The 56680-nt window shown below is 38.4% G+C and carries 68 protein-coding genes and 1 tRNA gene (2 of these 69 cut by a window edge); 31 read left to right on the top strand and 38 right to left on the bottom strand.

The genetic code is table 11. The features are described from left to right. From NMS_RS05825 to NMS_RS05865, 10 genes are all read left to right on the top strand, one after another. A protein-coding gene (locus NMS_RS05825; protein WP_041495863.1) for an efflux RND transporter periplasmic adaptor subunit crosses the window boundary here: on the top strand, positions 1-1176 show its 3' portion. Its footprint begins 567 nt before the window's first position; 1176 of the gene's 1743 nt are visible here — the last part of the coding sequence; the start codon falls outside the window, past its left edge; its stop codon occupies positions 1174-1176. Between the two features lie 265 nt (positions 1177-1441). After that, complete coding sequence (locus tag NMS_RS05830) at positions 1442-3229, top strand: ParB/RepB/Spo0J family partition protein (protein ID WP_041495864.1); 1788 nt, start codon at positions 1442-1444, stop codon at positions 3227-3229. Positions 3230-3485: 256 nt separating this feature from the next. Next, positions 3486-3647, top strand: coding sequence for a hypothetical protein (locus NMS_RS13890; RefSeq protein ID WP_158448965.1), 162 nt, complete (start codon positions 3486-3488; stop codon positions 3645-3647). A 17-nt stretch (positions 3648-3664) separates the two neighbouring features. Then, positions 3665-4501, top strand: a complete 837-nt coding sequence (locus tag NMS_RS05835) for a DUF932 domain-containing protein (RefSeq protein WP_041495865.1) — start codon at positions 3665-3667, stop codon at positions 4499-4501. Between the two features lie 788 nt (positions 4502-5289). Beyond that, positions 5290-5634, top strand: coding sequence for a single-stranded DNA-binding protein (locus NMS_RS05840; protein ID WP_041495866.1), 345 nt, complete (start codon positions 5290-5292; stop codon positions 5632-5634). A 79-nt stretch (positions 5635-5713) separates the two neighbouring features. Next, positions 5714-6094: a DUF6876 family protein gene (locus NMS_RS05845; RefSeq protein ID WP_041495867.1), complete on the top strand. Its 381-nt coding sequence runs from the start codon at positions 5714-5716 to the stop codon at positions 6092-6094. Positions 6095-6105: 11 nt separating this feature from the next. After that, positions 6106-6303, top strand: a complete 198-nt coding sequence (locus NMS_RS05850) for a hypothetical protein (protein ID WP_041495868.1) — start codon at positions 6106-6108, stop codon at positions 6301-6303. 445 nt (positions 6304-6748) lie between these two features. After that, positions 6749-7129 (top strand): BfmA/BtgA family mobilization protein, encoded by a 381-nt coding sequence (locus NMS_RS05855; protein WP_173405816.1) that lies wholly within the window; start codon positions 6749-6751, stop codon positions 7127-7129. A gap of 10 nt (positions 7130-7139) precedes the next feature. Beyond that, positions 7140-8171, top strand: coding sequence for a MobB family relaxase (mobB, locus tag NMS_RS05860; protein WP_041495870.1), 1032 nt, complete (start codon positions 7140-7142; stop codon positions 8169-8171). 5 nt (positions 8172-8176) lie between these two features. Beyond that, positions 8177-9757, top strand: coding sequence for a type IV secretory system conjugative DNA transfer family protein (locus NMS_RS05865; protein WP_041495871.1), 1581 nt, complete (start codon positions 8177-8179; stop codon positions 9755-9757). Between the two features lie 110 nt (positions 9758-9867). Here the strand turns inward: NMS_RS05865 and NMS_RS05870 are convergent, their stop codons facing one another. After that, entirely contained in the window at positions 9868-10650 is a 783-nt protein-coding gene (locus NMS_RS05870) for a DUF2971 domain-containing protein (RefSeq protein ID WP_041495872.1), read from the bottom strand. Positions 10651-10721: 71 nt separating this feature from the next. Here NMS_RS05870 and NMS_RS05875 point away from each other — a divergent pair, with 71 nt between their 5' ends. From NMS_RS05875 to NMS_RS05885, 3 genes are read left to right on the top strand one after another with little or no spacing between them, the layout of a single operon-like run. Next, positions 10722-11009 (top strand): helix-turn-helix transcriptional regulator, encoded by a 288-nt coding sequence (locus NMS_RS05875; protein WP_041495873.1) that lies wholly within the window; start codon positions 10722-10724, stop codon positions 11007-11009. A 5-nt stretch (positions 11010-11014) separates the two neighbouring features. Beyond that, the gene (locus NMS_RS05880; protein WP_041495874.1) at positions 11015-12265 is read left to right on the top strand and encodes a type II toxin-antitoxin system HipA family toxin; all 1251 of its coding nucleotides are present in this window, start codon (positions 11015-11017) and stop codon (positions 12263-12265) included. A 19-nt stretch (positions 12266-12284) separates the two neighbouring features. Continuing rightward, positions 12285-13283: a hypothetical protein gene (locus NMS_RS05885; RefSeq protein WP_052476762.1), complete on the top strand. Its 999-nt coding sequence runs from the start codon at positions 12285-12287 to the stop codon at positions 13281-13283. Between the two features lie 33 nt (positions 13284-13316). Here NMS_RS05885 and NMS_RS05890 read toward each other — a convergent pair whose 3' ends face one another. The 9 genes from NMS_RS05890 to NMS_RS05930 are packed head-to-tail and all read right to left on the bottom strand — an operon-like array spanning position 13317 to position 20507. Then, positions 13317-13679, bottom strand: coding sequence for a hypothetical protein (locus tag NMS_RS05890; RefSeq protein WP_041495875.1), 363 nt, complete (start codon positions 13677-13679; stop codon positions 13317-13319). 7 nt (positions 13680-13686) lie between these two features. Then, positions 13687-14517 (bottom strand): DUF4138 domain-containing protein, encoded by an 831-nt coding sequence (locus NMS_RS05895; RefSeq protein WP_041495876.1) that lies wholly within the window; start codon positions 14515-14517, stop codon positions 13687-13689. Continuing rightward, on the bottom strand, positions 14514-15443 hold the full coding sequence (gene traM / locus NMS_RS05900) for a conjugative transposon protein TraM (protein WP_041495877.1): 930 nt from the start codon (positions 15441-15443) through the stop codon (positions 14514-14516). The genes NMS_RS05895 and traM overlap by 4 nt, the downstream gene beginning before the upstream one ends. A 30-nt stretch (positions 15444-15473) precedes the next feature. Further along, on the bottom strand, positions 15474-16088 hold the full coding sequence (locus NMS_RS05905; RefSeq protein WP_041495878.1) for a conjugal transfer protein TraK: 615 nt from the start codon (positions 16086-16088) through the stop codon (positions 15474-15476). A gap of 20 nt (positions 16089-16108) precedes the next feature. Then, positions 16109-16951 carry a hypothetical protein gene (locus NMS_RS05910; protein WP_041495880.1) on the bottom strand — a complete coding sequence of 281 codons (843 nt, stop codon included), beginning with the start codon at positions 16949-16951 and terminating at the stop codon, positions 16109-16111. A 2-nt stretch (positions 16952-16953) separates the two neighbouring features. Continuing rightward, the gene (locus NMS_RS05915; RefSeq protein WP_148311410.1) at positions 16954-17520 is read right to left on the bottom strand and encodes a conjugal transfer protein; all 567 of its coding nucleotides are present in this window, start codon (positions 17518-17520) and stop codon (positions 16954-16956) included. 25 nt (positions 17521-17545) lie between these two features. Beyond that, a complete protein-coding gene (locus tag NMS_RS05920; RefSeq protein ID WP_041495881.1) occupies positions 17546-19948 on the bottom strand; it encodes a TraG family conjugative transposon ATPase in 2403 nt (800 codons plus the stop codon). After that, on the bottom strand, positions 19935-20219 hold the full coding sequence (locus NMS_RS05925) for a hypothetical protein (RefSeq protein ID WP_041495882.1): 285 nt from the start codon (positions 20217-20219) through the stop codon (positions 19935-19937). The genes NMS_RS05920 and NMS_RS05925 overlap by 14 nt, the downstream gene beginning before the upstream one ends. Continuing rightward, complete coding sequence (locus tag NMS_RS05930) at positions 20220-20507, bottom strand: hypothetical protein (protein WP_041495883.1); 288 nt, start codon at positions 20505-20507, stop codon at positions 20220-20222. It lies immediately after the preceding gene. A 189-nt stretch (positions 20508-20696) separates the two neighbouring features. On the opposite strand from NMS_RS05930, the gene NMS_RS05935 reads away from it, so the two are divergent. The 10 genes from NMS_RS05935 (at position 20697) to NMS_RS05975 (ending at position 26091) form a co-directional block, all read left to right on the top strand. Then, positions 20697-21326, top strand: coding sequence for an N-acetylmuramoyl-L-alanine amidase family protein (locus NMS_RS05935; protein ID WP_041497516.1), 630 nt, complete (start codon positions 20697-20699; stop codon positions 21324-21326). Positions 21327-21563: 237 nt separating this feature from the next. Then, positions 21564-21935 carry an ArsR/SmtB family transcription factor gene (locus NMS_RS05940; protein ID WP_041495884.1) on the top strand — a complete coding sequence of 124 codons (372 nt, stop codon included), beginning with the start codon at positions 21564-21566 and terminating at the stop codon, positions 21933-21935. Positions 21936-21945: 10 nt separating this feature from the next. Beyond that, entirely contained in the window at positions 21946-22551 is a 606-nt protein-coding gene (gene merTP / locus NMS_RS05945; protein ID WP_052476764.1) for a mercuric transport protein MerTP, read from the top strand. After that, entirely contained in the window at positions 22551-22757 is a 207-nt protein-coding gene (locus NMS_RS14015) for a GDCCVxC domain-containing (seleno)protein (RefSeq protein ID WP_084217628.1), read from the top strand. Before merTP ends, NMS_RS14015 begins: the two co-directional genes overlap by 1 nt. Positions 22758-22787: 30 nt before the next feature. Beyond that, complete coding sequence (locus NMS_RS05950) at positions 22788-23174, top strand: metal-sensing transcriptional repressor (RefSeq protein ID WP_041495885.1); 387 nt, start codon at positions 22788-22790, stop codon at positions 23172-23174. A 70-nt stretch (positions 23175-23244) separates the two neighbouring features. Further along, on the top strand, positions 23245-23514 hold the full coding sequence (locus NMS_RS05955) for a thioredoxin family protein (protein ID WP_041495886.1): 270 nt from the start codon (positions 23245-23247) through the stop codon (positions 23512-23514). 2 nt (positions 23515-23516) lie between these two features. Beyond that, on the top strand, positions 23517-24119 hold the full coding sequence (locus NMS_RS05960; RefSeq protein WP_041495887.1) for a cation transporter: 603 nt from the start codon (positions 23517-23519) through the stop codon (positions 24117-24119). 2 nt (positions 24120-24121) lie between these two features. After that, positions 24122-24895: a transporter gene (locus tag NMS_RS05965; RefSeq protein WP_041495888.1), complete on the top strand. Its 774-nt coding sequence runs from the start codon at positions 24122-24124 to the stop codon at positions 24893-24895. Between the two features lie 10 nt (positions 24896-24905). Further along, positions 24906-25262 carry a heavy-metal-associated domain-containing protein gene (locus NMS_RS05970; RefSeq protein ID WP_052476766.1) on the top strand — a complete coding sequence of 119 codons (357 nt, stop codon included), beginning with the start codon at positions 24906-24908 and terminating at the stop codon, positions 25260-25262. Beyond that, the gene (locus NMS_RS05975; protein WP_041495890.1) at positions 25252-26091 is read left to right on the top strand and encodes an NHL repeat-containing protein; all 840 of its coding nucleotides are present in this window, start codon (positions 25252-25254) and stop codon (positions 26089-26091) included. Before NMS_RS05970 ends, NMS_RS05975 begins: the two co-directional genes overlap by 11 nt. Before the next feature lie 24 nt (positions 26092-26115). On the opposite strand, the gene NMS_RS05980 is transcribed toward NMS_RS05975, so the two are convergent. The 24 genes from NMS_RS05980 to NMS_RS06080 form a co-directional block, all read right to left on the bottom strand. Continuing rightward, entirely contained in the window at positions 26116-26778 is a 663-nt protein-coding gene (locus NMS_RS05980; RefSeq protein ID WP_041495891.1) for a P-loop NTPase family protein, read from the bottom strand. Then, positions 26762-27514, bottom strand: coding sequence for a hypothetical protein (locus tag NMS_RS05985; protein ID WP_041495893.1), 753 nt, complete (start codon positions 27512-27514; stop codon positions 26762-26764). The genes NMS_RS05980 and NMS_RS05985 overlap by 17 nt, the downstream gene beginning before the upstream one ends. A gap of 3 nt (positions 27515-27517) precedes the next feature. Further along, the gene (locus NMS_RS05990; protein ID WP_041495894.1) at positions 27518-27802 is read right to left on the bottom strand and encodes a helix-turn-helix domain-containing protein; all 285 of its coding nucleotides are present in this window, start codon (positions 27800-27802) and stop codon (positions 27518-27520) included. A gap of 345 nt (positions 27803-28147) precedes the next feature. Beyond that, on the bottom strand, positions 28148-28999 hold the full coding sequence (locus NMS_RS05995; RefSeq protein ID WP_034260621.1) for an RteC domain-containing protein: 852 nt from the start codon (positions 28997-28999) through the stop codon (positions 28148-28150). Between the two features lie 103 nt (positions 29000-29102). Further along, positions 29103-29924 (bottom strand): ZIP family metal transporter, encoded by an 822-nt coding sequence (locus tag NMS_RS06000; protein WP_041495895.1) that lies wholly within the window; start codon positions 29922-29924, stop codon positions 29103-29105. Further along, on the bottom strand, positions 29925-30581 hold the full coding sequence (locus NMS_RS06005; RefSeq protein WP_041495896.1) for a metal-dependent transcriptional regulator: 657 nt from the start codon (positions 30579-30581) through the stop codon (positions 29925-29927). Positions 30582-30684: 103 nt separating this feature from the next. Continuing rightward, the gene (locus NMS_RS13970) at positions 30685-30843 is read right to left on the bottom strand and encodes a hypothetical protein (RefSeq protein WP_173405818.1); all 159 of its coding nucleotides are present in this window, start codon (positions 30841-30843) and stop codon (positions 30685-30687) included. A gap of 24 nt (positions 30844-30867) precedes the next feature. After that, the gene (locus tag NMS_RS13975; protein ID WP_173402308.1) at positions 30868-31044 is read right to left on the bottom strand and encodes a DUF2188 domain-containing protein; all 177 of its coding nucleotides are present in this window, start codon (positions 31042-31044) and stop codon (positions 30868-30870) included. Positions 31045-31074: 30 nt separating this feature from the next. Continuing rightward, on the bottom strand, positions 31075-31248 hold the full coding sequence (locus NMS_RS13980; protein WP_173405819.1) for a hypothetical protein: 174 nt from the start codon (positions 31246-31248) through the stop codon (positions 31075-31077). 88 nt (positions 31249-31336) lie between these two features. Beyond that, complete coding sequence (locus NMS_RS06010; protein ID WP_041495897.1) at positions 31337-31969, bottom strand: cation diffusion facilitator family transporter; 633 nt, start codon at positions 31967-31969, stop codon at positions 31337-31339. Positions 31970-32054: 85 nt separating this feature from the next. Continuing rightward, positions 32055-32855, bottom strand: coding sequence for a cation transporter (locus NMS_RS06015; RefSeq protein ID WP_041495898.1), 801 nt, complete (start codon positions 32853-32855; stop codon positions 32055-32057). A 43-nt stretch (positions 32856-32898) separates the two neighbouring features. Next, a complete protein-coding gene (locus NMS_RS06020; RefSeq protein ID WP_041495899.1) occupies positions 32899-33108 on the bottom strand; it encodes a hypothetical protein in 210 nt (69 codons plus the stop codon). An 18-nt stretch (positions 33109-33126) separates the two neighbouring features. Further along, positions 33127-34530, bottom strand: coding sequence for a dihydrolipoyl dehydrogenase (lpdA, locus tag NMS_RS06025; protein ID WP_041495900.1), 1404 nt, complete (start codon positions 34528-34530; stop codon positions 33127-33129). An 87-nt stretch (positions 34531-34617) separates the two neighbouring features. After that, entirely contained in the window at positions 34618-35052 is a 435-nt protein-coding gene (locus tag NMS_RS06030) for a Fur family transcriptional regulator (protein WP_041495901.1), read from the bottom strand. 39 nt (positions 35053-35091) lie between these two features. Then, positions 35092-37080, bottom strand: coding sequence for a heavy metal translocating P-type ATPase (locus NMS_RS06035; RefSeq protein WP_052476768.1), 1989 nt, complete (start codon positions 37078-37080; stop codon positions 35092-35094). Between the two features lie 26 nt (positions 37081-37106). Further along, positions 37107-37463, bottom strand: a complete 357-nt coding sequence (locus tag NMS_RS06040) for a SpoIIAA family protein (protein ID WP_041495903.1) — start codon at positions 37461-37463, stop codon at positions 37107-37109. An 81-nt stretch (positions 37464-37544) separates the two neighbouring features. Beyond that, entirely contained in the window at positions 37545-38246 is a 702-nt protein-coding gene (locus NMS_RS06045; protein WP_231862365.1) for an AlbA family DNA-binding domain-containing protein, read from the bottom strand. A gap of 182 nt (positions 38247-38428) precedes the next feature. Beyond that, positions 38429-38779 (bottom strand): SpoIIAA family protein, encoded by a 351-nt coding sequence (locus tag NMS_RS06050; protein WP_041495905.1) that lies wholly within the window; start codon positions 38777-38779, stop codon positions 38429-38431. A gap of 37 nt (positions 38780-38816) precedes the next feature. Continuing rightward, complete coding sequence (locus NMS_RS06055; protein ID WP_034260660.1) at positions 38817-39239, bottom strand: Fur family transcriptional regulator; 423 nt, start codon at positions 39237-39239, stop codon at positions 38817-38819. A 15-nt stretch (positions 39240-39254) separates the two neighbouring features. Next, positions 39255-39593 (bottom strand): P-II family nitrogen regulator, encoded by a 339-nt coding sequence (locus tag NMS_RS06060; protein WP_027392778.1) that lies wholly within the window; start codon positions 39591-39593, stop codon positions 39255-39257. A gap of 115 nt (positions 39594-39708) precedes the next feature. Beyond that, complete coding sequence (locus NMS_RS06065) at positions 39709-40956, bottom strand: efflux RND transporter periplasmic adaptor subunit (RefSeq protein ID WP_041495908.1); 1248 nt, start codon at positions 40954-40956, stop codon at positions 39709-39711. 20 nt (positions 40957-40976) lie between these two features. Further along, positions 40977-45380, bottom strand: coding sequence for a CusA/CzcA family heavy metal efflux RND transporter (locus NMS_RS06070; RefSeq protein WP_041495909.1), 4404 nt, complete (start codon positions 45378-45380; stop codon positions 40977-40979). A 118-nt stretch (positions 45381-45498) separates the two neighbouring features. After that, a complete protein-coding gene (locus NMS_RS06075; protein ID WP_231862366.1) occupies positions 45499-45894 on the bottom strand; it encodes a hypothetical protein in 396 nt (131 codons plus the stop codon). Between the two features lie 67 nt (positions 45895-45961). Further along, complete coding sequence (locus NMS_RS06080; RefSeq protein WP_041495911.1) at positions 45962-47176, bottom strand: site-specific integrase; 1215 nt, start codon at positions 47174-47176, stop codon at positions 45962-45964. Positions 47177-47615: 439 nt separating this feature from the next. Here NMS_RS06080 and NMS_RS06085 point away from each other — a divergent pair, with 439 nt between their 5' ends. Both NMS_RS06085 and NMS_RS06090 read left to right on the top strand, forming a co-directional pair. Continuing rightward, positions 47616-48434, top strand: a complete 819-nt coding sequence (locus NMS_RS06085) for a bacteriorhodopsin (protein WP_052476770.1) — start codon at positions 47616-47618, stop codon at positions 48432-48434. A gap of 1 nt (position 48435) precedes the next feature. Continuing rightward, a complete protein-coding gene (locus NMS_RS06090; RefSeq protein ID WP_084217630.1) occupies positions 48436-49590 on the top strand; it encodes a DUF2254 domain-containing protein in 1155 nt (384 codons plus the stop codon). Between the two features lie 284 nt (positions 49591-49874). Here the strand turns inward: NMS_RS06090 and NMS_RS06095 are convergent. After that, positions 49875-49948 (bottom strand) — tRNA-Asp (locus NMS_RS06095). Positions 49949-50097: 149 nt separating this feature from the next. Here NMS_RS06095 and NMS_RS06100 point away from each other — a divergent pair. Continuing rightward, positions 50098-50922 (top strand): Cof-type HAD-IIB family hydrolase, encoded by an 825-nt coding sequence (locus NMS_RS06100; RefSeq protein ID WP_041495913.1) that lies wholly within the window; start codon positions 50098-50100, stop codon positions 50920-50922. 31 nt (positions 50923-50953) lie between these two features. Here the strand turns inward: NMS_RS06100 and NMS_RS06105 are convergent, their stop codons facing one another. Beyond that, the gene (locus NMS_RS06105) at positions 50954-51478 is read right to left on the bottom strand and encodes a dihydrolipoamide dehydrogenase (protein WP_041497522.1); all 525 of its coding nucleotides are present in this window, start codon (positions 51476-51478) and stop codon (positions 50954-50956) included. 44 nt (positions 51479-51522) lie between these two features. Between NMS_RS06105 and NMS_RS06110 the strand changes: the two genes are divergently transcribed. Both NMS_RS06110 and NMS_RS06115 read left to right on the top strand, forming a co-directional pair. After that, positions 51523-52677: a tetratricopeptide repeat protein gene (locus NMS_RS06110; RefSeq protein ID WP_041495914.1), complete on the top strand. Its 1155-nt coding sequence runs from the start codon at positions 51523-51525 to the stop codon at positions 52675-52677. Next, positions 52674-53177 (top strand): hypothetical protein, encoded by a 504-nt coding sequence (locus tag NMS_RS06115; protein WP_041495916.1) that lies wholly within the window; start codon positions 52674-52676, stop codon positions 53175-53177. The genes NMS_RS06110 and NMS_RS06115 overlap by 4 nt, the downstream gene beginning before the upstream one ends. Here the strand turns inward: NMS_RS06115 and NMS_RS06120 are convergent. Together NMS_RS06120 and NMS_RS06125 are read right to left on the bottom strand one after the other, a co-directional pair. Then, a complete protein-coding gene (locus NMS_RS06120) occupies positions 53155-54234 on the bottom strand; it encodes a glycosyltransferase (protein ID WP_052476773.1) in 1080 nt (359 codons plus the stop codon). The two genes, NMS_RS06115 and NMS_RS06120, sit on opposite strands and share 23 nt — an antisense overlap. Before the next feature lie 56 nt (positions 54235-54290). Further along, positions 54291-55169 carry a lysylphosphatidylglycerol synthase domain-containing protein gene (locus NMS_RS06125; RefSeq protein ID WP_041495918.1) on the bottom strand — a complete coding sequence of 293 codons (879 nt, stop codon included), beginning with the start codon at positions 55167-55169 and terminating at the stop codon, positions 54291-54293. A 27-nt stretch (positions 55170-55196) separates the two neighbouring features. On the opposite strand from NMS_RS06125, the gene ruvC reads away from it, so the two are divergent. The 3 genes in view from ruvC to NMS_RS06140 are tightly spaced (at most 50 nt apart) and all read left to right on the top strand, a layout consistent with a single transcriptional unit that may run on beyond the window. Beyond that, positions 55197-55751 carry a crossover junction endodeoxyribonuclease RuvC gene (gene ruvC / locus NMS_RS06130; protein WP_041497523.1) on the top strand — a complete coding sequence of 185 codons (555 nt, stop codon included), beginning with the start codon at positions 55197-55199 and terminating at the stop codon, positions 55749-55751. Positions 55752-55801: 50 nt separating this feature from the next. Beyond that, positions 55802-56401 (top strand): TIGR04282 family arsenosugar biosynthesis glycosyltransferase, encoded by a 600-nt coding sequence (locus NMS_RS06135; protein WP_041495919.1) that lies wholly within the window; start codon positions 55802-55804, stop codon positions 56399-56401. A gap of 4 nt (positions 56402-56405) precedes the next feature. After that, positions 56406-56680, top strand: the beginning of a protein-coding gene (locus tag NMS_RS06140; protein ID WP_041495920.1) for a purine-nucleoside phosphorylase. Its footprint extends 544 nt past the window's final position; only the first 275 of its 819 coding nucleotides appear in the window; it begins with the start codon at positions 56406-56408; its stop codon lies off the right edge, out of view.

Genomic DNA, 56680 nt, shown 5'->3' on the forward strand with positions numbered 1-56680 from the left:
GAACTGTATAAAGCAGTGCGCAACAAATTGAAACTATGGAAACTTTCAGAAGCCCAAATTAATGCGATTGAAACTTCAGGAAAAGTGCGAGATAATTTCCCCATTTATGCCACCGTTTCAGGAACGGTTTCAGAAGTGATGGCACGAGAAGGCGATTATGTAAAACAGGGTCAGCCCATTTTGAAAGTAAGCAATCTAAATTCGGTTTGGGCAGAATTTGATGCCTATGAAAATCAAATTTCAAATTTAAAAGTGGGCCAGAAAATAAAGGTAGTAACCAATGCCTATGCCAATAAAGAATTTGACGCCACGGTTTCATTTATTGACCCAATATTGAATAATGCAACGAGAACGGTTACCGTAAGAGCAACACTAAAAAACACAGATGACCTCTTTAAACCAGGAATGTTTGTAACGGGTAAACTCAAAGGGGAAATGAAGATGACCAACGAAGCGATAACAGTTCCTGCAAGCTCCGTAATGTGGACAGGCGAACGCTCATTGCTATATATAAAAACCAATCCCAACGAACCCGTTTTTGAAATGCGTGAAGTAACCATCGGAAATCGTAATGGCGAAAATTATGCTGTAACAGAGGGCTTAAAAAATGGCGATGAGATTGTGACCAACGGAACCTTTACAGTAGACGCAGCAGCACAGCTACAAGGGAAGAAATCTATGATGAATCAGGGAAAGAAAGAGGATGCTATGATGCCAATGTCTGAAATGAAAATGGAATTTTCAGAGAATTTTCAAAAGCAATTTAAAAAAGCCCTCAAGCCTTATTTGCAGATGAAAGATGCTTTGGTAGCGAGCGATGCAAATCAGGTTTCCGCTTTCGCGAAAGCGACATCAACATCTTTAAAATCCGTAGATATGAAAAGTCTCGGTAGTATGGAACAATCACATATAAAGAAAAGTATTGAAATGCTCGATGCCATTGCAGCGAACGACAATCTGGAAAATCAACGTGACCATTTTGTGATATTAAATGAAAATATGGTGCCCATTGCGATGAGTGTAAATGGAACTGACGCGATACTATACGTTCAGAAATGCCCAATGGCAAATAATAATAAAGGCGCAGTTTGGCTAAGCACGGAAGAAGAAATTCGTAACCCCTATTATGGCGATGCGATGCTCACGTGTGGTAGTGTGATTGAGGAAATTAAGTAGTTTTATTCCTTTAGTATTTTAAGAAGCTAAATACCGAAAACCTTTAAGATACTTTTCAATTTTTTTATAACCCCTTTCGATAGAGAGGGGTTTATTATCATACAATATACCCGCAAATTAAACTCGTAAAATACTTCCATCAAAAGACTACGGCATAAAGCCATCGCTTCTGCCACTACTCATTTATTCCGTTTCCTTTTGAGCCAAGATTTTATCTTCCGTTTGGTTTCTGCTCAAATATTGTTTAATCAAAAATTTGAGTATTATGACAACAAAAGCGAGTACCACAAAGAAGCGCAGTAGAGCAAAAGCAACTACAAAAAAAGAAGTAAATGGAAAGAAATTATCCGTACTTCAAATTCAGAACTTACCATTGGGCAAAATCAAAACTGACCCAGAACAACCAAGAAAGACTTTCAACAAAGATGCATTACAGCAACTTTCTGAGAGTATCGAAGAGCACGGTGTATTGCAGCCAATCACGGTAAGGCAACTAAATGGCCATTATGTCATCGTGATGGGCGAACGCCGATATCGTGCAAGCAAACTGGCTGGAAAAAAGACCATACCCTGCATCGTGAGGACTTATCAAAACAATGATGTTTTGGAAGTTCAAATCATCGAGAACCTGCAACGACAGGATGTAGAACCTACCGAGGAAGCTGAGGCAATTGCCTATCTAAGCGAGAAATATGCGCCAACAGAAATTGCCAAACGATTGGGTAGAACGGATAACTTTATCAGACAACGCTTAAAATTGGCAGGTTTGATTGAAGGTTTCAAACACTTTGTCCGCAACGGCGAAATGACCATTTCATTGGGTGTTGGTGTCGCACTTTTTGAACCAGAGGAACAACAGATGATGTTGGAAACGATGGGCGAAGATTTTAATGCACACCAAATTAACAGGATGATAAAAGACCAAACCTATGATTTGGAAAAGGCATCTTTCGATGTAGCTGATAAGAAATTAGTGCCGAAAGCAGGCTCTTGTGTAGAATGTCCGTTCAATGCAGCCAATCAAGGCAATCTGTTCGGCGAGGGTAAAATGGTCTGCACAAAATCAGCTTGTTTTGAAACGAAGAAAAGTAAATCATTCTTGAACCTGATTGAGAAATCCAAGAAAGAGAATATTCTACTGATTCCTGAAATTAGACAGTATTGGGCAGATAACGAAAACAATCAGCTTATTATTTCACAGTTGGAAAAAAATGGCTTGAAGGTCTATCTACTGGATGATGTTGAAATAATCGAAGAACCAATTAAGCCGACAATCGAGGCCATTAAGATAGAATATCAACATTACGATTATTCTGAAGACGAATTGAAAGCTGAGCTTAAGGAAGCCATTGAGAACTACGAAGAAGAGTTGAAAAATTACAATTCGGCAACTGACAATGGATTTGGAAACGGCATCGTGTTCCATCCTGAGACCTACCAAAACAAAGAAGTGTTTGTAAAGATAATCGAGAAATCAAAAGATAAATCGAGTGATTATTCAGCACCATTGGCCAATAGAAAAATGGCAGATTGTACACCTGAAGAACAAATCGTGAAAATCAACGAAAGGGAAATCCGTAAGAAGCAAATAGAGAACAACAAGCAGTTTGAAGAAGTGGTACAGATGATTCGTGAGACGGATTATATCGATACCAAAAAAACGCTTTCGGTAGATGAAATGGTTGCGTTTTCAATTTCGCTGTTTGAAAATAATGTGGATTATACAGCGCAGCAAAAGTATTTTTCAAAACTCTTAGGTGATACATCAAAAATGACCAGAGTAGAAACCGTGGCGCATTTTAAGAAGAATTTCAAAAAAGAAATCTTCCACAAATTGATTCGCTATATACTTACAAAGCAAGTGCATTTTGGCGAAAGCAATCACATAAATAACTTGACAAACATTTCATTCTTCAATGCAATACAAGGATATTATAAGTCTAAGATTGATAGTATTGCAAAAGAATACTTGGTAGAAAGAGACAAGCGTGAAGCACGTTTGAAAGAGCGCATCACAGTTCTTGAAAAGAAAATTCAGGAACTCAACGATTAGCTTTTGTTGTTTGAAGAAGGGTCGTCATTCGTGCTGGCCCTTTTTCTTTTTTTAGTGCCTAAAAGAATGGATTTGCAAGGAAGGGTTATCAATCAATAGTTGGCGCAAAGGTAAACTCGTAAAATACACCCATCAAAAGACTACGGCATAAAGCCATCTCACCGTCCTACGCCTATTTATTCCGTTTCCTTTTGAGCTGAGATTTTAGCTTCCGTTTGGGTACTGCTCAAATATTGTTTAATCAAAATATATCATTATGAAACGAATATCCGAAAAACCTAAAATTTCGCCACAAGAGGCTGAAATACATTATCAATCGAGTAAAGAAAACTACACTATTGAAAGTGCTGAAAGCCATCTGGCTTATTACAGGGAAAAGCATCCAATCTATTATGCGGTGTTATTACAAAATGTTTAACCTAAAATTCAAAAGCTATGTATTTACAAAATTTGCAACAGGATGAAATCTTCGTTCCATCAGAAATGAAATCCTTAAAAAGCCTGACACAGATGGAATCCCGAAGAGGGCTTGAAAATGCCATCATCTCAAATGGCAAAATCGTGAATGTCGTTTCGAACAGCTATGGCCATATTCCAAATCAACTGTTTTTCAAGAAAGCCGAGGAAATGCTGACCGATGCACATCTGAATTTTCACAAGCGCACCATAAATAAAAATGATAGGTCTTTCATTACCGACTTTATCATAGACGATAAAAGCCAATTTACGGTCAAGAATGATAAAGACCTGATTCTGCCAATGCTTCGGTTTAAGAACTCGTATGATGGTAGCGAAAAGACCTCTGGCCACTTCGGATTTTACAGAGAAGTATGTTCCAATGGTCTGCACGTTTCACAAGCTGAAATTGAATTTTCCATCAAGCACAGTAAGAACAATACACACCTCATTATGCCGAGGTTGAATAATTTGTTTGATAAATTTCTTGATAACGAGTTCTATACCATTACTAAGAAATTCGATAAGATGAAGGAATTTAAAATCATCGACACACAGGAATTTGTAAAAGCCATTCTCGATAAAACAAAACTTTTTAGATACGAATGTAGCGACAAGAACAGCGACCCTTCAAAAAAGTCTCGTGAAGTCATTGAAATATTGAACTACGAAGCCTTGTTGCTTAATGAAGAACCGAATCTTTGGCTGGGTTACAATGCCTTTAATTCTATACTTCATAATGTATTGAAGAAAAGCTTCGGCCAACAAGAACGGTTGGATAAAAAGCTGTTTGATGAAGTCTATGCTATGGCATAAATTAAATAAAGGTTTGTCCAGTACCTTAAACTGGATGACTAAATATATCATAAGCATTTACTTTCCCACTCAGCACATTCCCCTTCATTCCACGTCTGCCTGCCGAAAAAAGCAGGCAACCACTTCATTTCGGGAAAAGAGCTTCACTACAAATATCTTGGACACAATTCCCAATTTCAGCTTTCCATTCCGTTAACCCTTCCCGATGCTCTGGGAAGGAACACTTCATTCCCGAGCCAAAATTGTGAATTAAGTCCGCTTTCTCATCGGAAAGCCATCACTTCGGTTTTCTTAACAGGATTTTCGGCGCGGTCTTCTTGAGCCCTCACTCGAAAATCCTTAAAAACCGAACCGCTGTCTTACACATTTTAAGGGGTTTATAATGGATAAAGCCTTTGTTGTTTTTCGGGTCGTCGAAAAACAGGCACGACATAACCAATTCTACACCTGCCCGTCCGGTCAGGCGGGTTAAACCCAGCTACTCATTTCGCTTAACTGTCGGTACGCTCAAATCGTAACCTGATTTAAAAGAATTGCTAATGCCCTTATGGAACTTGTCAAGACTGTACAAAGTTTTAGTGAAAAATAAGGTATCTACTTCCTTGAAAATGCGAGCATTTTACTACGTCGCAAACACACCTGATTTATTCCCTAAAAGTCTTGACAAAACCCACTATATCCATTGTGCGATGCACGAAAGAAAAGAACAAACACCCCTTAAAATTTAATCTGAATTGAAAAGGGAAATATTAATCAAGCCTATAAAGGGCATTTAAAACCATTTAGTTATGAGTACTATTAGAAATCACGTACAGTTGATTGGAAACGTTGGTCAAGAGCCAACCATTACGAACCTTGAAAGCGGTAAGAAAGTAGCCCGCTTCTCACTCGCCACGAACGAGTATTACAAAGACAGCAAAGGCGAAAAGCAAACGGACACCAACTGGCATACCGTAGTGGCTTGGGGCAAGACCGCTGAAATCGTTGAGAAATATGTCGAAAAAGGCAAAGAAGTTGGGATTACGGGAAAACTAAAGACCCGAACCTACACCACCGACGATGGAAACCAACGCTATGTTACCGAAGTGGTAGCCGATGAAATCCTTTTGCTTGGAAGTAAAAACGACAAGTAATCTTTAAAATTAAAGAGGGCGTTCCTCTGGAAAGTTGCGCCCTCTTTTTCATTATTAATTCCATAAAACAGAAATCACAATGAAAGCACAAGTTAACGAAATTAAAGAGCGGTTGCAATATTTCAATGGAACAGAAATGTTCTATCAAATCCCGCTATTGAAAACACGATTTACAGACGGGTTGAAATACCTTTCGGAAGTTGCCGAATGTTTTTGGCTTATTACGGATGCTTCCGTAATTGCGAAAAGTCTGATGAACCGAAGCGAATTTATCACTATCGATTTTAAAAGATTGCCCGAAGAAAAACAGGATTATTCGGGTTACGAAGCCGAGATAATTTATAGTGATGGCAACGATACTATTTTGGAAAAACACGGTTATCGTGCCACCGATTTTCCGCTCGATGAACTGCGGTTGTTTTTTGTAAATGATACGCTGATGCTACCAAGTGAATATTAAAATCTTCAGCTATGGTATATCTCAATTTTACAGACTTGAGCGAAGAGGCTCAAAACCGACTTTTGGAAACGTCCAAAGAAGATGTGAAACGAAAATTTGGGGATAGCATTCGCAAATACGTAAAGGAAAATTATGGCTGTTTTGAAACGATAATTGAAGAGGAAGCACTTCGGAATTTATATTCCTACACCTACGTTTTCAATATATAATTTTCGGCAAAATTGAACCAAGCACCTCTAAAATTTTAGGGGTGTTTTTTGTGTGTAATTAATTCTGTATCAAGAAAAAATCACTATCTTTATTTCGCTGAAATTCAGCATTCAAATTAAAGTAGGGTTATCCACTTTTCGACTTTCGCCGATAGCCTTGCACATCGAAAAATAACATATCGGAAAATCATTTTCTCTGAAAATGGCAATCGGCTTTTTAGCCGGATTGTATGGATTTTTGTCACGCTTGCGCGTGGCGAAAAGGAATAGCAAGAGGGTAACGGGCTGCGCCGCGTTACATATTCCATTTTCGTTTTAATCCATTGATTTTTAATTACTTAAAATCAAACAGGATTTAAAATTTCCAACAATTTGCGTCAAATGGTCTTGAAACACCAGTAAACAGGGATGGATTTACGTCAAATCTTTAAAAAGGCGAAAGGAAATGGATTCATTTATCACTATCAGGTTCAAACGAAAAACGGCCAAGCGGTTTCAAGAATTTTCAAAAATGCACTTTAAAACGCACACCGAAGCGATGGAAAACATCCTCGATTTTTTCCTCTATAACGAGATTTCCCCAAAGGAAAAATTAGGACCAACGGGGCGAACCATCGAAGCGAAATTGCTCAAAAGAATCAATGCGGTCATCGCCATAATGCGTGATGTAGAAAAGACCCAAACCAAACCTACGGTCGCAATGTTGCAATCCCTTTTTGTGATAGACGAACCCAACAAAAAACCATTGATAGTTGAAAAGAAATATGCCGAGGAAAAGAAAGAAGTGCGCTTTCGCGAAAAGCGAAATCTAAAAAACGAACTCTAATATTCGAGCTATGTACATCACAATAACACCCCAAAAGATGGGCGGTAATTTTTCCAAAAGTTCGGCAGATTTTGTTGGGTATTTAGAGAAAGAAAATCAAGGTTTGGAACAACAGGATATGGAACATTTTTTCAATCAATATGGCGATGAGATTTCTGCTGAGGAAGTCATCAGGGAAATCGATGGTAATACCGCAAAATTGGAAAAACACGAACCAAGATTCTATTCAATTACTGTTAGCCCTTCAAAATATGAATTGCAAAAACTTCAGAACAGTAGCCAAGATTTAAAACGATACACCAAAGAGCTGATGAAAGATTATGTGGCTTCATTCAATAGGGAAATCAAAGGGCGACCGGTTAAAATCGATGATATAAAGTACTATGCAAAAATAGAGCATCAACGCACCTTTAAGGGAACAGATTTTCAGGTAAAAGAGAACCAACCTTTCGCAACAAAAATACTTCAGCTGAAAAATGAAATCCGAAATATTCAAGATGGACGAGCAGAAGGAAATATTAAAAAGATGAAAAAGGAAATCGCCAAACTGGAACGCCAAGCGCCCCAACAGCAAAATGGAAAACGGATTGTCCAGGGAATGCAAAAAGATGGAAACCAAAGCCACATCCATATTATCGTGAGCCGTAAGGATGCGTCCAATAGATTCAGTTTATCGCCGGGAAGCAAATACAAAGCATCTGATGTAAAGTTGAATGGGGAAACCGTAAAACGGGGATTTGACCGAGACAAGTTTTTTGAAAGAGCAGAAAAAACATTCGATAAGACTTTTGGCTATAAACGAAACTTTGCCGAAACCTACAAAGCTCGAAAAGATTTTGTGAAGAATCCCAATCTCTATTTCGCTGCCTTGATGAAACTACCAGCTAACGAAAAAGCCTTGGCTTTTAAAATGATAGCAAAAACAGGATTGCCGATAGTGCCAAATATTCCAGTTAGTCAAACACAGATTGCACTGCGGGTTCTTAAACGGTTAAGACGTGGTGCCGAAGTGGCCATCAAATCAAGTTCCATAGGAATCTAATCGTTATGCAAATAGATAACCTCATAACAACACTTTCAATTATTGGTCTGGCCAGTTGTATTTTCTATGCAATTTTTCGGATAAGTCGGTATGCATTCATCATTAATTTTCTCGTGCTTGGTGCGATGGTATTTTATTTGAACGAGGAAAACCGACTGATTCTGATTTCTCTCTATCTGGTTTGCCCTCTCATATTAATTAACATAGGAATGTATGTGTTCCTGCATAAAACTGACAAGCCGACAAATGGCGATAGCAAATATCAGGTCAGCTTTGCCACCACTAAGGGCAATTTCAAACTGGATAACATCAAACGTGGTGCATCCATCATCGGTTCTGCCGGAAGTGGAAAGACCGAAAGCGTTGTGTATGGATTTTTGAAACACTTCTGGAAAGAAGGGTTTTGCGGAATTATCCACGACTATAAGGATTTTGAACTGACCGAAATGGCATATCCACTTTTCAAGGATAGTGATATCCCGTTTAAGGTCATTTCCTTTGATAAAATCATCCACAGGGTAAATCCTATTGCACCACGCTATTTAGAGAACGAGGAAAGCGTAAACGAAGTGTCGCGGGTATTAATCGAGAACCTATTAGAGCAAAGAGAAAGTGGTACGACCGGCACAACAAAATTTTTCAATGATGCAGCTGAAGGTTTGATTGGTGGGTTGATTTGGAAACTTAAAACCACCTATCCACAATTCTGTACACTTCCTCATTTAATTGCTATTTACCAATATCTGGACACGGACAGCCTTATCCAGTTCTTGGAAACCAATACTACATCAAGAGCTATGGCAGATGCTTTTATAAGTGGCAAGGATTCTGACAGGCAGACGGCTGGTGTAAAAAGCACATTGGCCAATGCGTTGAAACGAATTAGTACACAACGCATTTTTATGGCGTTATCCGCAGATGAAGTGCCACTCAATATAAATAATGAGGAAAATCCAGCGGTCATTTCAATAGTCAATAACCCGAAATTCGAAACATCATATTCGCCTGTTATTGCTACCATTATCCACACCATCACAAAACAGATGAGTGTGCGTAGTTCAAAACCATCTTTTCTGCTGATGGAAGAAGCGCCAACGATTCGTTTATTGAATATGCACCGTATTCCGGCAACACTTAGAAGTTATGACATTGCCACGATTTACGTTATGCAGGACAAAATCCAAAATGATATGATGTATGGCGATAAAGCCAGTAAAGCCATATTAAGCAATTTATCCTACCAGTTTTTCGGAAAGGTCAACGACCCAGATACCGCCAAATATTATGAACGCTTTTTTGAAATTATTAAGGATCCAACCAAGAGTATAAGTCGTGGTCATAACCTCGATTTTGATACTCGCATTACCACGGGCGAAAAGGAAATACCAAAGATTAGGGCTGATATTTTCTTTAGATTAAAGCAAGGTGAATTCATTACCTACGCTGATGGGAAGGACAAGAAAGTGCAATTCAAACTATCAAAAATCAACAGGCAACTACCAAAAGAATCTAAGCAATATTCAAGTGCTGATATAAATGCCAATTTTGAGCGGGTTTATGATGAAGTGCGGTCGATATTTGGATAAATTTAGGTGGTCTAATAGGTGGTCTAATAGGTGGTCTAATAGGTGGTCTAATAGGTGGTGTAATGGGTGGTGTAATAGGTGGTCAAATTGGGTGTCGATTATATGAAATTTTATTTTGGAATGTATAACGGTCTATATGAAAGTTTTCCTATCGACACAGGCTCGGTGACTTGAAAAACCTTTACGCTATCGTAGTTTTCTTTTACAGCATTTACAACATCCCCAACAAAGCTTGGTTCAGCATTATAACCCACGAGCACGTTTAACAAAGAGGAAGGCTTATACTTGACCCTTCCCGTTCTTTCTTTTAGAAGCCGAAGCTCTTTTTCATAAGCCCATTTTTCTGTTTTTTTGTAGAACAAGTCAATGATATGATTAGGCTGGGAAATGGCGCTGTATTCTCTTTCCTTTATTTCGGAAACATAATGGACAGGAAGTATGTTATGAAAAAAAGTCGGGTCGGCACTACTATCAAAATGAAGGCAGACCCCTTTGTCGTTTCTTGAATAGATTTTCCATAAGTCTTCGTTCATAGGGTACATCGTAAAACAAGCAATACCAAAGCTAGATACAAAGGGTTTTATCTTGGTAGCGGCAAATTCCTGAAGCTTTTCTTCAGTCATATTTTCATCGTAATAGGCCTTGACTTGCGGATCAAGTATATTTTCTGCTATTGTATTGTAAAGTAATTTGACTTCTTCTGGATTTGTTGAAAGTTTTACAAATTCAGGATTGGAATCCAATTCATCGTTAAGTGAGTCCCTATCTGAAAACCAAATATAATTCTCTTTAAGCTCGCTTAAGGTATTTTCGTTGGGTGGACGGAATCGAAATACGTGTGGTATTCCCATCGGTATAGCTAAGTCGTGGTCTTGATTAAAAATATTGAGCATAAACCTGAAATTATGTAAAATGTTGTATATTATCAACAAAAATAGTAATTTTGTGGTAAATATGCAACATAATGAATTCTAAGAAAACAGTTCTTCTACCAAAATATCAAAAGATTTTTGAGCAATTGGGCGAAAATATAAAGCTTTCGCGAAAGCGAAGAAAGCTTACGACAGAGCAGGTTTCTGAACGTGCAGGTATCAATCGGACTACATTGTATCGAATCGAAAAAGGCGACCCGGCGGTTGCCATAGGCTCTTATTTTAATGTGTTCAGAGTGCTCAATCTAGAAGATGATTTTAAAAAGTTGGCTGTGGATGATGAATTTGGAAGAAAGCTACAAGACCTAGATTTATTATAAGAGCAATGGCACGAGGAAAATTTGACATATACGTATTTGCAGATTGGGTCGGCCTTGAAGAACCTACGCTAATAGGAATCTTATCGGCACATTTTGCCAAGGGTAAGAAAGCCTTCAGTTTTGAGTATGATAAAGACTGGTTAAAAACCGATGCACAGAGATTGTTAGACCCAGACATCGATTTTTATTCTGGTCCGCAATATCCAACCAACAAAGAGAATTTTGGAATCTTTTTAGATAGTATGCCAGACACTTGGGGTAAGACTTTAATGAAACGTAGGGCTGTCCAAGATGCTAGAACAAATAATGAAAAGGCTCGTACACTCTATGAAATAGATTATTTACTTGGGGTTTTTGACGAAAGTAGGATGGGTGCGTTGCGTTTTAAAACCGAACTGGAAGGTCCTTTTTTAGATAATGATGATAGAACGCCAACACCACCTTGGTCATCATTGGGCGATTTACAAGAAGCCGTCAAACAGTTAGAAAGTGACGAACAAAATGATGATATACGAAAATGGATTGCAGTACTGATTGCGCCAGGTTCTTCATTAGGTGGTGCCAGACCAAAAGCTAACATTTTTGATACCCAAGGAAATCTATGGATTGCCAAATTTCCGTCAAAAACAGATACAGTTGACAAAGCTGCTTGGGAATTTTTAGCCTATCAATTAGCTACTGCGTCGGGTATAGAAATGGCAGATTCTAAAATAGAGAAGATTAGCGGTCAGTATCACACATTCTTAACAAGACGGTTCGATAGGAACAATGGAAAACGCATTCACTTTGCATCCGCTATGACGATGACCGGAAATACCGAAGATATCATAAAAGAGTCTGCACCTAGTTATCTCGAAATCGTAGAATTTATAGAAAATTATGGTGCAGATGTAGAAGCCAATTTGCATCAGCTTTGGCGACGCATCGTTTTTAATATAGCCATTTCCAACACGGATGACCATTTGCGAAATCACGGTTTTATATTAACCGATAAGGGATGGATATTATCGCCTGCCTACGACCTAAACCCATCCATAGAAAAAGATGGTTTATCGCTAAATATAGATATGGATGATAATGCTTTAAACTTTGATTTGGCTAAAAGTGTTGGCGAATATTTTCGTTTAAGCGAAAGCGAAATGGTAACTATACTTTCTGAAGTATTAACAGTTGTCAAAAATTGGAAATATATTGCCGAAGAAGTAGGAATAAAAAGAAGTGAGGTAGAATTGATGGAAGGGGCTTTTAGGTATTAAGACTAAAAATAAGTAAAATTTGAGCAAAGCAAAAAAAAGCGCCTTACCCGATAAAAAAATGCCACACCTAGTCCTATTGGGTGCTGGTGCAAGCTTAGCTTCATTCCCAAATGGCGATAAAAATGGGGTTAAACTTCCTCTGATGAATTCATTGGTTGATAAATTAGATTTACATCAATTCATCCCAAAGCAATACGAAAATCTAACCTCTGATTTTGAAAAACTATATAGCAAGCTAGCAAATGATAATTCTTTAATGCTTGCAAAAACTTCAATTGACAAAAAGGTATATGAGTACTTCTACGATATGGAAATCCCTGATAAACCTACGCTGTATGATTATCTGATACTAAGCCTTAGGAAAAAAGACCTCATTGCTACATTTAATTGGGATCCGCTATTACTTAAAACGATGAGAAGGCATTCATCTATAGAAAATTTGCCGAATGTTGCATTTCTTCACGGAAACGTAGCGGTAGGTGTGTGCAATACCTGCAATATAAAAGGTTTCAAATATAACATCATCTGTCATCGTTGTCGAAAGCCATATTCGGATATGAAATTGCTCTACCCGGTCGAGAAAAAGAATTATAGTTCCAACGCATCCATTAACGACGAGTGGCAAATGCTAAGAGCTTACTTTAAAATATCACTATACGTAACAATTTTTGGTTATAGTGCACCAGTTTCGGATATTGATGCAAAGAAACTTATGTTGGATGCATCAATGGAAAATAAGTCACGTAATTTCTACGAATTGGAAATTATTGACATTAAATCCGAAGAAGAAATTGAGGATATTTGGTATGATTTCATTCATAGCCATCACTACTCTGTTATCAAAAACCTAAAGGAAAGTTATTTGTGGCATCATCCAAGAAGAAGTACAGATGCTTTCTTTGATGCGTATTTAATGAACAGTCCTTGGGATGAAAATCCATTCCCAGAATTTAATGACATTTATGAAATGCATAAATGGATTGAACCATTATTAAGAGCCGAAAAAACAGCCAACTAATAATGTTGCAATAAAATTTATTACCGTTTAATTTCAAAAAGGGCCTTTTTCTCTCGGACCTTTATTCGTGACTTTCCATTGACTATTTTCCTTTACCAATTTGAAAACACCAGACTTCCCATCATAAGAGGTGGTATATTTTACCCAACCAGTTTCCCCATCTACAGCCTCATCTAAAATTTCTACCTCAATGTCTTTATCAGAATCAGGCATCATATTTTGAACAGTAATCAAACTGGCATACCCTTCTGATGTGGTATGTTTTTTTAGAACTGACTCATCTTTTGAGAAGAAGCTTTCCGCAACAATCTTGGCAGTTTCTGAAGGCGACATATTCTTGTTTTCTGAACAGGAAATGAAAAGAAGTACGAGTGAGCAAATGACGATTTTTTTCATAACAGTATTAATTTGGGTTATTAATATATCTATGCGATAGTTTCATTTCAATATTTCGTTCGCCGTCCTTTTCATTCAGTTCTAAAATTGCCCTACGGTCATTTGATAATGAAAACTTGGGCAACACATAAACGAATCGTACCGTTTCACTTTCTACAATTTTTGAAGGCAGATTATGTTTGTAAATCGGCTCTTGATAAAGACGTTGCAATGACTTTCTTTTTCCCTTTTGTCGTGTTTCAATCGAAAGGTTCAAGAAATTCAAATCGTAATCCAAGGTAGAATTATTCTCGATCTGGATAACGAAATAGAGCTCTTCTTTATCAAAAACGATATTCTCAACGCTCAAAACAATGCCTTCATTTCGCTTTTTGATTCGACCTATACGCTGTTTTCTATTGAGCAGATACGAGCAGAATTTTTGGTAATAATAGGTTCTGTTATCTACACGTTCTTCAGAGGATTCAGCAAGAATTGAATCAGTTACAATCGGTTTTTCATTCCCGATACTATTTGATGCTGGAATGAAATAATTGAGCTTAGAAAGCTGTTTTTTATACCTTACAATATACGAAAAAATTGAGCCATTTCGGTTGACTACCAGTAAATTACTTTCCTTCCCAGGCTTGGCTTGTAATAGGCCGAAATACTGTTCTTTCTCACGGTTATAGGTAAAGACGAAATTATCTGAACCGGTTATGCCTTGCCGAATAGGTTCTGGAAAGAATAGTGCAACATTCTTGGTATCGTTGGCATATATGGTATCTAATTTTATAGTTGTTTGCGCTTTCGCGAAAGCGAAAATAAATACGGTTAATATGGAAATTGTCACTTTCATAACTTTGGTTTTAGAATTAATCTGTAATTGTTCAGGACGGTTACTTTTACCCTTCGGTTAGAGCGCCTGAAAACTTGGGTAAGTCCGCCAACTTGTGGGACACTCGGGATATTTATATCACCAATAACATCATCGAGCACCTCTCTCGTAGCTTCTTCTCTAAAGTTGTTCTCAACATAGATGCCCTCGCTACCGTCTTGCAAATCGTAGGCTTTAAGCTTTGTGGGATGGTGCTTTATGTTTTCAATTTCAATTAAGGCACGATTGGGTTGAAAGCTGATAAAGCCGAAAATGGGTGTGTTCTTTGGCATCAGTTTGCCATTTATGGTAGCAGCTTTGGTAAGGCGCATCCGCAATCGGGTATTGGCTTGAACAATTTGGTCGCCATCCACGACCACGTAAATCGTTTCATCTGTATTGCCAATAATTGAAACTTCATTGGGCTTGGGCGAAGCCGCAAAGAACAGTTGATGTTCCAGACCCAATTCTTTAGATTCGATTTTTTGAGCTCTTTTAACTTCAGCTGAATCCACCTTTGGTGCTGTTTGTTGAACAGCTCGCCTTTGCCCTAAATTTTGATACCGCTTTTCGGAATACTTAATCTTGCCAGCATCATAGATACTGTCAACAATGCGTTCTTTTTCACGTTGCGGTAAATCTGGGTCGTAAAAGCCCAGGGAATCAATTAGCTTTTCATCATAGATGCTGGGCGCGTTGGTTTCACGCACTTCCTTGAGGTCGTTAATCGCATCGAGCTTGGACTCGTATTCTTTTTGGTTTTCTTCTAAATCAGGCACTAAAGTCTGTTGTAAGCTTTCGTTCTCGCTATCATCATCGCCCATTACCATTACGGAATAGGAAATAAGGAATATGAAAATAACAGCCAATACTGCTGCAAATACTATTTTGTTCTTTTCTACTTTCATAATCGTGGTTTTTAAATGCCGATTATCGGCTCAACTATCATCATTTAATTTTTTTAAGGTGTTTTCGAAGTAATTCGTAATTAAAAGTCCGTGGGGATTGTTGGGAAAGTTTCGGTCCACCATAATCAGGTTTCCGGTGGAAACCAGTTCGTAGGTATCGATGATTGAGCCTCTATTTATTTCAAAAATGGTCGTGGTAGTGAAACTGTACGTGCCATTGCTTTCTGAAATTTTTGAATCAATACTCAATACTTTTTGAACGAGCGAATATTGTAGTAACCGATTATAGACACCATCCGCTTTTTTCTGACGGTACAGATTGTCCACGGAACTATTACCCAACCAAAGCGCCTTTTCCAAATTCCGTTCATAATTGCTGGCATCGATATTATAGAAGTAATTGTGGAACAGATCTAAATGTGCCAAAGCTTCTACCCTGAAATTCTCTTTTTGGGTAACGAGCTTCAGCGGAATAATACTGCCATCGGTATTAATCGCAAATGCACTATTGAGTGCCTTTTGATTGGTGTTGAATACCATCCAAACTGAAAAGGTGCTGGACAATAAGGCACATAAAACGACTGCCAAAACGATAAACCGATTTAATTTTAGGACGTTATAAATATTCTTGTAAGGTGTTTTCATAATTTTATTTTTAATCTGCCTTAAGCAGTAAACAGTCTGAGCGTAAAGGACGTGGCACGTCTGTACAATTTGAATTTTAGGAAGACGATAAAGCCAACAGAACCCAATTGAACGACAGGTGCGAAGAATCCACTTCCAACATCGGTACCGAATAAATTGGTCCAAAAGTTCGTATTGATTTCAGTATAAAGGGCATTGATAAACACATTGACCAGAAAGAAGGCTGGTACGAGCATATAAACGGCAGCGTACAATTTAAAGAAGGTATAGGCGAGCGAACGGAATTTTTCAAATACTGCCAAACTAATGACCAACGGGAAGAACGCTTGCATTATTCCCAAAAGGAAAAAACGCTCTGCCAAGAATAACGGATAGATGAACAAATCCAATATCCAGAGAAAAAGGCTAATGATAAATGCAAATATTTTGAATCCGTAAAGTGGTGTTACTAAAGCTTCATATAAGAGCGTCATAGCTGCTTGCGCAACTTCAATGATGCTAACGTCTTCTTCAATGGGAATGTCCTGCATTTGCAATGGAAGTAATGCAGGTGCGGTGCCCCTATATTGTCCCTCGATGGCTACCAATATCCCATCAAAGAATCCCAACACCTGCGTTGAAAATATGACCAAAAGGACAATGGCAAAATTCTTTGCCAGTTCACCCGGACTCAATCCCCAAGTGTAACCATCTTTGGCCGCAATCCCTTCATTGTACTTTTTAAGGATATTGACCAAGAAAAACAGGACAGCGAGCGTTTTCATTCCTGCAATGGTGTATTGCGAAAAGTCGCTGGCTTGTATGGTCTGGAACACCGTATCGATGTATTCCAATCCTATCCCTAAAATGATGGTCGCGGTCATCCTTAATATTCTGTTTCGCGGTTATTGACTTTATCTTGCATCTTTCTGAAAGAAATAATATCACGATAGCGTTTCGTTTTCGTAGTGATGTTGGACACCATTTGTTTGGATTCCAGTTCCTTTGCCTTTAGGATTTCGGCACGTTCGGCATCACTCATTTTTAGGTAATCGCTTGAGAGGACTTCGTCTATAAAGTCCACTGTGTCCAATGAATTTTGGACAATGGTTTCAAATGAGGCCACAACCCTATCAATTTCCTCGGGTTTGATATAGGGCGAGTTGAGAATATACTGAAGGTCATTCTGCATTACATTGATAAGGCGTTGATTGTTCTGTGCGATTTCCTCAACCGCTCTAAGCTGTTGGACAACGCTCGATACTTTTTCGATGGCTTCTTTGGCATCCTTCAAGAATTTGACGGACTTAATCATTTCTGCCGTCTGTTTACCGGATTCCAATAGCTGTTTTACCAAACTGATAAAGTTGGTGTTGTCATAAACTGGCATTCCTTGAGCGGAAGCATCTTTCGGCATTAAAAGGGAAATCGCTAAGATTAGCCCGAATAACATTGTTTTGATTTTTGTCTTCATAATATTATATTTTAGATGTGAATTGAATGATTGCTTTTTGCATATCCTGATGCTCGTTGTAGAGCTTTATTATTTCCTCATTTTCCTTACCGTCTGTGAGGTAAGCGGCATATACTTCCTTCGGAACTTCGAGACGGAAAATGTTGCTTTCCCTACCTATTTTGATGAACATCTCGGTGTACTTCCGTGGTCCGGAAAGGTTATTCTTAATAGATTTTAACTGGTTCAGGTCGTGGCTGGACAGATTGAGTCTTTTGACCAATTCGTCATAGCCTTTTTCGTTGTTGAGGCTATAAATGACTTGGGTGTTTTCCAGAATACTTGCGGAAGTTGAATTATTCGGTAGTTGATTTATAGATTGCAGGATAATCCCAATCGCACCGTTCTGTTTTCGGATGGCTTGATAGTAGAACTCGACACTTTCCAAAACGTTTTCAAACTTCAACTGTTTTGCAAACTCATCGAAAAGGATGATGCCTTTTTCAGCTCGGTTCTTCCAAATCGTTCTTTGGATAGCTGACTTAATCAGCTTCAACATTACGGACAGAATTTCCTTGTTGTCCTTCACTTCGTCCAATTCAAAAACAATCAATCGTTTGTCCTCGATTTTATAGGTTTGGTCTTCGCTCACCTCAAACAGAAAGCTATATAGACCATCGCCGACATATTCGGACATTACGTGCAAGAAGCTCGTAACATTGAAATAGTCGGGATGGATTTTAAGGGTGCTCAGAAGGTCTTTCTGATTCCTTTCTATAAAGCTGTAAAAGCCATCCAAAGAGTGGTTTTCTGAAGTGCTGTCATAATAATGGCGCAGTATCTTTTTAACGGAAACCGATTGTGCTTTGGTAACTTTCAAGTCCGATGCGAACAGCTCAAATAGGAAAACTGACAGGTCTTCCAAACGTTCGGGTGTGAGGTCATTTGCATTGCTGATATAAAATGGATTGATACCAAGATTTTTTCCGCTTTCATAGCGCAGCACCTTATATTTTTCAGGATAGAGTTTGGCAAACTTGGTGTAGGACCCGCCCAAGTCGATAATGACCAAGCGAACGCCACTTTCAAAATATTGGCGCAGAATGTTATTGGCCAAAAAGGATTTGCCTTCACCTGTTGGTGCAAAAATGGCAAAGTTCCGTGCTTTGATGCGTTTCTTGCGCTCGTCCCAGACATCCTTTAGAACGGGAATGTTGTGTTCGCGGTCATTAAAGATGATTCCGGTTGCATCGGACTTGTAATTGGTGTTATTGATGAATAGGCAAAGTGCGTGCTTTAAATCCGTTACATATAAATCGTTATTCGAGAAATTAGAAGAAAAACAGCAGTAGCTATTTAGGATATAGTTTTTTCGTTCCTCACCTCGTGGATAGTATGGGATAATGTCGAGTTCCTTAAATTCTGTCTTTATCTTTGATGTTATTTTATCGAGTTCTTTGGCATCTTTAGACCAATACACAATGTTTAAATGCCCACGAATTATTCTGGCATTATCATCGGCATTGATTTGATCCAGGATGTGCTGAATCTTTCCAAGCACTACTTTGTTCTGCGAACCGAAATTTGAACTTTTGTTCAGTTCTTCAATTTTCTTATCCAGCAATTTGCGCCACTTTTGTTTGTCGTCGAGATAGAGAATCTGATTAACAATATGATTTTCATTAAGCGTAAGCCCAAAACCATCAATAAACCCTTGATGAAACACAAAATCGTCAGAAGTGAATTTCTCATTGGTCTTGCTACTCTGTACACTTTCGCCAAAGCACAGTTCGCTATTGATGGCCAGGGCATCAAAATGGTTTTCGCCAATATTGACGCTTTTCTTTTCTAATATGATGTCCGTGTCAAAACCTTCGTTGAAACCATTGAAATAGCCATTTGTAAGCTTTTGAATCTCTTCCGCTTTAAGCGAAACAAATTCCATCTTTCGGCTATTGTTGATGAAGGAAACAGAGTCACTAACTGAATTCACAAAGCTCTTAACGTTGTCATCCAGTTCTTGCACGATTCCCTTTGAAACCTTCCGGAACGGGTTGACATATTTTGAATTATTAAGTGCCTTGTTCTTGGTCAGTATGAAGAAGAGATAGCATTTATGTTCTATATGTCCACGTCCTTTAAAATGCTCGTGGGTTGCTTTTTCTAGAAAAGTTGTCTTAGGAAGCTGTTCTGAAGTATAGGATTTCTTGAGGTAGATATCCTGTTTGTGAACCACCGTTCCCACAGGCAATGATTTCAGTGCCTGAAACCAAGCACCGTGCATATCCTCAAAATCCTTTTCAGATAAGGAATAGATTTCTGGCAAATTCCCTTCATAACACAAAACGACATTGCCATTATTGGCAAAGACGATATTGTCCTGAATATCTACAATGGGTTGATATTTAGAAAGGTTAATCTTGTTCATAGTTGAAACCTGAATTTCTTTTGTTGCTGATAATTTTAGGGAATGCATTGGCAGTTTGAAATAGCTGTGGGTTATGGGTTATTCTCGTCAATGCCACGTAAAGCCCAGCATTAAAAACCAGTACACCTATAATTATCCCGAAGCTGAAAGAGAAAATAATGACCAAAAGGGATGCGAGTATGGAAACCATCATTAAGGCAAACAGGGAAATGGGCAAGCCAAAAATGACTGCCCTTTTCCTGATGTTTTTATAGACCTCGAACCGCTTCATCTATACAACAATTCCTATGAGGTAAGTGAAGATGCCGACTACTGCGCCTGCAATCAAAACAAAGACGAGAACTCGGGTAATCCCTTTTTTAAGGTCAGCATTTTCGCCAAAGAAGTGTCCTGCATTAAAAAGGAAGCCTACCAAGAAGATGACACCTAACAAAATTGGAAATACGGTTCTTATAGTATCGCCCACATCGTTAACAGAATCTTCAATGCCACCAATTTGAGCAAATAGCGAAGTGGATAATAGCGAAAGAATGGATGCTAAATAGAGTGATTTTTTCATAACGTAACAGTTTAAATTTTTGTGTTGTTTTCGTTATGGGAAATTTACATATATTTGAATATAAATACTTGAAAATCAAATATTTGTGAATAAAATATTATTTGGTTTTGTTTGAATTCCGTTGCTATTATTTGGTATCAAATGCTATGGAATTTTCAAGTGAAGTTGTTGATAACCCGAAAATTGAAAATGAAAAAAGTGCTCAAAAACGTCAGTTTTGTCTTTTTGCTTTTGAAAATGTGCATCGTTTTCGGACAGGAAACGAGTACTCAAAAACGAATTGTAATTGATGTTGGACACGGTGGAAAAGATTCGGGTGCAATCGGTATAAATGGCATCCAAGAAAAGGATGTTGCGCTCAAGATTGCAAGTGCAATTTTAAAGCTAAATATTAAATTAGATAAGCCTTTGGACATTTATTTGACAAGGTACACCGATAACCTCATTTCTTTATCGGATAGAACGAAGTTGGCCAAAGTCCTTAAAGCTGATTTGTTTGTGTCCTTGCATTGCAATCATTCGGATAATCCAAATGCGCGAGGGATTGAAGTTTATGTGGCAGGTGCAACATCCAAATATTCTAATGATGCCACTTGGCTTGCATTTCAGCTACAAGCTGCACTAAATAAAAAATTGGGATATGAAAGTAGAGGTGTAAAGTTTGCCAACTTTCAAGTGCTTCGGGAAACTATTAATGATTGTCCCTCGCTTCTTTTGGAATTGGGATTTTTGAGTAATGAGGATGAAGGCAAGTATATTTCAGATTCCAATAACATCCAAAGTATCGCATTGACAGTTTTGCAATCCCTTCAAGATTAATAGTATTATGAAAGACATTTTTTTAGAATTGACAAAGAGCCTGAAAGCCATTGTAGTACAATTTATTTCTGAAGTGATTCTGTTGTATAAATCGTTCAGAAGTTAAATCATTAAAGCATAGCATCAGCGGTTATAGTTGATACAACTATACTTAGAACTATGATAAAACAATATTTATATTTAAGTATTTGCTTAAATACGTAATTAATTATACCTTTGTTCGTCTAAATAGTTATTATGAAAATGGAAATTTCTTGTACGAGAGCTGAAGCTGACCATAAGCAGTTGCTAAACTGCAAAACTGTCATTGATGGTATGACCAATGATTTTAGTAAAATAACAAAACTACTGTCCATTTCAGGTAATGAGGTACGTTTAAAAATTCTATTCCTCTTAAATATGGAAAAAGAACTGTGCCCTTGTGATTTATCCGACATTTTAGGTATGAGTGTTCCCGCGGTTTCACAGCATATACGAAAAATGAAAGATGCAGATATTATAAGCTCAAGGCGAGAAGGGCAAACCTTATACTATTCATTGAACGAAGATGAGACGGATATTCTGGATAGTATTTTTAAGTCAATTAAATTAAAAAGAAAAACAGCATAAATTTTTAATAATGAGTACCGTAAAAACATCGAAAAATGCAGCTTATACAGGTTTGTTTGCTGCTGTAGCTGCATCATCTTGTTGCATACCACCAGTTATTGCATTAATAGCTGGCGTTGGGGGAAGTGCATCCGCTTTATCTTGGATGGACCCCTTTAGACCCTATTTAATTGGTATAGCTGTCATAGCAATTGGTTATGCGTGGTATGATTATCTAAAACCGAAAAAAGCAGAGGATTGTTGTGAAGTAGATGCAAAGCCAAAGTGGTTTCAAACTAAAGGTTTTTTAATTGGTATTACGCTATTTGCGGCTATATCCATAAGTTTTCCATATTACGCTCACACTTTTTATCCGGATAACAAGAAAGAAGTGGTTATAGTCAATCAATCCAATATCCATACGGTAAATTTTGATATCAAAGGGATGACTTGTGCAGGTTGTGAAGAGCACGTCAACCACGAAGTAAACAAGCTCGACGGAATTGTTGCCTCAAAAGTTTCCTACGAAAATGGGAATGCCATCATTGAATTTGACCAAACCAAAACGAATGAAACGGAAATCGAGAACGCAATTAACTCAACAGGCTATAAGGTAACCGACAAAAAGGAAAACTAATGGAAACTATATTAAAATCTGAAATTACCTGCCCCAACTGCGGAAATAAGAAAGTAGAAAATATGCCAACAAACGCCTGTCAATTCTTTTACAAGTGTGAGAACTGTAAAACGGTTCTAAAACCAAACGAAGGGGATTGTTGCGTTTATTGCTCTTATGGATCTGTACCTTGTCCACCGATACAGGAAAATAAAAGTTGTTGTTAATAAAAGTGTGATAATTTAACCCTTTTGAAAATGAAAACAGAACCACATAAATTACCATCTGACTTGATTTCAGATATAAAAACCAGACTAAAAACATTAAGCGGTCAGATAAATGGAATCGTAAAAATGCTTGATGAAGGAAAAGACCCTGAACAAGTTAATATTCAATTTAAATCCATAGATAAAGGAATTCAAAAGGCACAGTACTTACTGTTGGATGAAGTGTATCGTAAGGCACTCGCCATTGGAATCGTAAAGGCAGTTGACTCTTGTCCTGGAAATTGTGGCAATGAAGATAAAATTGAATATTTAAAACGTGAATTTCCTAACTTGGAATTGTCTGACTTGACAGATAAACTGAAAGAAATCCAAACTATAGAAAACAGGTTAAAAGACTACAACGAAAAAAAAGATTAAAAAAAATTAGGTTACCCCCTACCTGCCGTGCTCATCTTTGTTCCATTATTAATTTAAACTTCAAAATAAGATGAAACGACAAATTGAAATTTTTACGGCAGTATGCCCAGTATGCGAGCCCGTGGTACAATTGGTAAAAGAGACAGCTGGAAAAGACTGCGAAATCACACTTCATAATCTATCCGAGCAATGCGAAAGTAAAATCTGTATTTCAAAAATGAAGGAATATGGAGTTAAAAGAGTTCCTGCAATTGCTGTTAACGGAAAACTATTAGACTGCTGTACAAACATCGAAATAACAAAAGATGATTTGACTAATGCAGGAATAGGAAGCTGTTAGGTATGGCCATCGTTAAATTGAACAAAAAAGCATCTTTGGGAACTGCTGTATTTTCAGCAGTTTCTTTAAAGCTTTGCTGTTGGGGACCTCTACTGTTGACAGGAGTTGCAGGTATGAGTGGTAGCTCGGTGTATTTCTCTTGGCTCATTGCCTTAAAACCTTATTTGTTGGCAATTGCTTTTTTGTCATTGGGAGTTGCTTTTTATCAAGTCTATAAAAAGAATAAGCTTGGTTGCGGCAACTGTGAAACTGATAAACCATCATTTTTTAAATCAAAAATCTATGTTTGGCTGGTTGCTGTGTTTGTGGTTACAATGACATTGGTTTCATATTACCCCCAAATATTTAATCAAACAGAAGGGAATGAAGTAGTGATTGCAAACCAAAGAGACATTCAATCTGTAAAGTTAGATATTGAAGGAATGGTATGTCAAAGCTGTGAAACAAACATAAATAATGCTGTGAATAAAATTGATGGTGTAATACAAATCAAAACATCCTTTGAAAAAGGTGTTTCAGTAATTGAATTTGATTCGAGCAAAACTAACATCAATAACATAAAGGAAGTGATTTTATCAAAGGGATATGTAATCAAAAAAAAGTAAAAATGAATAGACTGATAATGATATTAATAGGTGTACTTGCAACAACATCGGTATTTGCCCAAGGTCCACCAATTTATACGGAAACACCAATTTTACTGGGTCTGGATGGCGGAGGAATGAGAACTTTTGGCAGGTTTATAGTAAAAGAAAATGCAACAGTTTATGTTCAACCTTTAGCAATACCTTATAATTTAGGAAGCAAAACTCAAATAGGAATTGCAGGAAGATTTATAAATATTAATGCTGATAATTTTGAATCTGTTTCTGGTTTTGGCGACCTTACTTTCTTCCTCAAACAGCAGCTTTATCAAAAAGATGGAAAAGCCAAGACATTTAGAATTATAGCAAAATTAGACCAAGTGTTTCCTACAGGAAAAACAAACAGTACACCATCAATTGGAAGTGATTCTTGGCAGTCACAATTAAGTTTAGTAACGGGTTATGTAACCTTAAAATATGGCATTTACGGTCAGGTTGGTTATAATATAACGTCAAATGGATTACCAGATAATTTGATTTACAATGCTGCTTTTGTTTATCCGCTTTTACCACAAAAATATCCACCAAATCAACTGAACTTGAATATTGGAATTAATGGAAATTTTTTTACTGATGTAAATGGTAATACTGTTTTGGCTTCGGGTGGAATACAATGGATTACCAGTAAAACAGCATTGTTTGAAGCTGGTCTACAAATTCCAATAGTTGAAGAAGTACCTGAAGCTCAAAAAACAAACTATGTATTAACTCTTGGTACACGAATATTAATTTTTTAAAACCTTTATTATGAAAACCTTATTAAGAACAGGAATAATTACACTATTTGCATTCGCGACTTTTTTATTGTCTACTACAAATGTAAATGCACAGTCTAAAAGCGAAACAGACAAGACCTATATTAAAATAGAAGTTGACGGGCTTTCCTGTCCTTTTTGCGCCTATGGTTTAGAAAAAAAACTTGTGCAAGCAGGGTCTAAAGATGTGCTTATCGAATTAGAAGAAGGCGAAGCAACGATGAGTGTTTCAAAAGACCAACAACCAACTGAAGAAGAATTACAGAAAATCGTTAAAGACGCTGGTTTTACCCCTAAAGAAATAACTTTTTCTTCAACACCATTTAAGATGAAAAAAGATGAAAAATAAAGTTGTATTCATACTAATAGCAGCTTTTTTAGGAACGATATTTCTTTTTTCTTGTAGAGGAAAGCAAGAACAAAAGACAGAAATTGGTGCGCAGTGGAAATTTGTAAAGAGTATCGATTTAAATAACGTTAACCCTATAGGTATTGTGGCGCAGGAAAATTTCTTGTGGCTTTCAGATGTGGACAATAACCGTATCGTAAAAATTGACCTTGATGGAAAAATCATTGAGTCATTTGATGGTTTTCAACGTCCAATGCACATCGCGATTCAAAAAGACAAAATCTATATTCCCGAATACACATCAGACAGCTTAAAAATTCTTGAAGATGGAAAGGTTTCAACCTATAAACTAAAGGAAAAGCCAGATGCTATTGCTGGTGTGAGCATTGATGGAAAAACTGCTGCCGTTGCTGATTTTTATAATAATCGAATCATTTTACAGCAAGATGATAAAGTAACGGTTATAGGAAAGGAAGGTCATAACGATGGCGAATTATACTATCCAACTGATATACAAATAAGCAATGATTTAATCTACGTTGCAGATGCTTATAACAATCGTGTTCAAGTCTTTGATTTAAAAGGGAACTACGTTAGAATGATTGGATGGAAAGAAGGCATTAAGGTCGCAACAGGTGTAAAAGTAACAGGTTCACAAGTTCTTGTTGCCGATTTTGAAGGTAACCGAGTTTTGGTTTACGATTTAAACGGTAAACTTTTACAAATTCTTACTGAGAAATTCAATCACCCAACAGATATTGAAACTGCCAATGATAAAATGTATGTTGTAAATTATAAAGGAAGTTCAATTTCAGTCTTTGATAAATAATTTGCCTATTAAAATATAATCTATTTATTTCCGCTTATCCCCAGCCTTTGTATCAAAAGCAATCAAATTAAAGAGCTCTCGCATTCTACTTCGGACACGGTTACCATAACGCACTTCCAATTCTTCGGCATTAAGGTTGGTCGTGGCGTGGGTCTTAACTTTGCGTTTCGTGTCAAGATAGAGTTCATATCGAGATAAGAGCACTTCGCCCATCACATTCAGATCCTTTCCGTAGAACCTACCAGAAGGTTCCACGCCTAAATCGTCAAAACAATAGAATTTGGTGTTACCATATTCCTCAACTGTTTTAAATCCTAAATGGTTGAAGCTAAATGTTACGTTGCGGCAGGGAATCATTTCATAAGGGCGTTGCAAGGGAACCAAATGGCGTAATAATTTCATCAAACTGGTCTTTCCACAACCTACCGGTCCAGAAAGTAAAATGCCTTTGTCAATATCAATTCCGTAGGTATTACAATTTTCCTTGTCCTTGATGAAGTAAGAACAGAGCTTCAGTAGAATATCCTTATCCTCATCGTAAATTCTAAACTTTTTACCAAACAATAGTTTGCCTTTGGCATTCAGGTAAATCAGAATTTTTGGAAAATCGTATAGGACGCTTTTGCCATCAAATTTTCCCAGCGAATATTCCACGCCACCTTCGATAATTTTAGAGGGGTTGTCCATAGTCTTTGTTTTTAGTGGTTCGCAAGTTGTCCTTGATTTGGGACACTTCTTTTTTGTTTGATTTGTTTTCTTCTTCGAAAAGCTCAGTTCTATCCATCCAGTTTGTGGCCAATGAGCGCCAATCCCGTATCGGTTTTCCGTCGCTCGTTTTCCATTCTCTGTCTGCGTAATAGGCGTAGAATTTTTTTCCTTCATCAGCATCAAAACCTTTTTCTTCAAAAAATAAAATAACGGCCTGCCTGCCCTTTGGCTGTTTTATATTGTTTTCTTGTTTGTTATTGTTTGTATTAGATACCAATACTTGTCCATCTATGGGACGGTGTTGGTACACAACTTGTCCGTTTTTGGGATGGTGGTGTCCCTCAAGCGGTACACCTCTGGGGTGGTACTGTTCCGCAAGCTGTTCTAAAATGGGATTGTACTGTCCCACAACTGGTTCATCACTTGTCCCAATAATGGCCATCTTGATTTTGCTGCCTTTGTATGGATTGTTTGATGGGAAATAGGATAGGTACTGCCAAGAATCTAATTCCACAATGCATCTATGGTATGTTGATTTTGAACCAATCTTGGCAACGCGCATCAGTTCCCTTCGGTTTACATAGAATTCGTTCATAAACCGAGAGCTGTTCCATTCTTGGAACAGCGCCATATACAAACTGATATGGGTAGGATTTAGGCGGTCATCAAAATAGAAGGTTGAAAAAGCCGCATTAAGTAGCTTTATATAGTTCATCGCTTAAGAATTTAGACCGTGATGCACACGGTTGGCATCCATCACTTTTTGTATTTCCTCTGTATCGTAATAGATAATCCCACCTACTTTGGTATAAGGCAAGGTGCCATTAATACGAAGATTTTGCAAAGTGCCCGGACTGACTTGCAATAAGTCCATAACCTCAGAAGATTTGAGGTATTTTTTTAGTTTCCCGCTGGCTTGTCTGGTAAGTAGTTTTTTGATGTCATCGAGCAATTCCATTTTGAATTCCCGAAGGTCGTCTGTGGTAATAATACTTGTCGGCATAATAGAACGGTTTTAATAGAAAGGGACTATCTGGGTTCATACTTTTAATTGATAGCCCCTGACCTGATTTAGCTCACGCACTAAAATATTTTAATAAATAAGTGTTCGTGAATCTGTCGATTTGACTTTCGTTCTACAAATTTGAATAGATTTATTGAATTTTATTCCCAAGTTGCACCCAAGTTGGGTGATTTTATATGCTCATTTTCAATGGTTTAAATTGGTTTGATTTAGGGGTCGTTCTTTAAATCATCTATGTCAAATGATGATAACTAAAATTAATTTTATTTTTTCCCAAGTCATACCCAAGTAGGGTAAAAATTTAACATTCTCTACGAAAGAAGATTACCCGTCCGTTTCTTCCATTCGCCTTAACAATGTTGCTTTTAGTCTATCTATAAATTTTGTTTGGTCAATTTTCCGTTCTCTTATTTCAAGAAAGGTTCTATATACGTTTCCAAGATTAAGGTCAAAAATCTCTTCGCAAGCTGATGCCATTTCTTTAATTCCAGCTGTACCACTTTTAATTGCACCAGATGCTTGTAGGGCATAAATCAATTCAATCAAATCTGTTTTTGAAGCTGTCCAGCCTAATCGTTCACCGTTTGATAAAGTATTTAGTTTGTTTGGTATGCCATAGGATAAGCCTCTCAAATTGTGCAATTCTTCAACATAATGACTTATAAGCAGGTCATAGGCCATAATTTTAGCAATTGCATTATCGTGGCTTGTTGAAAATTCCGCATCTGTATAAAAATGAGAGGTATTAGAAACCAAACTTATTTTGTCGTTTCCTCTTAGAAAATAAAATTCATCCAAAAGCTCAGAGTCCTCTCTATAGTATTTTATAAAATCGATATTGCGTCTATTGCTTTCTTGTAAACTATTTATCTCTGAATCAATAAATTCCTGTTGAGATTTTATGGTTCCAGCAGGTCTATTTATTAAGAAGTTATATAGTTTCACATAAAATTTCAATCTACTATAAACATAGGGTTTGTGTTTTTTAAAAAAGATTATTTCGTTTTTTTGATTGATGAATTCATTTTCCCTGACACATACACGTAATTTCTGCAAGTATTTTCTTGAAATCGAAATTCCTTTTTCTACATTGTTAAAATCGCTAAGATTAGATTCTTCAATTGTTTGTATTTCTTCTTTATATTTATTTAAAATCTTATTTACTTTTTTTCTCAATTTTTTAATGGTTTTAATTAATTATCAAACCCATCTCAAAATTATAATTCGGGATTAAAAATCAATAGATTATACAATCATCTCTCTCAATACTTTTACTGTTTCACGCTAGACCAACATCCAATGCCATCATTATAATGAAACCGCCTATAAAACCCATTGTAGCAATATCAGTATAGTTATCCCGTTGTGTTTCTGGAATTACCTCTTCAATTACCACAAAAATCATTGCACCCGCAGCAAAAGAGAGAGCATAAGGCAAAATGGGCTGAAAGGTTGAAACTGCCCAGGCCCCTATAACAGCAGCAAATGGTTCTACAATGGCAGAAGCTTGCCCAAACATAAAGCTTTTTCGTCGGCTTAATCCCTGTCTTCTTAATGGCATAGCAACAGCAAAGCCTTCAGGAAAATTTTGCAGGCCTATACCTAATGCTAAAGCTACTGCACCCCCAATACTTGCACCTTCAAACCCAGCAGAGACCCCACCAAACAGTACACCAATTGCTAGGCCCTCAGGTATATTATGCATCGTTATTGCTAATGTTAAAAGCGTAGTTCTGCGCCAAGATGTTTGTAAACCTTCTTTTTCACTTTCTTTAAAATTGATGTGCAAATGAGGAAGAATTTTATCTAATCCAAAAATAAAAAGTGAACCTAAAAAGAATCCAATTGCTGAAGGCCATACCTTAACGAACCCTTCTCCGGGACTCATTTCAATTCCTGGTGCCAACAAGCTCCAAAAACTTGCGGCTACCATTACACCTCCAGTAAATCCTAACATTCCATCCAAAATTGCACGATTCATACCTTTAAATAAAAAAACCAGCGAAGCACCAGCCGTGGTTAATCCCCACGTAAATAAGGTTGCATAGAGTGCTGCTACAATGGGGTTGATAGATTCAAAATAATCTATTATATATTCCATTTAATGTTTGATATTAATGTATAGGTTATACGCAATTTGATGTGATATATGAAAACTTTTGCCCGAAATGGAAATGTCCATTGATTTGTCGAATTCTTCTTTGCTCAATACTTTAATTGTACTACCCAAGGCAATTTTATATTTGTCCAAAAACCTGAAAAAAGCTGTTGAAGAATCTCCTAAACCAACACAAACCCCAACATTACCAATAGGTAATTCGCTTAAACGTATTTTTTCTTGTTTTTCATACGAACCATCCCGTTTGGGTATAGTGTCGCCGTGAGGGTCAACTTTTGGAAAACCTAGAAATTCATCAAGCTTATTAATTAATTTTTCGCTATTTATATGTTCTAATTGTTCTGCAATTTCGTGAACCTCGTCCCAATTAAATTTGAGCTTTTCAACCATAAATGTTTCCCACAATCTATGTTTTCTCACAATCTGAAGTGCTCTTTTTTTCCCTTTCGTTGTTAAAAAAGTTCCTTTATATTTTTTGTGATTGACCAAACCTTTCTTTGATAACTTCTTAATCATATCAGTTACAGAGGACGGCCTTGTGTTCATCCGCTTTGCAATTTCATTTGTCGATGCGATTTTAATTCCCTCTTCGCTTAAATGAAAAATAGCTTTTATATGGTTCTCTTCCGAGTTGGTCATTTTAATAGTTATTTTAAGCCATTTATTTTAAATCAATTAACAATTAAACTATGTATAATGCGAAACATAACCCATTGATATTTAGATATAGATTATGTTTTATTTAATGATGATGGTTGATAAGAACAAAAAAGTAAAAAAGAATGGCAGCGGCAAATACAGCGATTAAAGCAAAAATTCCTATAATTTTCTCTTTTTTACTAATATTGCTTTTAGATTTCTTTTTTTTCTTCTTTCTTCTTTCTCTTCTTTTAATGGACATAAGTATTTTAATTTTTTTTGTTATTTATCCTCCTAAATCATAAAACCACTCTTCAGCTCGCACGATTGCTTCCGTTATAGCCTTTTCTTTAGAAAAATGATCCTGTTCAATTAATTTATTCGCAATTTCTATAGCTTTTTCTCTTACAGTTGGATTGAGTTTATCCAAATCTGTTTTAAAGTCTTCAAACATCCAGTCCATCTGATTATTGAATTGTTTTAGTTAAAATGATTAATTTTTTCTAATTCCCATCTCTGCTTTTACAATGCCGCGTTCAGGGGCTTCCTCCTTGGAACATTGGTTTGTTGTATAATATTCTTCAGCATACTTTACGACCAATTTGTGGATGTTTCCATCCAGCATATTGAGCCTCATCGAGCAATCTTTAAAAAGTTCCTTTTTCATCTATCAAAAAAGTTTCAACACGAAAAAAACCATTACCAGCAAACTGGTGCGATACACTTAGAGTTCTTCTTTCCATTTTGGTCTTTTTTTACTCGGCGTTATAGTTTATATCTTTAGCTTTATTGTATGCTTCCCAACCTTCTTTTGCCGCATAGGGCACAATTAATAACGCTGCAACAGGGTCTGCCCACCACCAGCCCAGCCAATTGACCAATAGCAATCCAGCAAGTACCACTACGGTTTGATATAGGCAAATAAAAGTGTCTTTGGCATCGGCCAGCAATGCTGGACTGTCAAGTTTATTCCCATATTTCCTTTTGTAATAGATTAAAATAGGATTAACTACCAATGAAACAAGCAAAATAATTAACCCCAAAGTACTCCAATTTGATGTTTCTTGATTGATGAGCTTTGTGATTGAATCGTAGGAAATGAAAAGGCATACCAACGTAAAGGATGCCGCAATAACATACAATGTGATTTTCTTTCGGCGCTTTACCTTTTCCTCATCCATACCTTTGAGTTCACCGTGAAGGCGCCAGCCTAATGTTGCTGCGCTAATTACTTCTATGGTGCTGTCCAATGCCCAGCCAATAAGTGCCGAACTGTTTGCTGTGATTCCCGCAATTAGCGAAATGACCACTTCAGTAACGTCATAAATGACGTTCCATACTTGAAGTGTCCTTGCTTCTTTAAGATTCTTTTTTCTCGATTTTTCCATTAATAATTTTAGTGTTTAGCTTGGGTTTTTAATTCCGACCTGTTGAATGTTCATCAGTTTATGCATTGCAAATGTTTTATTTAAATTATTTGGACAATTTTAAAATTCTAATAGCCCCGCGCATCACAAACGCGAACACAACACCGCCTATGACCAAATCGGGCCATTTACTGTCTAAAAAATAAACCAGCACCCCTGCCAGTATTACCCCGCCGTTCACAATAATGTCGTTTGAGGTAAAGATGGCACTTGCCTGCATATGCGCTTCCTTGCTTTTGGCCTTGTTTATCAACCATAGGGAAACGAGGTTGCCGATAAGGGCGAAAATGGAAACGATGATCATCCATTGGAACAAAGGGGTTTCGCTACTACTCAAAAACCTTCTCACGACTTCCGAAAATCCCAGCAGGGCCAACGCCATCTGAAAATAGCCACTGAATTTCGCCACTTTCTTTTTTCTGGAAATAGCGCCGCCTACGGCAAAAAGGCTCAATGCATATACAATGGAATCAGCCAACATATCTAACGAATCGGCAATAAGACCCATTGAGGAAGAAATCCAACCCGTAGTCATTTCGATAACAAAAAAACCAAAATTGATGTACAAGACCCACCAGAGTATCTTCTTTTGTTTTGTCTCGTCTTCGGTAATAGGTGTTTCCGCCTTTTCTGTTCCCAAGAGTTTTTCTCCCAACTTTAATGCCCCCAATGCCACATTTATTTCTTGGGCATTCCCTTGATGGTACACATCCAACTTTCTATTTGGAATGTCAAAGTCCAGATATTTTATTTGAGGGTTTGACTCCAGTTTCATCCGTATCATCTGTTCTTCGGAAGGGCAATCCATTTGACTTACCTTAAAAGTGCTTTTGTTTATAGTGGACATTTAAATAATCTGTATTAAATTCTAAGTTTGGTGTTTTAAATCTTTACTTATTATGGGATTCCATATATTTTTCCAAAATCGATTTTAAGCTCTCCAAATAATCAGCGAACGATTTAATGGTCGGTTTTGCTTCATCATCTACGGGAATAGTTATGGGATTCTCATCTAAATAGCGATAGAGTTCGGGATATTCGTGTTCAATCCTTACCGTCAATTCGTTGATTTCTTGGGTTAGCTTTTGAATTTTCCTCATCTTCGTTTTTTTATAATTTTATATATGCAACGCCCTGTCTTCGGTAGCGGCCAGGCAGGCTTCCTTAAAGGTTTCTGAAAATGTGGGGTGTCCGTGGGACATCCGTGCAATATCTTCTGCCGCTGCCCTAAATTCCATCGCCACCACAGCTTCCGTATAACTATCGGCTATGCGCGGACCTATCATATGAACGCCCAAAATTTCATCGGTTTCCTTGTCTGCAATCACTTTTATAAAGCCATCGGTGTCCATACTTATCTTGGCCCGTGCATTGGCCTTAAAGGGAAACGAGCCCGTTTTTATAGCCCTTCCTGCTTCTTTAAGTTCCTCTTCGGAACGTCCCACGCCGGCTACTTCGGGCTGTGTATAGACAATGTTTGGTATGAGGGAATAATTGATATGCGGCTTTTGTCCCGCAATGCGTTCGGCCACAAAAACACCTTCTTCACTGGCCTTATGGGCGAGCATCGCACCTCGGACTACATCTCCAATGGCATAGACCCCTTTTACATTGGTTTCCAGGTTATCATCAACTTTTAATTGTCCTTTTTCGTTGGTTTCCACTCCCACGTTTTCAAGGCCAAGACCTGATGTAAAAGGTTTTCTCCCAATAGCCATCAGGCAATAGTCTCCTTCCAACTGCATTTCCTTGTCGTCTTTCCTGTTCTGTGCCGTAAGGGTTACTTTATCATCTGCTGCCACAGTTTTTGTGACCTTGTGTTCCAGATAGAACTCGATGTCCTGTTTTCTTAGGGACCTGTACAATTGATGCCCTACGGATTTGTCCATTGTATAGATAAGCCCATCAAAATACTCTACTATGGATACTTTTGAACCCAACCTGGCGAAGACCGAACCTATCTCGACCCCAATAACACCACCTCCAACAACCATCAAGTGTTTGGGGATTTCTTTAAGGGCAAGGGCTTCCGTAGAGGAAATAATCCTCTTTTTATCTATTTCTATGTTGGGCAAGGATGCGGGTTTCGACCCGGTGGCGATGACCATCTTATCGGTTTCTATGGTTTGTGTTTTGTCCTCGCCCTTAATTTCAATGGTGTTCTTATCCTTGATGCTTCCGTGGCCTTCATAAACGGTAACCTTGTTCTTTTTCATCAGGTAGGCTACCCCGTTGATGATTTCCCCCACGACGTCTTGAACCCTTTGGTTCATTTTTGCAATATCTACATTCGCCTCCTTGACATCAATGCCGAAATCCTCGAATTGGTGTTTGAGCTTGTGGTAATGTTCCGATGCTTCCAGCCAGGCTTTTGAAGGGATGCAACCCACGTTAAGGCAAGTGCCGCCAAGGGTACTGTACCTTTCGATTATGGCCACTTTAAAGCCCAGTTGTGCAGCACGAATGGCACACACATAGCCACCCGGACCGGAACCAATAATTGTTATATCATATTTTTCCATAATTGTATTTTTTTGGTTAAATAAGGTGGAAGAACCTTGAACTTGACTCTTGGGCGCAAGGGTTCAATGTTCTGGAACTCCCACCTGTTATTTTTTCTTACATTTCACACATATCCCTTTTAATACCAGGTTGACATTGTTTATTTTATAATCATCTGGCAAACTTTCTTCCGGTATTTTATTTGGCAAACAGATTGTTTTCTTACATTCGGTACAATGAAAGTGCAGATGTAAATCTGAACCATACTTACCTTTAACGTTTTCATTAGAAATCGCAAATTTTGCCACTCCGGTTCCATCATTTATCTGATGAATAAGTCCTTTATTCTCAAAAATCTTTAGGTTGCGATAAAAGGTCGTTCTGTTTGCCGTCTTATTGGTTTCGCTCTTTTCAGCAAAGACCTTTTTTAAATCGGAAAAGGACACGGCACTTTGCTTCCTTCTCAGATACCGGTATATCTTGGACCTCATTTGAGTAGGGCGAATACCGTGACTTGACAATATTTTTTCCGTTTTGTTCATTTTTTAATCTTGATTCAACGGCAATCTCCTTTATTACATTTATTTCTTATAGGCGAGCAAGCGCAATGCATTGACCACCACTACCAACGTAGAGCCTTCGTGAACCGCAACGGCTATGCCGATACTTGCCCAACTCATTATGGTCGCAGGGATTAAAAAGGCAACAACCCCCAAACTTACCCATAAGTTTTGCCTGATAATCGCTTTTGCTTTTCTGCTCAAACCAATGGCAAAGGGAAGGGTTTCCAGTTTATCGGCCATCAGCGCTATATCTGCGGTCTCCAAGGCCACGTCGCTGCCTGCTGCACCCATTGCAATACCAACGGTACTGTTTGCCATTGCAGGGGCATCATTAACACCATCCCCCACCATTGCCAGTTTATTTTCCTGTTCCGCAAGTTTTTTGATGGCCTCCACTTTTTCTTCGGGAAGCAGACTTCCGCGTGCTTCGGTCAACCCAATTTCTTCGGCTACGGCATCTGCCACTTTCTGGTTGTCACCGGTAAGCATAATCATTTTCTTGATGCCTATTTCCTTTAGTTGGGCAAGGGTTTCCTTAGCTTTTTCTCGTGGGGTGTCCATTAGCCCGAGCATCCCTATAAATTCATCGCCCCTTTTGATAAGCATAGTGGTCTTACCTTCCCCTTCAAGCGCTCTTACCTTTTCTGATACATCGCTGGGAACACCTTTATCAATATCCTCAAAAAGCTCAAGGTTGCCTATGTAAATGGAATTCCCTTGATAGTTTGCCTTTATGCCCTTGCCCTGTACGGCCTCCAAATCATCGGCATCGGGAATTTTGGTGTCTTTCCCGAGCCGTTCCATTCCGTCACGTACAACAGCCTTTGCCAGGGGATGGTCGCTCAGTTCCTCAACAGCAATCGCGATTTCCAACAGTTCCTTTTTATCTATGTTGCCAAAACTTTCGACATCGGTAAGCTTTGGTTTTCCTTCGGTAAGTGTTCCCGTTTTGTCAAAAGCGAGAGCGGTAAGTACCCCTAAGTCTTCCAAGGGGCGACCGCCTTTTATCAAAACCCCGCCTCGTGCTGCTCTTGCCACACCACTCAATACAGCAGATGGCGTAGAAATGGCCAGGGCACAAGGACTGGCTGCCACAAGTACCGCCAGGGAACGGTACAGGCTTTCATTCCACGTTTCATCGATGACCAGAAAAGCAAAATTCAATAGTATGACCAATAAGATTACCGATGGCACGTAGTACCGCTCAAACTTGTCTGTCAATAATTGTGTGGGCGATTTTTGGTCCTGGGCCTCTTGAACCATAGTGACCAAGCGGTTGAGGGTAGAATCTTTTGCCTCTTTAATCACCTTTATTTCGAGGGTATTGTTGCCATTGATAGTTCCTGAAAATACACGGTTCTCGTCGGGAATATCGCTTTTTGCTGTATATTCCTTATCTGGATTTTCTATTGGTGTTTTGTCCACTGGAACGCTTTCCCCGGTAATGGGTGACTGGTCTATACTACTATTGCCCTTTACAATAACACCATCAGCAGATATTTTACTGTTGGGGCGTACCACGATAGTATCACCTATCTGTAACTCTTCAATACCCACTTCAACGGTATCGCCATCCTTCTTTAATAGTGCGGTTTTAGGCGCAAGGTCTGTTAACGCTGCAATGGACTTTTTTGCCTTGCCCATTGCATAGTTTTCCAGTGCGTGACCCAAACTGAAAAGGAACAGCAGCAAGGCACCTTCTGCCCATTCGCCCAAATAGGCGGCTCCTGCAGCTGCGACCAGCATCAGGAAATCGATTTCAAATTCGCCTTTGGACACTTTGGTAATGGCCTCCTTTAGGGTAAAATAACCTCCAAAAAAATAGGCTGCAATATAGAGCCCAAAAGGGATGTTAGCTGAAACCCCTGTATATTTTTCCAACAGGAAACCTGTAATTAGTGTGACCCCACTTAAAATTGCAAAATAGAGCTCCGTGTTTTTACCGAAGATGCCACCGTGGTCGTGATTGTGGCCATCGCCTTTGCTGTGTTTTTCCTTGTCTTTCATATTATTAATGGTTTTGTTATCGTTAATTAAGATTTAATCCAGTTTTGAGCCTGTTGTTTCTCAGAAATATCAAAAAATTTAACTTCAGACTTTATGAAAAAATCAGTGGCCTTCGCGGCCCATTCCTGCCATTTTTTATTGCCCACAAAGGCCATCTTGCCATAATCTCCCAAGTGTGCCGAATCAATCTTTAGGTCTTCCCAAAAGCCTTTAAGGGTATAGCCTTTAAAATCTTCCATTTCAAAATAGAAATCCACTTTATGCCCTTTTTCTATGATGTTGTGGATAAGCGGATGCATCTTTTCCATATCCTTTTCCGTAAGTTTCCCGCTGATTTTAGCGGCAATTAGGTGTTCCTGTTCCAAGTTTATAATCTGTACCATATTTGTATATCTTTATATTAATCTATTTAAAATATTACTGCATTGTATGTACAAATATCCATTGGCCTACACTTACTTTTCTTAATTATAAAGCGCCTTCTCTTTTCCTAAGTGCAAGATGGCTTCGGGCAAATCGAGTTCGCGCGTTCCGTTGCCCGTTCTAATATAAAACCGTGACCTCCCGTCTTGACTTAGATAGACTGGTGTTTTGGCCGGGTCTATTTCTATGTAGCACACGTCATTTTCTCCATATCTGTAAAAAGATACATTTACAGCCGTACATAAATGGGTTCCCAATTTTAAAGATATCAACTGCATCAGGTATTGCTCAAAACCATCTGTACCCGGTTTTTTCAAGGTGTCAAAATCCTGGTTTAGACCGAGGATGTTGCCGTTATCGTCTACTCCTATAAGCAATTTACCACCGTTGGTGTTCATAAAGCCCGCAATGGTCTTGGCAACAACAAATTCCAATTGTTTATTCACTTTGGATTGACGTAAATCCCACCTCAAGGTAGCCTTGAACTCTACAAACTGATTTTCGCCGTCTTTGATAAGCGCTATAATTGCATTGCCGTCATTTCTTTTCTTTGTTAAAATGAAAATTTTATTTCTAAGAAAAACCATAAGGGCAAGGCTGCTGCCCATAATCCCGAACAAAATATTTTTGAATATTTGGTCTATATCACCAAAGCGTATCGTGTTTTTAATGGTTTCTAAAAAAAGTACGTACCAGTTACCAGTATCTCCTTTTTCATCATATAAGTAAAGTGATAGTCCCAAGGGCTGAATGATGAACAGTCCAAAGAGAAAGCCAATTATTATTATAAACGCTATTTTTTTCCTGTAAACCATTTTTTTTTAAACCTTGACTATCTAAATCTTGGGATTCTTACATTTTTCTTCTGAATTTCTAATTACACGCTTTTTCATTTTAAAAAATTCAATATTTTATTTCGCCATCGTTATTTTTCAATCCAGCTTTTAGCAAGCTCTTTATCTTCCGAATGAAAATATTTAATATGTGCCTCAGAGAATGGCAAAAGATTTTTGGTAAATTCTTCCTGCCATTCTATACTACCTACAAGTGCCACTTTTTTTAAATGGTCTTGTTTTGGAATTTTGAATTCCATTTCATTTTCTACAGTTTGATGCCTTGTATTTTTGACTTCACTGACTTCTATATACCAAGCAGCACTTTTGTATTTTTCAAGATGCTCACTAACAGCCGTTAATAACATTGTGGCATCATCTTTGTCCATACCATTTTCTGCCAATGCGTATAGAATATTATCTTTTTTATAAATCGCTAACATAATAGGATTTTTTATGGTTTATATTTCTTGATATTAACTAGTCTGATTGCCTACTGCACTTCTCACACACACCTTTTACAACCAGATTGATATCTTCTGTGATATAACCCTCCGGTAGATTGATTTGTGGTATTTTATGTTCTGTGAGGCAAACGGTTTCATCGCAGTTGCTGCAATGAAAATGCAGGTGCAGGTCGTTGCCAACCTCACATTCACAATTCTCTTCGCATAGCGCGTACTTTAATACTCCTGTGCCATCTTCAATTTGGTGGACAATGCCCTTATCTTCAAAGGTTTTCATTGTTCTAAATAGGGTGCTCCTTTCGGATATTTTAAAATCCTTTTCCAAATCGCCAAGGCTAATTGCCACCTCTAATTCTGCCAAGCGCTTATAGGTCATTAGCCGCATAGCCGTAGGTCGTATGCCTTTGCTTTCCAGAAGTTGGACTATTTTTTCCATTTCTATCACTGGGTTTTAGAGGTCGTACCGTTTTAGGGATTCACCTGTTTTGATTTGGAAGGCATCCTCAATATCAGATAGATAAATAATTCCGTCGCCAGGTTCGGGCGTTTTACCATTTTCTAAGATGATGTCGATTGCTGATTGCGCTTCTTCATTTTGACATACCAATTCCACTTTAACAACTGGGCTATCGGTTATATTAAAATCGAGGGAAGGTCTTGCTCCTTTTGCTTTGAATGCGCCAGTACCCTCTGCTTGTGAAAGGGTCATACTTTTAAAACCATTGTCGCTTAGGGCTTCGATGACCCTTTGTATGCGGTTTGGTTTTACAAATGCTTTTATTTCTTTCATATTGATGCTATTTAGATTTTTAATCGATTTTGAACCGAGCTTGTTCTTTAATTTTTAACTAACTAAATTAAGTCGATAAACAAACTCGGAATCAAAACCTTTAATTATTGTTGAATTAATGACCGTGTTCCAATTCGCCCTTGACCATTTCCGAAGAAAGGGTATAGGCTCCTTTTGTTACTATTTTTATGTCATTGGTAATCTCAGCTGGAAGGTTTACTTCTACAAACCCTAAATCGTGCACGCCAATGCTTACAGGTATTCTCTTAAACTTCATTTTATTTTCTTCTGGTGCCTCATCTTCATCCACGATAAATAGATAAGATTGCTCACCTTCTTTAATAATGGCTTCCTCAGGAACTGCAAAGCCCGATTTTTCGCCCTGTACGATCCTTCCCTCTACATACATTCCGGGTAAAAGGTCTTTGTCCTTATTTTCAATATCTGCCAATACTTCTATGGCCTTTGGGTCGCTCTCAAAGGTCTGGCCTATGGAACGTACGGTGGCCTTTAAGAGTTCATCAGGTTTTGAAGCAGTTGAAAAATAAATCTGCTGGCCTTCCTTGATTTGTTTTATATCCTTTTCATAAACTTTGAAATTCACATAAATTTTGGAATTATCGCTTATAGAGAACATTTTGGCCTGTGGGGAAACATAATCTCCTAAGCTTACCATCACTTCGCCCACATAACCATTTATAGGTGTAGTGATAGGAATTGCATTGTAAATCTCTCCTTGTGCAACTTTAGACGGATTAAGCCCCAATAACCTAAGTTTAGATTTCAAACCATTTACACTTGAGGTGGTGGAACGGAATTTTGATTGTGCCATTTGAAATTCTTTTCCAGAGGAAACCCCTTTATCATAAAGGGTCTGTTTTCGCTCAAAATCTTGCTTGAGAAACACAAGTTCATCGTTTTTTTCTTGAAATTCCTGCTGCATTGCGATAATATCGGGATGTTCTATGTAAGCTAACACTTGACCCTTGCGCACATTGTCGCCCGGTATTACCCTGATAGAGCTTACATTACCTCCTACAAACGGACTGACATTCGCCTTATCCTGTGGAAAAAGTTCCAGCATCCCGGTAACCTTTATATTATTACCAAGGTTTCTTTTTTCCAAGGTCTTGGTCTCCAAGCCAATGGTCTCTATTTGTTGTGTGGTAAGTTCTACCACGCCTTCTTCTCCTTCTTCCTCGTGGCCACCTTCTTCTTCGTCGTGACCCTCTTCGCCGTGCGTAGCTTCGGTTTTTGACACGCCTTCAGTTTCGTTATGACCCAATTCAGAATCGGGCTTATCGTTACAGCCTACCAATAAGAAGGTTAATAGTAATGTTGTAATTATTGCTATATTTTTCATTATATTCTTCTTTTTTAGGTTTATAGATTGCCCAATTGATACTGTAACTCAATGGCTTGTTGATTATACTGGTTAATAAATTGTAAGTGGTTCTGCTTTATGCGAATGGCACTGTTTAAAATCGTGATATAGTTTACATAGTCTATTTCGCCTTCTTTGGAAGCAAGTTCTGCTGTTGTAATTTGCTCTTCGGCCAAAACCAATGCACCTTCTTGGTAATAATTCAGCGTTTTTTGGGTTTTTTCCAATGATTTTAACAATTGTGATACCCTGCTTTCGGTTATTGCCTTTTGTTCCAAATATTGGTTCTCGGCTACCATTGCATCTGCCTTAGCAGCCTTGACCCTTGCTTTTTGAGGGAAGAACCACAACGGGATACTTATACCTGCTTGATAGGTGTTGAACCCTGAAACATCGTCAACGATTTGTCTTCCATAGGTAAGGTTGAACTTTGGCAAAAACTGGGATTTTTCGACGCCAACGTTGGCTTTGCTCACCTCGGCATTTTGCATAGAATATTGCAACAATGGATTGTTATCTATGGATGTTGAATCTAAAACGTTCATATAATTCAACGGTTCGTAGGTGCCTCCAACAGTTTCAATTTCTTGGTCAATCCCCAAATACTGTTTCAACGCCCTTTTGGCAATCTCGATATCGTCATAGGCCTGTTGTCTCAAGACCTGTATCTGTTGATATTCAGAAGAAGCCGCGATAAATTCCAGCTTCCCCGTTTCACCTGTATCAAAACGCAGTTCTGCAGCTGTCTTGAAGTTGTTATACACACTATCCAATTGTTCCGCGAAGCGTAACTGGGCTTTATTATAATTTATCTGGTCATAGGCCTGCATCACATTGCGCACCAATTGTTGCTCGCTCAAGGCATAAAACTTCTCACCCAATTGAACACGTTGCTTATAAAACTTGGATTTTGAGAAACCAGATAACAAATCGATATTTCCCTGCTGCACCCCAATGGTAGTTTGCACACCGGGCAGGTCATTACCGAATTCTTCTTTGCCCGTAAAAATTTGTGTGCTACCAAGGTCGAAACTTGTTCCTTTCATCGCCCGCTCACGGTCTATAAAAGACTGACTTTCCTTAAGGGAAGGATAGTTTTCTTTTGCCAAAGAAATAGCTTCCTCTAAAGTAATAGTCTGTGCGATACCACGGTCTTGTGCATTTACTGAATTCGAGGTTAAAAATCCCCCTAAGCTCAATAATACAACCAAAACAGTAGTGCTCTTGTTAATATAACTTGGGTCATTTCCATTATCCTTTCGTTGCTTACGAGCTTCCAACCAATAATATAATACTGGAAGGACCACAAGTGTTAAAAATGTTGCTGTGAGCAATCCGCCGATAACCACCGTTGCCAATGGTCGCTGCACTTCTGCACCGCCCGAGGTAGAAATCGCCATTGGGATAAAGCCCATAATGGCCGCCGTTGCGGTTAATAAAATAGGGCGTAGGCGCTCGTGCGTTGCCTCGTATATTCGTTTTTTTAAGTCTGTCATTCCACTTTCTTTTAATTCGTTGAATTTGTTTATCAGTACCAATCCATTTAATACCGCTACCCCAAACAGTACAATAAAACCGACTCCTGCCGAAATACTAAAGGGCATTCCCCTTATCCAAAGGGCAAACACACCGCCAATGGCTGCCAGAGGTACTGCCATATAAATCATAAGCGATTGCGAGAACGAGCTCAACGCAAAGTAGAGCAATATGAATATTAGGAAAAGTGCGATAGGCACTACAATCATTAATCGGTCTGATGCACGCTGTAAGTTCTCGAACGAGCCTCCGTAGGTTACAAAATAACCAGGTGGCAGTTTTACATCTGTTTCCAATTTTTGCTGAATTTCCTCGACCATCGATTTTACATCACGTCCACGAACATTGACCCCTACCGAAATACGACGCGAGGTGTTGTCCCTTGAAATTTGCATCGGCCCTGGTTTGTAACTAATATTTGCAACCTCTTTCAACGGTACTTGTGCACCACTGGGTAAATCGATATACAGATTTTTAAGATTGTTGATGTCTTGTCTAAACTCCTTTGCCAAACGAATAACCACATCAAAGCGTTTTTCACCCTCAAAAATCACACCTGCCACTTCTCCTGCAAAGGCAGCACTTACATAATCATTTAGTTTATCGACGGTTACTCCGTACTGTGCCATTTTTGCGCGATTGTACTCTACCGTCATCTGTGGTAAACCGCTCGTAGCTTCCACATTGAGGTCGGCCGCTCCGGGAACACTTCTGATAACCGCTGCGATTTCCTGAACCTTGTCTGCCAACACGTCCAAATCTTCTCCGTACAATTTGATGGCCACGTCCTCCCGAACACCAGTAAGCAATTCATTAAAACGAAGCTCTACAGGTTGCGTAAATACAAAATTCACACCTGGTACTACAGAAATTTTTTCCTGTATTTTTTCTATGAGTTCTTCTTTGCTCTCTGCGGAAGTCCACTTGCTCTTATCCTTTTCAAGAATGATATAGCTATCGGCAATGTCCATTGGCATTGGGTCGGTTGGTATTTCGGCAACACCAATCCTTGAAACCACTGTTTTCACTTCAGGAAATTCATTGATTAAATTCTGAAGTTTTTTTGATGCCTCTATAGATTCTGTAAGACTACTACCTGGTTTTATCAAGGCCTGAAATGCAATATCGCCCTCATCAAATTTGGGTATGAATTCGCCACCCATATTGCTGAAAATATATCCCGCAATCAATAATAAGGCGACTGCACCTAAAACAACACCTGCTCTAAATCGAAGTGCAAAATTGAGCAAGGGTACATACGCCCTGTTTAAACCGGACATTATTTTATCACTGAATCTGTCAATCTTGTTTTCAAATTTGGCGAACCAACTGTTCTGATTTTTGGCAGGTTTTAGGAACATTGACGAAATCATTGGCACGTAGGTAAGACAAAGGATAATCGCTCCCAGAACTGCAAATCCGAAAGTAAATGCCATTGGACGGAACATTTTTCCTTCAACACCTGTCAAAAAGAGAATCGGTGTAAATACAATAAGGATAATTAGCTGTCCGAAAAATGCCGAATTCATCATTGTACTTGCCGAGTCGTAGGCGATTTCGTCCATTTCGGCCTGACCTATCGCTGCTTTTGATTTTTTCATCCGTTGATGGATGTGAAATACCATTCCTTCTACAATAATAACTGCGCCATCCACAATGATTCCAAAATCGATTGCTCCCAAGGACATTAAATTGGCCCATACACCAAATTGCTTCATCAGGATAAATGCAAAGAGTAATGATAGCGGAATTACAGAGGCTGTTATCAATCCGCCACGGAAACTTCCCAAGAGTAATACCAGTACAAAAATCACGATAAGCGAACCTTCAATAAGATTTGTTTCTACGGTACTTGTGGTTCTTCCAATGAGTTCACTTCGGCTTAAAAACGGTTCTATGTAGACACCTTCTGGAAGCGATTTTTGAATTTCGTTGATGCGCTCTTGTACATTTTCTATGACAGTGCCAGGGCTTTCGCCTTTAAGCATTAAAATTTGGCCACCAACAGTTTCGTGTCCATCTTGGGTAAACGCACCATAGCGCACTTGATTGCCAAAGCCTACTTTTTCGGCAACGTCCCTTACCAAAACTGGGCTTCCGTTTTGAGTGGTTACAACGGTGTTTTCCAAGTCTTCAAGGCTACGCGCTAAACCCTCGCCACGGATAAAATTGGCTTGGTGGTTTTTTTCAATATAAGCACCTCCCGTATTGGCATTGTTCATTTCAAGGGCTTCAAAAACCTGATTCATTGTAATGCCAAAACTTTTTAGTTTGTCAGGGTTTATGGCCACTTCGTACTGCTTTACGTAGCCTCCAAAAGCATTCACTTCAACTACTCCAGGAACTAATGCCATTTGGCGCTTTACAATCCAATCCTGAATGGTACGAAGCTCCATAGCATCGTATTTTTCTTCGTAGCCTTCCTTTACTTTTAAGGTATATTGGAATATTTCGCCCAAACCTGTAGTTATGGGTGCCATAAATGGCTCGCCGAAGCCTTCGGGGATTTCCCCTGAAACTTCGGTTAATTTTTCTTGCACCAATTGCCGGGGCAGGTAGGTACCCGCTTCATCCTCAAAGACAATGGTAACCACAGACAGCCCAAATCGGGATACAGAACGTAGCTCGATAACGTCAGGAAGGTTGGCCATTGCCAATTCTACTGGATAGGTAACAAATTGCTCAATATCTTCAGTACCTAAATTTGGGGCAACGGTAATAACCTGTACTTGGTTGTTGGTAATATCGGGTACAGAACCCAGGTTTATAGTAGCCATAGACCAAATGCCCGTACCCACAAGCGCTACTATAAATAGGCCAATAATAAACTTGTTATTAATGGAAAATGAAATGATTTTGTTAATCATAGAAAAAGTATTAATTCAGTTTAAACCTCGCAATGCAAATAGATGCAATACGTTTATGATGTGATACTTATTTTGAAAAGCATCACGATAGGATATAGCTATCCTTAAAAAAACTGAATTATACTTTAGGGGGTTGGAATAGGGATTCCAGATATCTGGAAGTGAAGTTTACCTTATATAAACTAAATTGCTTTTTATCTTCAAACTTTAACCGATTTGTTGTATCGGTATTTTTATTTGCAGCAAACAAAACTAAGGGATGACAACATTGATGATGGCTATGTACAGGTGCATTCTCCTTATCAGAGTCATTGTGGTGCCTTTCATCTTTTGCTTCCTTACCAAAGTAATCCTCAACTACATAATCGAGGAAAGAGTCACCATAAACTTTATGGTCTTGGTAATGCGTTACGATGTTTGAAATTTCTTTAATGGGTCCACAAAAGTCCATATCAATACTAATTCCCTGAAAAAAGAATAATAGCGACATTGATATGGAAAAAAGTGTTTTCATAAATTTTAACAAAGATACAAATTAATCGATGCACAGGTTGTGCAAAGATTGTTCCGAGTATAAGCAATCAGAAATTAATCACGCTATCCAAGGCATCATCGGCATCTTTGTGGATGAAATTTGCCTGATAGTTAATGGTAGTTTTAAGGTCTGTATGGCGATACAACTTCTGAAGCATTAGAGGATGGATATTATCTGCGGCAATATTACCAAAGGAATGACGAGCTATATGCATCGTTACCTTTTTTTGAATACCAGCTCTTTTTGCAATTTTCTTTAAATGGTCGTTGAACTTTTTATTTGCAACTTTCTTTTTTCTGTAGATATCCTTAGCATCGGTCAAATCGGCTTTTTTCATTTCTGGAAACACAAAATCATCATCACCTCTTTTATCGGAAATATATTGAAGCAAGATTTTTTCCACTTTTTCCGGAATCTTCAAGGATAGTAATTTTGAGTTCTTACCCATTCTATAATGCAACCTACCATCATAAATTTGTGACCATCTTGTAAAGAGCACATCGGACACGCGCATTCCAGCAAAATAAAAACTAAACAGCCAAACATTCAACGAATGTTTTTCCATATCGGTAAGCTCAGAAACATTATCGAGTGCTTGTATTTCTTTTCCCGTTAGTCCTGTCTTGGTAGTTTCAGGAAACTTGATTTTAAATTTGCCTGTCCCAAACGGGTATAGTTCTTTGCTTACTACTTTATCCTTAATTGCTCGATTGTAAAGCAATCGAATCAAAACCATAACGTTCATAGCAGTAGTTTCAGTAAGTGAACAAGAACCTTTTAAGTAGATTTTAAATTTTTTTAGAAAGCGTTCATCTATTTCTTGAAAAGTGAGGTGTCGCGCTTTGCAATATTTTTCAATGTAACTGAGCCAAGCAGAATCTGTAGAATGGCGATTAATTTTATTTTCAGCTTCAAGAGCTTCGAGATGTTCATCCGCAAAATCAAAGAAAGTGAGTTTGGAAGTTGGTTTGTAAATTTCCTTTTTAATTTGTCGTGCGGTTGCATCCTTATTGTTGGTCTGCAAAACAATCAAACCTTTTCTTGCTTCTGAAAGTTTTGATGTCAAAAGGTTGTTTAGACTTTCGGCATTAGGATGTGATTTCTTGACCTTGAGATTTTTTGTGTCCCAATCTTCTAACTCAATATAGTGACCTATGTGTTTGTAAGTAGAACGACGGTCTTTAGTTATCCTAACCGCAAGTGGGTATTGTCCCTTTGCGTTGGGCTTTTTGCGAAGTATTATTTTTGCACTTGTTGACATTGTAAACCTGTTTTGAGTACGAAAGTCAAATCAGGTACAACATTTTGTCCAAAATTCACATTAAAGATACGACTTTATTGGAACTTTTGGGTACAACATAGGTACAACAAAAGTTGATATTAACTGATATTATATGACTTTAAATAAAATGATTGAAAACATAAATCATTGAAAATGAGTTAATTTATGTTTTCTTGGTGCAAGATATACCAGACTTAGGATCTAGTGCTTCACGGCGTGCAGGTTCGATTCCTGTCATCCGCACCATAAAAGCTCTTCAGTAATGAAGGGCTTTTTTGTTTTTCTCGCTTTCGCGAAAGCGAGTTTCATCCATATCATTTTCACAAAAAGTTAAGAATTCTATAATTCAGAATCATTTCACAAAAGGCTTCGTTTCCATTCATAAATTTAAAGTTATAATCTAATCAACTAAAAAATTATGAAAAATATTGAAAGCTTATTTGACTACAGCGCCGGTCAATTCGAATTTATCGATCACCTATTGACCATGGGGGTAGGGGTACATTTTGCAGCCTTAATCTTCTTCCTTGTAGTCTCACAATTTGTAGCTCCTAAATATCGTATTGCAACTGCGCTTTCTTGTATTGTTATGGTATCTGCAGGGTTGATACTTAACAGCCAGGCGGTCATGTGGACTGATGCTTATGCATATGTAGACGGGTCGTACCAGCTTCAAGACCTCACTTTCTCTAACGGATACCGTTACGTGAATTGGATGGCGACGATTCCTTGCTTATTGTTACAATTATTGATTGTCTTGAATTTGAAAGGCAAAGAATTATTCTCTACTGCAACCTGGTTGATTCTCGCAGCCTGGGGTATGATCATCACTGGATATGTAGGTCAACTTTATGAGGTTGATGATATAGCTCAATTGATGATATGGGGAGCGGTAAGTACTGCTTTCTTTGTGGTTATGAACTGGATTGTAGGGACAAAAATATTCAAGAATCGTGCAACTATGTTAGGTGGAACTGACTCTACGATTACTAAGGTATTTTGGTTAATGATGTTTGCATGGACGCTATATCCTATTGCATATCTAGTACCAGCTTTTATGAACAATGCTGATGGTGTGGTATTGAGACAATTGTTATTCACCATTGCGGATATTTCTAGTAAAGTGATTTACGGATTGATGATCACCTATATCGCCATACAGCAATCTGCTGCTGCTGGATATGTTCCAGCGCAACAAGCACTAGGGCGTATAGGTATGGACTCTAAAGCAGCCTAGTTTGCTTAGTGTTTTTAGAAGAATCTATAATAGTATAGCGCTATTGCCTTCAGGCATAGCGCTATTTTTTGCGTTACTAGCAATCGCAATGATTTGGTTACCCTTGGAATCCAGCAACCTTCCAGAATTTTTAAAAGGTCTTGAAGTTACTGGTAAATCAGATGTCCAATTCATATTAGCCTTTATTATAGGGGGAATCTTCACGCTGACCATTTTTTCCTACACGATGGTCATGAATGTTTTAAATAGAAGTATTAATAATTATTCCCCACGCCTCATACCACTAATTTTATCAGAAAGGAATCATCAATTGATCTTAGGCTTTACCAGTGGTACCATTATTTACTCCATGATTTTATCAATTGTAGTGGCATGTGATAACACCACGGTATTTCCACCTCTCGCAGCAGGCTTAGGGGTTTTCATGAGTATCTTTTGCGTGTTTTTATTTATTTACTTTATTCACAGTGTTTCCCAGTCGATTCACATTAATTATATTCTTAAGAAAAGTTTTGACAGATCGACTCGAAATCTTAGTGAGCTGACAGAACTCAAAAAGCTGGGGAGATTTAAAGAAAAACCAGCCGATTTAGAAACCTGGGAAGTTATTAAAAACAGCGATTGTGGTTATTTACAACTCCTAGAAATTGAATCCTTAGCACAGAAAGCCGCAGATGCTGAAACAGACATATGGATCGATCCCATTCCAGGAACTTTTATTTTTGAGGATGATATTCTCATAAGAACATCAAAAGCTTTGAAGCAGAACTGGAAGAAAATGGACAAGCAAGTAAGTGTTGACTCTCGGGTTCCATTAGAATTAAATGAAACTGAAATCAAACATCTGGTTGAGGTGGCGGTTAAGGCTTCTTCCCCAGCAATCAACGATCCAGGGACTTCCCTTGCTTCTATAGAATACATAACCCAGCTGATCATGAACAGGGCTAAAGTGGATTTGTTTAATAGCTATACGATCAATAATAAAAACTACGTGTATATTCCTGTGATCAGCAATGAGGATTTGACCTATTGGTGTTTTGTAGAAATGTGGAATTACATGAAAGCAGATCCTATTTTGGTTCCTGCATTGAAAAATTCACTGCAAAAGATAGAGGGTGCTGGGGTGGATACAAGTACTATTATTTTACAGCCTTAATAGATATTGGCTATTTACTTTAATAGAATTGGAGCCCACATTTATTTAGAAACCATCTGTCTATTGCGTTTGATTCACAATAAGTTTTGGCCGCATCTCTGTGGTTCATAAAGGGATTGTTGTGTGATCTAATGAGAACTATAAACTAGAAAAGCCCTTAAAACAAAAAAGCCTCTCCGTATTGGAAAAGCTTCTCAAAAAGTCTCGGATGAACCGAGGCCTTCAAATCCTCAATTGTTTTAGAGGACACACAACTTGAATCGCTCTCGGATAAACCGAGATAGCGGTCTGGACGGGATTCGAACCCGCGACCTTCGCCGTGACAGGGCGACATTCTAACCAGCTGAACTACCAGACCGTGTTCTAAAAGAACTATGCTATCACATTTCTGCTTTAGCGGATGCAAATATACCTACGATTTTGGAACTACCAAGTTCTAATGATATAATTTTGAAAAAAAATACAATAGCTCGTCCAACTGCATATCCAATTACCTGAAAAACAAACATGATACAACTCATAGCTACTGACATTGATGGTACCTTATTAGACGACCAGCGCTACATATCGGCAAACACTGCTCGTATTTTTAAAGAACTCAACTTACCTAAGATCTTGATATCTGCTCGCATGCCGCAAGCCATGTACTATTTACAAGAAGCGCTAGAGATCCTTGATGCTCCTATAATTTGCTATAATGGTGCCCTAGTGCTGGACCAGGAAGAAGTATTGTACAGTGAAACGATCCCGTATACTGCAATGTTGGAAATAGCTGAAATAGGAACTCAAAACGGCCTACATGTAAGCATTTACCGCAATCAAGAATGGTTTGTAGAACAAATGGATGAATGGACTGCTAGGGAAATTCATAATACCCGTACGCAACCTATTACTCAATCTTTGGCAAAGACCTTAGCTTATTTCGAATCTACAAAAAATGAAGGTGGAGCGCATAAAATTATGTTTATGGGCGATTGCGATAAAATGAATTCCGCTTTCGCGAAAGCGAAACAATCATTAGACGCACAGGTACATTTATACCGCTCAAAAGACACCTACACTGAAATCTCACCTAAAGGGATTTCCAAGAAATCTGCCCTAGAACTATTGCTGGAACAACGATTTGCTGATGTGCCTATGTCTATGGTAGCCGCATTTGGTGATAATTATAACGATACGGAAATGCTAGCGGGCGTAGGCCATGGTGTGGCGGTGGAAAATGCTAGAGAGGAGGTTAAGGCTGCCGCTCGATACCTTGCTAAGCATCACAAACAAGATGGTGTGGCCAGCTGGCTGCAAGAACAGCTATTAAACAAAAAAAGCGACTCTTAAAAGCCGCTTTTGTAAGTGATTTGAGAAGGTATTAGTTCTCTATTTTGATAATATCGCTATTGTTCAAATTAGCTAAGTTCATTACTGCTTCATAATCAGTGACATCAAGCAATGGGTTATTAGCAAGTTCAGCTGGCAGAATAACAATTCTGAACGTTTGGTTATTCAAATCTGCAGTGGTCAAATTATTGAAGTCTGTACTCGCAGGTCCATCTAAAAATAAGGTTGCATCGCCATTGGTAAAATCATAGTTGTACTGAAACTCACCAAAATCAGTGTAAAGTGTTTGAGGTAACAATCTCCAAACATCAACTAAACCACCGTTATTTCCTGGTACTTGATCAAATAAAATGTACGCCAAAGTCATGTCATTGGGAAATACGGTAATGTTATTAGGGTAAGGCACCAATACGGAGTAATCTGGTGCTGAGAAATTTACCGTTGTCTCGAAAGATTGTGCAACGATGTTCACGCCATCAAAACCTGGAGGTCCTTGATCGCCTTCACAGGCAGAAAAGCCTGCGGCTATAACTAGAAGTAATAGTATTTTTTTCATAATGCTTAATTTAGGAGGATTAGAATTCAATAAGTGTGCCTAAAATGAAACAAAAGAACCATAAAATCCTATTTGCCGTCCTGATCTTTACATCAAACCTGATTGCGTATGCTCAAATTCAGGTAGGAGATAGTCTAATGGAGGTAGGGGACTACAAAGGAGCCATTGAAATGTACTCCAGTTTAGAAGACAGCTCAGGACATGTTCGATTTAAGATGGCAAGAGCCTATACCGCCACTGGGAATACAGGCAAAGCGATAAAAGCTTACCAGCAAGGACTTAAGGTGGAAGCAACGGGTGCTCGTCCTAGGTACGAATTGGGTAGATTGTACTTGAGTAACAACCAGCCCATACAGGCCTTGTTGATATTTAGAAAGTTACGCGAGGAATTTCCTGAAAATGCTACTTATGCCTTTTATTATGGTCAAGGTCTTGAAAAAATAAAGGCAGAGGATCAGGCGATGGATGTATATGAAAACGTTTTGGCTCTAGATCCCGATTACAGAAATGCGCGGATGGAACTCGTTGTACTGTTGATTAAGAAAAGAGAAACTGCACAAGCGATTAAACTTGCAAAGGAGGAATTACAAAAAAATCCAGAGGATATCAAATTCAACAGCTTGATTGCTCAAGCTTACTTTCAAGCCAAAATTTACAGTAAAACGATTGAACACTTAGAAAAACTTTTTGAACTAGGTAATGATACGGATTATAATAGGCGTACGCTGGGAATGGCTTATTTTGAAGATACGCAATGGGAAAAAGCGATTGAAAATTTTGATGTGTTTTTGAAGCAATACGATGATAAGGACGCAGCGCTCTATTTTGCAAAATCTCGAGCCCATTTGAAACTTAGAGAATATGATAAGTCACAAGACGCGATTGAATACGCCATTATGTTGCGACGTCCGGTTTTGCATCTAGAGTATCTGCAGTTGAGTGCGATTATGGCGGCTCAGGAAGATTATAAAGGAACCTTTGATGCGATGAAGTTGGCGTACGAAGAAAACGGAGAAGATCCTATAATTGCATATCAACTAGCTGTAGCAGCAGACCGATACTTTGAAGATAAGAAGACCATTTTGACCTATTATGAGCGCTATTTAAATAAATTTGGTAGCGATAACACTTATGGTGATTATGCCAGTGCTCGCGCTAGCGATTTGAAAAAAGAATTGTTCATGAGTCCAGACAATTGAAGAACATAGCTAAATACATAACAGTTCACTTACTAGGCTTCGCCTTATTGTTTTCTGCATCCTGCAAAACAGAAAATGAAAAGGTGGAGGAAGCTGTTTTTAAAGCAAATCAACGCTTTGAAAACTTGGATAAAGCAGTGGTGGATGTGTATCCGCAATTCAAGGGTTGTGATGAGATGGAAAAAACTCCAGATTGTTTTTACCAGAAACTGCATGCGCTCATCAAGCAACGTCTTACTCAAGACACCCTTACTATGCAAATCAAGCAAATGGATAGTCTGGTTACCGCATTTACAGTGACAGAAAAAGGGATTGTGCGATACGATAGTATCGTGGATAGCGCACAACACATTGACCGTGTCTTTTTAGATTCCATTTTAAGAGTAAAATTAAAAGACTTACCCTCTATTGATAGTGCTTTAAAACAAGGTATTCCAGTTTCCTCTTCTTATCTGGTTCCTGTAGTCGTCAAGCCTATTAGTGAGAAGGCCTATCAATAGAACGATCCTGCCACTTTATAGAGCCTAAGCTTTTAAGACCTATAGCGATCACAATAAAAGGATACATAAAGAATTGTAAAATAAAGTAACGCATCCAGCTGCTTACTTGATACAATTGATTGCCGATCACCAATACTACAAAATCAGTAAAGAATTTTAAAAAGTAGAAGCTCCACATAAGCTCTATTGAAATCAAATGAAAAACATACAATAACGGCGCAAAAACAAACAAAAGACTTGCAGTTGCCACATGGAATGCAACGAGTTTATTGAGCAAGCTTTTAGTTTCAGTAGATTTTCTAGACCAGCGCGCACGTTGTTCTATCATCTCTTTCCAACTATTTTTAGGAGAAGTAGAAATCAGTGCCTGAGTGTTTTTCAAATAATGGCATTGCAAGACATCTTCAGCTGCGAGTTTTTCTAATAGAAAAACATCATCCCCACTAGAGAGGTGGTCATTCCCTAAATAACCTTGCACCGCTTCAAAAGCTTTCTTTTTGAATGAAAGATTTGCACCATTGCACATAAATGGTTGCCGAAGGGCAAAGGCTCCTGTAGTAATGGTTTGTAAAGCCAGCATTTCCAACTGTTGCAATCCTGCAAGAAATCCCTGACCGTTCAATCGAACTGGACCGGCAACTAGAGAGGCATCTGCATAACTTTGGTAATGCCTGCTGTAGGCACTTATCCATGTTTTAGGAACAACGCAGTCTGCATCAGTCAGTAAAATATGTTCCTGCGTTGCTCTAGAAATGGCTTGCGTGATCCCATCTTTTTTTGCGCTGACGCTTTTTGGGGTTCGATCGAAATGGATATAATGCATTGATAGATTTTTCTTGATAAATTCGTTTACAAACTCTTGACTGCCATCGATTGAGGCATCGTTTACTAAAATAATTTCTAGAAGGGCTGGATTGTAATCTTGTTCCGATAAGGATTTTAGCAATGTTGGAAGCGCATCGATTTCATTGCGATACACGACGATAATGCTAAATGTGATTGGATGATTGTTCAACCGCCGTGTTACCGTGATTGGTTGATAGTTTAAGGCAGGCATTGCAAGGCAAAGCAATATTAAGGGATATCCAAATGCAATTAAGAGCACAATAAAGGTCATGCTGCAATCAGTTTAGGGAACCGTTGGAAAGCTAATAGCCCGCAACCTAAGAGCGCTGGCAGGACTGTATTGTTGAGCCAGACGATGGCAACAATCGCAGTCATGTTCTCAATAGGCAGATTTAGGTAACTCACAAAAAAAGTGGCAACGCTCCACTTGATCAGTATGTCAAACAACTGTAACGATGGAATTAAAGAGGTAGCGAGATACATTGCCGCAACACTTGCTGCTATTGTAATCAAGGAAGCATTGCTGTAAAACGATAGCAATATCAACCAGCAGCCAGAAAAAAGGGCATAACGCAGGAATGAAAGCAGGATAACTCCATCCAATCGGGCAGCTTGAAAATCAATCCGTTTAGAAATTGTTGGACCTAACCATACTACCAAAGTGGCTAAAAAAATGATGGAGAACAGGGACAACACCTCACTATAAAATAACGCGGCAACCCCAGCAACCCCTACGATTATAGTGACCGCCATTTGACTCATGTTCCCTACAAGTACCGCCTTCAGTACTTTTTTACGTAAGGATGATTCAAAATAGAAAGCTTTCGTAGCAAATTCACCAGCCCTCAAGGGTGTAATAAAACTTGTGGCTTGCGAGGTGAGGTTGTGAATGACGCTTTCGCGAAAGCGAACTTCTCTCAAATCTCGAACTAGATACTGCCATTTGTAACTTTCTACCAGCCAGCTTGCAATGGATAATCCGGGTAATAATAGATAGAAATAAATGGGGATGTTAGAAAGGAAAGCAACGGTATGGTGCCAGTCAAATGTATCGCCTTGAAATAGGTAGAACACATAGGCCAGGCAGCATAAGATCACTAGCAACTTGCCAGCCTGCAGCAGGAATTGCTTAGATTTGTGGGACATGCGATTCACGGCATGAAATTACAACAATTGGCAGGAGAACGTATTATTTTAGGGATTGACCCAGGAACACTGATCATGGGATTTGGTGTGATAAAGGTGGTAGGTAAAAGCATGTCCTTTATTCAAATGAATGAGCTGGACCTGCGCAAAGTCACAGATCCTTACGTCAAATTGCGTAAGATCTTTGAACGTACTCTAGAACTTATAGATACCCATCATCCTGACGAGATTGCGCTAGAAGCTCCTTTTTTTGGTAAGAATGTGCAGTCGATGCTCAAATTAGGTCGCGCTCAAGGCGTTGCTATGGCCGCAGGGCTTTCCAGAGATATACCAGTAACTGAATATGCGCCACGACGCATCAAGCAATCCATCACCGGTAAAGGAACCGCCAGTAAAGAACAAGTGGCAGCGATGCTTAAAAGCACCTTGAATTTAAAGGAGCTTCCTAAAAATTTAGACATGACTGACGGCCTTGCTGCGGCAGTCTGTCACTTTTATTCTAGTGGACGTGTGGAGGTAGGAAAAAGCTACTCAGGATGGGCGTCGTTTGTTAAACAGAATGAAAAGCGTGTTAAAAAGTAGGCTTGCAATCCTGCAACCTTTAGTTTTATCTCCTTAAATATTTTGAACTTATGACCAATTGTCTAATCATATTTACTCGCAATCCAGAACTTGGAAAAGGAAAACGCCGGCTCGCGGCTACCTTAGGAGATGAGAAGGCGCTGGAAATTTATAAGTTCTTACTGGAACACACTAGGTCAATTACTAAATACATTTATGGTATCAAACAAGTTTGGTACAGTGAGCAAGTCCATGAAGATGACGCTTGGGATAATTTGACCTATGAAAAGTACCAGCAAAAAGGCGACGACCTAGGGGAACGTATGAAATATGCCTTTGAACAAGCCCTTGAAAAACATGAGAGTGTAATCATCATAGGCTCTGATATGTACGATTTATCAGCTTTGGAAATTGATGAAGCATTTAAACAGTTGAATGATCACGAGGCTGTCATTGGACCAGCTACAGATGGAGGTTATTATTTGCTAGGCTTTAAGAATAAAATTCCTGACGGTGTTTTTGAAAATAAAGAATGGGGAACTTCCACCGTTTTAGAACAAACCCTAGCAGATCTAAAGGGTACCGACTATATAACACTGGAAGAACGTAATGATGTAGATACAGAGGAGGACATCAAAGACCATCCAGATTTTCAAATCTTTTTAAAATAAGCATATGCTAAGCAGACAAATACTAGACAAATCCATTAATTATTTAAAGCAGAATGGCTTTGACGCGCCAGAGATTGGTATTGTGTTAGGCACGGGACTAGGCCAACTGGTAGATCAAATTGAAAACCAAGTGATCGCTCACTACAACCAGATACCATCCTTTCCATTAGCTACTGTAGAATTCCACACTGGAAAATTAATATATGGAGATCTAGGAGGGAAAAAAGTCGTTGTAATGCAAGGAAGATTCCATTTGTATGAAGGCTACGATTTCCTAGA

The sequence above is a fragment of the Nonlabens marinus S1-08 genome, assembly GCF_000831385.1.
Classification (GTDB): Bacteria; Bacteroidota; Bacteroidia; order Flavobacteriales; family Flavobacteriaceae; genus Nonlabens; species Nonlabens marinus.

Excerpts from the sequence above, each read along its gene's own strand:
- NMS_RS05830 (WP_041495864.1), top strand. The coding sequence starts at position 1,442 with ATGACAACAAAAGCGAGTACCACAAAGAAGCGCAGTAGAGCAAAAGCA.
- NMS_RS13890 (WP_158448965.1), top strand. The coding sequence starts at position 3,486 with ATGAAACGAATATCCGAAAAACCTAAAATTTCGCCACAAGAGGCTGAA.
- NMS_RS05835 (WP_041495865.1), top strand. The coding sequence starts at position 3,665 with ATGTATTTACAAAATTTGCAACAGGATGAAATCTTCGTTCCATCAGAA.
- NMS_RS05840 (WP_041495866.1), top strand. The coding sequence starts at position 5,290 with ATGAGTACTATTAGAAATCACGTACAGTTGATTGGAAACGTTGGTCAA.
- NMS_RS05845 (WP_041495867.1), top strand. The coding sequence starts at position 5,714 with ATGAAAGCACAAGTTAACGAAATTAAAGAGCGGTTGCAATATTTCAAT.
- NMS_RS05850 (WP_041495868.1), top strand. The coding sequence starts at position 6,106 with ATGGTATATCTCAATTTTACAGACTTGAGCGAAGAGGCTCAAAACCGA.
- NMS_RS05855 (WP_173405816.1), top strand. The coding sequence starts at position 6,749 with ATGGATTCATTTATCACTATCAGGTTCAAACGAAAAACGGCCAAGCGG.
- mobB (WP_041495870.1), top strand. The coding sequence starts at position 7,140 with ATGTACATCACAATAACACCCCAAAAGATGGGCGGTAATTTTTCCAAA.
- NMS_RS05865 (WP_041495871.1), top strand. The coding sequence starts at position 8,177 with ATGCAAATAGATAACCTCATAACAACACTTTCAATTATTGGTCTGGCC.
- NMS_RS05870 (WP_041495872.1), bottom strand. The coding sequence starts at position 10,650 with ATGCTCAATATTTTTAATCAAGACCACGACTTAGCTATACCGATGGGA.
- NMS_RS05875 (WP_041495873.1), top strand. The coding sequence starts at position 10,722 with ATGAATTCTAAGAAAACAGTTCTTCTACCAAAATATCAAAAGATTTTT.
- NMS_RS05880 (WP_041495874.1), top strand. The coding sequence starts at position 11,015 with ATGGCACGAGGAAAATTTGACATATACGTATTTGCAGATTGGGTCGGC.
- NMS_RS05890 (WP_041495875.1), bottom strand. The coding sequence starts at position 13,679 with ATGAAAAAAATCGTCATTTGCTCACTCGTACTTCTTTTCATTTCCTGT.
- NMS_RS05895 (WP_041495876.1), bottom strand. The coding sequence starts at position 14,517 with ATGAAAGTGACAATTTCCATATTAACCGTATTTATTTTCGCTTTCGCG.
- traM (WP_041495877.1), bottom strand. The coding sequence starts at position 15,443 with ATGAAAGTAGAAAAGAACAAAATAGTATTTGCAGCAGTATTGGCTGTT.
- NMS_RS05905 (WP_041495878.1), bottom strand. The coding sequence starts at position 16,088 with ATGAAAACACCTTACAAGAATATTTATAACGTCCTAAAATTAAATCGG.
- NMS_RS05910 (WP_041495880.1), bottom strand. The coding sequence starts at position 16,951 with ATGACCGCGACCATCATTTTAGGGATAGGATTGGAATACATCGATACG.
- NMS_RS05915 (WP_148311410.1), bottom strand. The coding sequence starts at position 17,520 with ATGTTATTCGGGCTAATCTTAGCGATTTCCCTTTTAATGCCGAAAGAT.
- NMS_RS05920 (WP_041495881.1), bottom strand. The coding sequence starts at position 19,948 with ATGAACAAGATTAACCTTTCTAAATATCAACCCATTGTAGATATTCAG.
- NMS_RS05925 (WP_041495882.1), bottom strand. The coding sequence starts at position 20,219 with ATGAAGCGGTTCGAGGTCTATAAAAACATCAGGAAAAGGGCAGTCATT.
- NMS_RS05930 (WP_041495883.1), bottom strand. The coding sequence starts at position 20,507 with ATGAAAAAATCACTCTATTTAGCATCCATTCTTTCGCTATTATCCACT.
- NMS_RS05935 (WP_041497516.1), top strand. The coding sequence starts at position 20,697 with ATGAAAAAAGTGCTCAAAAACGTCAGTTTTGTCTTTTTGCTTTTGAAA.
- NMS_RS05940 (WP_041495884.1), top strand. The coding sequence starts at position 21,564 with ATGAAAATGGAAATTTCTTGTACGAGAGCTGAAGCTGACCATAAGCAG.
- merTP (WP_052476764.1), top strand. The coding sequence starts at position 21,946 with ATGAGTACCGTAAAAACATCGAAAAATGCAGCTTATACAGGTTTGTTT.
- NMS_RS14015 (WP_084217628.1), top strand. The coding sequence starts at position 22,551 with ATGGAAACTATATTAAAATCTGAAATTACCTGCCCCAACTGCGGAAAT.
- NMS_RS05950 (WP_041495885.1), top strand. The coding sequence starts at position 22,788 with ATGAAAACAGAACCACATAAATTACCATCTGACTTGATTTCAGATATA.
- NMS_RS05955 (WP_041495886.1), top strand. The coding sequence starts at position 23,245 with ATGAAACGACAAATTGAAATTTTTACGGCAGTATGCCCAGTATGCGAG.
- NMS_RS05960 (WP_041495887.1), top strand. The coding sequence starts at position 23,517 with ATGGCCATCGTTAAATTGAACAAAAAAGCATCTTTGGGAACTGCTGTA.
- NMS_RS05965 (WP_041495888.1), top strand. The coding sequence starts at position 24,122 with ATGAATAGACTGATAATGATATTAATAGGTGTACTTGCAACAACATCG.
- NMS_RS05970 (WP_052476766.1), top strand. The coding sequence starts at position 24,906 with ATGAAAACCTTATTAAGAACAGGAATAATTACACTATTTGCATTCGCG.
- NMS_RS05975 (WP_041495890.1), top strand. The coding sequence starts at position 25,252 with ATGAAAAATAAAGTTGTATTCATACTAATAGCAGCTTTTTTAGGAACG.
- NMS_RS05980 (WP_041495891.1), bottom strand. The coding sequence starts at position 26,778 with ATGGACAACCCCTCTAAAATTATCGAAGGTGGCGTGGAATATTCGCTG.
- NMS_RS05985 (WP_041495893.1), bottom strand. The coding sequence starts at position 27,514 with ATGAACTATATAAAGCTACTTAATGCGGCTTTTTCAACCTTCTATTTT.
- NMS_RS05990 (WP_041495894.1), bottom strand. The coding sequence starts at position 27,802 with ATGCCGACAAGTATTATTACCACAGACGACCTTCGGGAATTCAAAATG.
- NMS_RS06000 (WP_041495895.1), bottom strand. The coding sequence starts at position 29,924 with ATGGAATATATAATAGATTATTTTGAATCTATCAACCCCATTGTAGCA.
- NMS_RS06005 (WP_041495896.1), bottom strand. The coding sequence starts at position 30,581 with ATGACCAACTCGGAAGAGAACCATATAAAAGCTATTTTTCATTTAAGC.
- NMS_RS13970 (WP_173405818.1), bottom strand. The coding sequence starts at position 30,843 with ATGTCCATTAAAAGAAGAGAAAGAAGAAAGAAGAAAAAAAAGAAATCT.
- NMS_RS13975 (WP_173402308.1), bottom strand. The coding sequence starts at position 31,044 with ATGGACTGGATGTTTGAAGACTTTAAAACAGATTTGGATAAACTCAAT.
- NMS_RS13980 (WP_173405819.1), bottom strand. The coding sequence starts at position 31,248 with ATGAAAAAGGAACTTTTTAAAGATTGCTCGATGAGGCTCAATATGCTG.
- NMS_RS06010 (WP_041495897.1), bottom strand. The coding sequence starts at position 31,969 with ATGGAAAAATCGAGAAAAAAGAATCTTAAAGAAGCAAGGACACTTCAA.
- NMS_RS06015 (WP_041495898.1), bottom strand. The coding sequence starts at position 32,855 with ATGTCCACTATAAACAAAAGCACTTTTAAGGTAAGTCAAATGGATTGC.
- NMS_RS06020 (WP_041495899.1), bottom strand. The coding sequence starts at position 33,108 with ATGAGGAAAATTCAAAAGCTAACCCAAGAAATCAACGAATTGACGGTA.
- lpdA (WP_041495900.1), bottom strand. The coding sequence starts at position 34,530 with ATGGAAAAATATGATATAACAATTATTGGTTCCGGTCCGGGTGGCTAT.
- NMS_RS06030 (WP_041495901.1), bottom strand. The coding sequence starts at position 35,052 with ATGAACAAAACGGAAAAAATATTGTCAAGTCACGGTATTCGCCCTACT.
- NMS_RS06035 (WP_052476768.1), bottom strand. The coding sequence starts at position 37,080 with ATGAAAGACAAGGAAAAACACAGCAAAGGCGATGGCCACAATCACGAC.
- NMS_RS06040 (WP_041495903.1), bottom strand. The coding sequence starts at position 37,463 with ATGGTACAGATTATAAACTTGGAACAGGAACACCTAATTGCCGCTAAA.
- NMS_RS06050 (WP_041495905.1), bottom strand. The coding sequence starts at position 38,779 with ATGTTAGCGATTTATAAAAAAGATAATATTCTATACGCATTGGCAGAA.
- NMS_RS06055 (WP_034260660.1), bottom strand. The coding sequence starts at position 39,239 with ATGGAAAAAATAGTCCAACTTCTGGAAAGCAAAGGCATACGACCTACG.
- NMS_RS06060 (WP_027392778.1), bottom strand. The coding sequence starts at position 39,593 with ATGAAAGAAATAAAAGCATTTGTAAAACCAAACCGCATACAAAGGGTC.
- NMS_RS06065 (WP_041495908.1), bottom strand. The coding sequence starts at position 40,956 with ATGAAAAATATAGCAATAATTACAACATTACTATTAACCTTCTTATTG.
- NMS_RS06070 (WP_041495909.1), bottom strand. The coding sequence starts at position 45,380 with ATGATTAACAAAATCATTTCATTTTCCATTAATAACAAGTTTATTATT.
- NMS_RS06075 (WP_231862366.1), bottom strand. The coding sequence starts at position 45,894 with ATGAAAACACTTTTTTCCATATCAATGTCGCTATTATTCTTTTTTCAG.
- NMS_RS06080 (WP_041495911.1), bottom strand. The coding sequence starts at position 47,176 with ATGTCAACAAGTGCAAAAATAATACTTCGCAAAAAGCCCAACGCAAAG.
- NMS_RS06085 (WP_052476770.1), top strand. The coding sequence starts at position 47,616 with ATGAAAAATATTGAAAGCTTATTTGACTACAGCGCCGGTCAATTCGAA.
- NMS_RS06100 (WP_041495913.1), top strand. The coding sequence starts at position 50,098 with ATGATACAACTCATAGCTACTGACATTGATGGTACCTTATTAGACGAC.
- NMS_RS06105 (WP_041497522.1), bottom strand. The coding sequence starts at position 51,478 with ATGAAAAAAATACTATTACTTCTAGTTATAGCCGCAGGCTTTTCTGCC.
- NMS_RS06110 (WP_041495914.1), top strand. The coding sequence starts at position 51,523 with ATGAAACAAAAGAACCATAAAATCCTATTTGCCGTCCTGATCTTTACA.
- NMS_RS06120 (WP_052476773.1), bottom strand. The coding sequence starts at position 54,234 with ATGCCTGCCTTAAACTATCAACCAATCACGGTAACACGGCGGTTGAAC.
- NMS_RS06125 (WP_041495918.1), bottom strand. The coding sequence starts at position 55,169 with ATGTCCCACAAATCTAAGCAATTCCTGCTGCAGGCTGGCAAGTTGCTA.
- NMS_RS06135 (WP_041495919.1), top strand. The coding sequence starts at position 55,802 with ATGACCAATTGTCTAATCATATTTACTCGCAATCCAGAACTTGGAAAA.